Origin of the sequence: Caballeronia catudaia (assembly GCF_001544755.2) — a bacterium.
In the GTDB taxonomy this organism is placed as follows: Bacteria; Pseudomonadota; Gammaproteobacteria; order Burkholderiales; family Burkholderiaceae; genus Caballeronia; species Caballeronia catudaia.
The window spans coordinates 1-41950 of sequence record NZ_FCOF02000051.1; the positions used below are offsets into that span (position 1 = coordinate 1).

Annotated in this window: 37 protein-coding genes and 1 pseudogene; 9 read left to right on the forward strand and 29 right to left on the reverse strand. The window is 63.1% G+C overall.

Features of this window, described 5'->3' with window-relative positions; translation table 11 throughout:
- Nucleotides 1–14: 14 nt before the first annotated feature.
- Nucleotides 15–1121, reverse strand: a complete 1107-nt coding sequence (locus AWB75_RS31305; protein ID WP_061127886.1) for a PIN-like domain-containing protein — start codon at nt 1119–1121, stop codon at nt 15–17.
- A gap of 541 nt (nt 1122–1662) precedes the next feature.
- Between AWB75_RS31305 and AWB75_RS31310 the strand changes: the two genes are divergently transcribed.
- Genes AWB75_RS31310 through AWB75_RS31320 form a run of 3 tightly spaced genes read left to right on the forward strand, consistent with a single transcriptional unit; the run spans nt 1663 to nt 5109 of the window.
- Nucleotides 1663–2586: a hypothetical protein gene (locus AWB75_RS31310; protein ID WP_061127887.1), complete on the forward strand. Its 924-nt coding sequence runs from the start codon at nt 1663–1665 to the stop codon at nt 2584–2586.
- Nucleotides 2579–3052, forward strand: a complete 474-nt coding sequence (locus AWB75_RS31315) for a hypothetical protein (protein ID WP_061127888.1) — start codon at nt 2579–2581, stop codon at nt 3050–3052. The genes AWB75_RS31310 and AWB75_RS31315 overlap by 8 nt, the downstream gene beginning before the upstream one ends.
- Nucleotides 3049–5109: an ATP-binding protein gene (locus tag AWB75_RS31320; protein ID WP_159462824.1), complete on the forward strand. Its 2061-nt coding sequence runs from the start codon at nt 3049–3051 to the stop codon at nt 5107–5109. Before AWB75_RS31315 ends, AWB75_RS31320 begins: the two co-directional genes overlap by 4 nt.
- Before the next feature lie 276 nt (nt 5110–5385).
- Here AWB75_RS31320 and AWB75_RS31325 read toward each other — a convergent pair whose 3' ends face one another.
- From AWB75_RS31325 to AWB75_RS31365, 8 genes and pseudogenes are all read right to left on the reverse strand, one after another.
- Entirely contained in the window at nt 5386–7074 is a 1689-nt protein-coding gene (locus AWB75_RS31325) for an AIPR family protein (protein ID WP_061127890.1), read from the reverse strand.
- 480 nt (nt 7075–7554) lie between these two features.
- Nucleotides 7555–7890 (reverse strand): hypothetical protein, encoded by a 336-nt coding sequence (locus AWB75_RS31330; RefSeq protein WP_087087068.1) that lies wholly within the window; start codon nt 7888–7890, stop codon nt 7555–7557.
- Nucleotides 7891–9030: 1140 nt separating this feature from the next.
- Nucleotides 9031–9168 (reverse strand): annotated as a pseudogene (locus AWB75_RS39550) (IS110 family transposase); the annotation flags it as partial.
- 99 nt (nt 9169–9267) lie between these two features.
- Nucleotides 9268–10605, reverse strand: coding sequence for an AtzE family amidohydrolase (locus tag AWB75_RS31350; RefSeq protein ID WP_061127892.1), 1338 nt, complete (start codon nt 10603–10605; stop codon nt 9268–9270).
- Nucleotides 10589–10759: a hypothetical protein gene (locus tag AWB75_RS37820; protein WP_159462825.1), complete on the reverse strand. Its 171-nt coding sequence runs from the start codon at nt 10757–10759 to the stop codon at nt 10589–10591. Before AWB75_RS37820 ends, AWB75_RS31350 begins: the two co-directional genes overlap by 17 nt.
- Nucleotides 10756–12102 (reverse strand): aspartate aminotransferase family protein, encoded by a 1347-nt coding sequence (locus AWB75_RS31355; RefSeq protein ID WP_061127893.1) that lies wholly within the window; start codon nt 12100–12102, stop codon nt 10756–10758. The genes AWB75_RS37820 and AWB75_RS31355 overlap by 4 nt, the downstream gene beginning before the upstream one ends.
- A 103-nt stretch (nt 12103–12205) precedes the next feature.
- Nucleotides 12206–13522 carry an MFS transporter gene (locus AWB75_RS31360; protein WP_061127894.1) on the reverse strand — a complete coding sequence of 439 codons (1317 nt, stop codon included), beginning with the start codon at nt 13520–13522 and terminating at the stop codon, nt 12206–12208.
- Nucleotides 13523–13546: 24 nt separating this feature from the next.
- Nucleotides 13547–14983 (reverse strand): N-acyl-D-amino-acid deacylase family protein, encoded by a 1437-nt coding sequence (locus tag AWB75_RS31365; protein ID WP_061127911.1) that lies wholly within the window; start codon nt 14981–14983, stop codon nt 13547–13549.
- A gap of 103 nt (nt 14984–15086) precedes the next feature.
- Between AWB75_RS31365 and AWB75_RS31370 the strand changes: the two genes are divergently transcribed.
- The 3 genes from AWB75_RS31370 (at nt 15087) to AWB75_RS31380 (ending at nt 17517) form a co-directional block, all read left to right on the forward strand.
- Nucleotides 15087–15974: a LysR family transcriptional regulator gene (locus AWB75_RS31370; RefSeq protein WP_061127895.1), complete on the forward strand. Its 888-nt coding sequence runs from the start codon at nt 15087–15089 to the stop codon at nt 15972–15974.
- A 251-nt stretch (nt 15975–16225) separates the two neighbouring features.
- The gene (locus tag AWB75_RS31375; protein ID WP_235012321.1) at nt 16226–16906 is read left to right on the forward strand and encodes a hypothetical protein; all 681 of its coding nucleotides are present in this window, start codon (nt 16226–16228) and stop codon (nt 16904–16906) included.
- A gap of 11 nt (nt 16907–16917) precedes the next feature.
- Complete coding sequence (locus tag AWB75_RS31380) at nt 16918–17517, forward strand: RES family NAD+ phosphorylase (RefSeq protein ID WP_061127896.1); 600 nt, start codon at nt 16918–16920, stop codon at nt 17515–17517.
- A gap of 166 nt (nt 17518–17683) precedes the next feature.
- Here AWB75_RS31380 and AWB75_RS31385 read toward each other — a convergent pair whose 3' ends face one another.
- The 10 genes from AWB75_RS31385 to AWB75_RS31430 form a co-directional block, all read right to left on the reverse strand.
- Nucleotides 17684–18346, reverse strand: a complete 663-nt coding sequence (locus tag AWB75_RS31385; RefSeq protein WP_061127913.1) for an HAD family hydrolase — start codon at nt 18344–18346, stop codon at nt 17684–17686.
- Nucleotides 18347–18788: 442 nt separating this feature from the next.
- On the reverse strand, nt 18789–19049 hold the full coding sequence (locus AWB75_RS31390; protein WP_327220192.1) for a hypothetical protein: 261 nt from the start codon (nt 19047–19049) through the stop codon (nt 18789–18791).
- Between the two features lie 408 nt (nt 19050–19457).
- The gene (locus AWB75_RS31395; protein WP_087087074.1) at nt 19458–20549 is read right to left on the reverse strand and encodes a M14 family zinc carboxypeptidase; all 1092 of its coding nucleotides are present in this window, start codon (nt 20547–20549) and stop codon (nt 19458–19460) included.
- Nucleotides 20550–20617: 68 nt separating this feature from the next.
- A complete protein-coding gene (locus AWB75_RS31400; protein WP_061127898.1) occupies nt 20618–21547 on the reverse strand; it encodes an electron transfer flavoprotein subunit alpha/FixB family protein in 930 nt (309 codons plus the stop codon).
- Nucleotides 21548–22297, reverse strand: a complete 750-nt coding sequence (locus AWB75_RS31405) for an electron transfer flavoprotein subunit beta/FixA family protein (RefSeq protein WP_061127899.1) — start codon at nt 22295–22297, stop codon at nt 21548–21550.
- A 51-nt stretch (nt 22298–22348) separates the two neighbouring features.
- Nucleotides 22349–23536, reverse strand: a complete 1188-nt coding sequence (locus AWB75_RS31410; protein WP_061127914.1) for an NAD(P)/FAD-dependent oxidoreductase — start codon at nt 23534–23536, stop codon at nt 22349–22351.
- A gap of 99 nt (nt 23537–23635) precedes the next feature.
- On the reverse strand, nt 23636–24421 hold the full coding sequence (locus AWB75_RS31415) for an ABC transporter ATP-binding protein (protein WP_061127900.1): 786 nt from the start codon (nt 24419–24421) through the stop codon (nt 23636–23638).
- Nucleotides 24409–25179 carry an ABC transporter permease gene (locus tag AWB75_RS31420; protein ID WP_061127901.1) on the reverse strand — a complete coding sequence of 257 codons (771 nt, stop codon included), beginning with the start codon at nt 25177–25179 and terminating at the stop codon, nt 24409–24411. Before AWB75_RS31420 ends, AWB75_RS31415 begins: the two co-directional genes overlap by 13 nt.
- Before the next feature lie 10 nt (nt 25180–25189).
- Nucleotides 25190–26212, reverse strand: a complete 1023-nt coding sequence (locus AWB75_RS31425; protein ID WP_061127902.1) for an ABC transporter substrate-binding protein — start codon at nt 26210–26212, stop codon at nt 25190–25192.
- A gap of 129 nt (nt 26213–26341) precedes the next feature.
- Nucleotides 26342–27343 (reverse strand): LysR family transcriptional regulator, encoded by a 1002-nt coding sequence (locus AWB75_RS31430; RefSeq protein WP_061127915.1) that lies wholly within the window; start codon nt 27341–27343, stop codon nt 26342–26344.
- 73 nt (nt 27344–27416) lie between these two features.
- On the opposite strand from AWB75_RS31430, the gene AWB75_RS31435 reads away from it, so the two are divergent.
- Complete coding sequence (locus AWB75_RS31435) at nt 27417–28472, forward strand: GlxA family transcriptional regulator (RefSeq protein WP_087087076.1); 1056 nt, start codon at nt 27417–27419, stop codon at nt 28470–28472.
- Between the two features lie 5 nt (nt 28473–28477).
- Here the strand turns inward: AWB75_RS31435 and AWB75_RS31440 are convergent, their stop codons facing one another.
- The 10 genes from AWB75_RS31440 to AWB75_RS31485 all read right to left on the reverse strand — a co-directional run bounded on the left by AWB75_RS31440 (nt 28478) and on the right by AWB75_RS31485 (nt 39563).
- Nucleotides 28478–29671: an NAD(P)/FAD-dependent oxidoreductase gene (locus AWB75_RS31440; protein ID WP_061127903.1), complete on the reverse strand. Its 1194-nt coding sequence runs from the start codon at nt 29669–29671 to the stop codon at nt 28478–28480.
- 58 nt (nt 29672–29729) lie between these two features.
- Nucleotides 29730–31358 (reverse strand): FAD/NAD(P)-dependent oxidoreductase, encoded by a 1629-nt coding sequence (locus AWB75_RS31445; protein WP_061127904.1) that lies wholly within the window; start codon nt 31356–31358, stop codon nt 29730–29732.
- Nucleotides 31359–31366: 8 nt separating this feature from the next.
- Nucleotides 31367–32728 (reverse strand): MmgE/PrpD family protein, encoded by a 1362-nt coding sequence (locus AWB75_RS31450; protein ID WP_235012322.1) that lies wholly within the window; start codon nt 32726–32728, stop codon nt 31367–31369.
- Entirely contained in the window at nt 32725–33792 is a 1068-nt protein-coding gene (locus AWB75_RS31455; protein WP_061127905.1) for a hybrid-cluster NAD(P)-dependent oxidoreductase, read from the reverse strand. The genes AWB75_RS31450 and AWB75_RS31455 overlap by 4 nt, the downstream gene beginning before the upstream one ends.
- Complete coding sequence (locus tag AWB75_RS31460) at nt 33785–35044, reverse strand: aromatic ring-hydroxylating oxygenase subunit alpha (protein WP_200823062.1); 1260 nt, start codon at nt 35042–35044, stop codon at nt 33785–33787. The genes AWB75_RS31455 and AWB75_RS31460 overlap by 8 nt, the downstream gene beginning before the upstream one ends.
- Before the next feature lie 79 nt (nt 35045–35123).
- The gene (locus tag AWB75_RS31465) at nt 35124–35987 is read right to left on the reverse strand and encodes a nitrilase-related carbon-nitrogen hydrolase (protein ID WP_061127918.1); all 864 of its coding nucleotides are present in this window, start codon (nt 35985–35987) and stop codon (nt 35124–35126) included.
- 12 nt (nt 35988–35999) lie between these two features.
- Nucleotides 36000–36923 (reverse strand): glycine betaine ABC transporter substrate-binding protein, encoded by a 924-nt coding sequence (locus AWB75_RS31470; RefSeq protein WP_061127906.1) that lies wholly within the window; start codon nt 36921–36923, stop codon nt 36000–36002.
- Between the two features lie 23 nt (nt 36924–36946).
- On the reverse strand, nt 36947–37663 hold the full coding sequence (locus tag AWB75_RS31475) for an ABC transporter permease (RefSeq protein ID WP_087087078.1): 717 nt from the start codon (nt 37661–37663) through the stop codon (nt 36947–36949).
- The gene (locus tag AWB75_RS31480) at nt 37660–38844 is read right to left on the reverse strand and encodes an ABC transporter ATP-binding protein (RefSeq protein ID WP_061127907.1); all 1185 of its coding nucleotides are present in this window, start codon (nt 38842–38844) and stop codon (nt 37660–37662) included. The genes AWB75_RS31475 and AWB75_RS31480 overlap by 4 nt, the downstream gene beginning before the upstream one ends.
- Nucleotides 38841–39563, reverse strand: coding sequence for an ABC transporter permease (locus AWB75_RS31485; RefSeq protein WP_087087080.1), 723 nt, complete (start codon nt 39561–39563; stop codon nt 38841–38843). The genes AWB75_RS31480 and AWB75_RS31485 overlap by 4 nt, the downstream gene beginning before the upstream one ends.
- A gap of 257 nt (nt 39564–39820) precedes the next feature.
- On the opposite strand from AWB75_RS31485, the gene AWB75_RS31490 reads away from it, so the two are divergent.
- Both AWB75_RS31490 and hutG read left to right on the forward strand, forming a co-directional pair.
- Complete coding sequence (locus AWB75_RS31490) at nt 39821–40801, forward strand: LysR family transcriptional regulator (RefSeq protein ID WP_061127908.1); 981 nt, start codon at nt 39821–39823, stop codon at nt 40799–40801.
- A gap of 28 nt (nt 40802–40829) precedes the next feature.
- Nucleotides 40830–41627: an N-formylglutamate deformylase gene (gene hutG, locus AWB75_RS31495; RefSeq protein ID WP_061127909.1), complete on the forward strand. Its 798-nt coding sequence runs from the start codon at nt 40830–40832 to the stop codon at nt 41625–41627.
- Nucleotides 41628–41950: the final 323 nt, after the last annotated feature.

Genomic DNA, 41950 nt, shown 5'->3' on the forward strand with positions numbered 1-41950 from the left:
CGAAGGGCCTTCCTTCATCTTTGGTAAAGCTCCGCAAACATCGGTCGATTGATGCTCGCGTTCTTGGCACACCCCACTCTGATTTCAAAAGAGGCCTCTCTTATTTCCGACGTTGCCCCCCGGTCAGCAGGCGGAGACCTCAGCCATCCGTCCGCGATATGCTCGATGTTGACAAAAGCGATGTTGCGGTGTCCAAGTTTTGTCTCGAATTCACTCGCCAATCGCGGATCGATCAATGAGATTTTCGGCTCATTGTTCTTTAACCGCTCAGTTGCGGGTTTGCGTGCAGCTTCTTCGTGGGAGCGAAACTTTGGAGCGTATATAAAATCCCCTTTTCGCTCTTCGCAAAGCACCAAGACGCTTTCATATTTGGCATCGATGGCTCGCTTACGGTTGATCTCCGCAGCGGCATTGAGAATTTCGAGCCAGAGTGCCAGGTCGCCGTCAACGTTGCCTGCATCGCGCCCGCGCCTATCGGCATCTCCTTTACGGTCATCTGTCAAGCCAGGCGGAATTCGGTTAGCTCTTCGTCGGTCTGCATGAGCCGCAACATCCACGCAATGCTTGTTGAAGTCAAGCGGCAGATAACATCCGCGCAACTCGCGATCCAACTCAGCATGGACCAAGTCGGGATCCAAGTCGCTTCCTAATTTGCCAAACGACTCATTTAGCTTTGAGAAGACCTTACTGATATGCGCAAGAACTCGTTCCGGCTCGACCTCGTACTGCCTTGCAAGCCTAGACAGTTCTTCCTGCGATGCCGACCTTGAAAGGACCGTCATCATATGATCCTTGTTCGGAAACGAACCGAGCGTCTTTTTAACGTTTCCTGCGAAGCCATGATCCGATTCTTTTGAGCGAAAGGCTCGATGGAAGAACTCGTTACTCGCCCATCCAGGCACGCGAAGCCGGCCCCCTGTGGTTGGGATCTTCAGAAGACTGTAGAAGCCACGGCGGGCAGCGCTATGGAAGTTGAACGGAAGCGCGAGGACGTTCGTGTCAACGAAAACCAAAGTGCGAGGATTTGCGAAGGATTCGTATGCGAGCGACGTATACTCGCTGTACGAAAGCGGAAGGTCTCTAAGCCCTATAGGCGAGTTTATTTCGGCGAACGTGGTCATTAAGCTACTGGCGTATATGGATGCGTGCGGGGCTTTACGTAGTGTACTGTATTCCGCCCTAGCCGAGTTTTACAAGCGACCAGCTACGCAGGATTACCACTAGCAACGAGGAAAATGTGACTGACACTCCATTGGTTTGGCTGTTCAAACGACGTTATCGAGTGCGGAAAGGACCTTTAAGTGCCCTCAGGAAAAGCCGGGGCCAATGGGCGCAGTTGACCGAGCGCTGCCGGACGACCGACATGCGCTGTTTACCGCCGTCTGTTGCATCGCCGAAAGCGCCGTCTTGCCAGTGCTAGCAGCCTAATTCCCAGATTTTGCTTTACAAGCAACCATTTGTATCAAACAATACGCAAATTCCACACCGCGTCGCAGGTTTGTGCAGTTCCGTAGCGGTAACAATCTGAGAGGACCGCTTGCACACAAGGCTAGTCACTTCAAACGGCATTCGCCGGAACGCATCTTCACTACTTCTCATCAAAGCGGTGATTACCGGTATTTCCGAGCCGGTTCTCGGCTAGGCGATCGCGGTAACTGAAGCGTGTTTCAGACTTCCTACGGCCCATTCGACGGGAACAGCTGGGAACGGCTGTGTCAGCTCGTTTTCAAGCGAAAGTTCACGGACGACGGCTACACCCACATCCCTGCTACTCCCGGAGACTACGGCCTGGAGGGTTTCACTAAGACCACAGGTTATGGGTATCAATGCTACTGTCCAGATAAGGTTTACCCGCCGAGAGACCTCTATGAGAAGCAGCGGGACAAAATCACGACCGACCTGAAGAAGCTTCGAACCAACGAAAGCGACCTGACGCAGGTCTTGGGCACGACCAAGCTACGGCGCTGGCACCTGGTGACGCCAACCATTGCCCACAACGACCTCATCAAGCACGCGCAGGCGAAAGAGGTCGAGGTTCGCGGCTGGAACCTGTCAATCTTGGACCCGGATTTCCAGGTGCTGGTACATGACGCCGACCACTACGCGACTGAGATTCAGGAAATGAAGCTTGCCGTCGGTCAGGCATTGGATTTCGGCGGCTTGCCCGCGGTCTTGCCCGACCTGAACGGCAATTCCGAGACCTACGAGAAGAACATTATGCGCAAGACGCGGACGCGACTTGCGCAGACCTCAGCCGACAAACTGGAAGGTCGGGTTGGTCGTCTTTACGCGAAGACCCTCCGAGAGTTCCTTGACCACGGCCCCTACCTGAAACGGATAAACGACACGGCACCAACCGTCCATTCAAGGCTTGCGCGGCTCATCAACGGCTACGAGGCTGAAGTTGACGAAAGGTGTTTTACCTGGGAAGGAACACCACAAGAATTGACCGACAAGATTCGCGATGGCCTTACGGCGCGCATCGTCAGGGAGCTCTCTCCCTCTATTGGCGAAACCGACGCCGCAGACATCGCCCGCATGATCGTCGCGAGGTGGATTGCTGTTTGCGAGGTTGACTATGACTGAAGCCGTCGCCGTCGAACCTCGGCGTCTGCGCTTCGTCCGGCGGCCGTCTCCAGTGCTCGTGGAGCACCGGCCGCTCTACAAGATCACGCAACTGCTTCTGGTTCTCCAGACGTCGTCTCGTGGCGGGAAGTCAACACTGCCACGCCTGCACCTGTTCAACTGGGCGTTGAAGAGTAACGACCGGATGCGGAAGCTGGTCGACGCCGCGAAGGCCAAGGAACTGAAGATGACGGCGTGGGGTTTCGACCCCGCGCTAGCTATCGCCATTCGGTTTGCCGTGGCCGAGAACTTGATTGAGGCCACCTCAACCGGATATCAATTGACAGAAATGGGCCGAGCCTTCATTACGGAAGTGCTCAAGGATACCGGCGCCTTCACACCCGAGCGCAAACTTTTGACGCAGATCGGCAAGGAGATCACAGAAGGCATGGTCGAAAAAGTTGCGAAGGGATGGGAGTCGGCATGAAGATCAGGGCCGTTAAACTAAGAATGACCACAGCCCAAGGCGAATTCGGGTTTAAGTTTGAATTTAGCCGCGGCCTTACCGTCATCCGGGGTAGCAACTCGAGCGGCAAGAGCACGTTCTACAACACCCTCATTTACGGCTTGGGCATGGAAGAGCTTATCGGCGGCAAGGGCGAGAAGGTGCTGCCCTATGCGGTCAGAGAGTATTTCGTGCAAGGCGATATCCGCGTCACAGTGGAAAGCTCCGAGGTTCTTGTCGAACTGGAGAATGCCTCTGGGCGCTGCGTTACCTTGCGTCGGGCAATTCGCGACTCCATGCGTCAGTCGAAGTTGGTGGAGGTTTTCGAAAGCGCCCATCTCACGGAGGGCACCGAACTCGGTATGCCGCAGCCGACCTACCTCTTTGATCCTGGCAGCGCCCAGAAGCAGGAAGGGTATTTTCATTTCCTCGAAGGGTTCATGGGCTACCAGCTGCCACAAGTCCCAGCGACGAATGGCGGCGTGGCCAAGCTGTATCTGCAGACGATCTTCGCCGCGCTCGCCGTGGAGCAGAAGCGCGGGTGGACTGACTACATCGCGAATATTCCCTTCTCGGAATTCGCGACGCGCGCATTAGGGTCACCGAGTTCATGCTGGGTCTGGGGGTGTTCGAGCGACAGGCCAAACGAGCGGCCCTTGACGCCGATTCCATGGCGATTGACCCTGACTGGCGCAAGGCCTACCTACGACACTCTGCGGCAGGCCGCAGCTGCAAACGGCGTCGTAATTGAAGGCCTGTCTGCCACACCGGTTTCGATGTTCGACCCCGCGGCCATCCTGTTCGTGAAGTCAGATGGCAATACCAAGACCACACTGCTCGACCAAGTCAGCAAACTTCGCGCCGAACACAATGCGCTGGGAGCGAAGGCCGAGGCATATGGAAAGGCCTCCGGCGCAGAGGCTCTACAAGAACTTGAGGTTGCCTCATCTGAACTGCAACGGCTGAGTGTGCTGCACGAACGTGCGACCACGAATCTGACGCTGCAGAAAGCTGCGTTGGATGAACTACGTCTCCTTCTGTCCGAAAGCAGTGAAGACCTGGAGCGGAACAAGACGGCTTTGAAGTTGCGGAAGCTCGGCGCTCAGATGGAGATCGAGGTTGCGACGGACCATTGCCCAACCTGCCATCAAGCAGTTGACGACACGTTGCTGGTCGGTATCGTGACAGGTCCGCAGATGGATCTAAACACCAACATCGACTATCTCGATAGCCAGCGGAAGATGCTGCAAAACCAGATCAACGGGGCAGTCGAGGAAATTCGTCAGTCTGAAATCACCGTCGCCGACGTAGCCGCCCGTTTGGCGGCAATTCATGATTACCGCAACTCGCTACGCGGCGACGTAAGCACCGGTATGGCGGAGTCTCGCGCGATCGTCCGCCGACAGATTCAGATCGACCTCGAGCTATCGAACTTGCAAGCTTTCAAGACGCAGGCGGAGGCACTTATGTTCACCTTCGGAGAGATTGCCGACCGTCTGGCAGCGAACCAAGGTGACAGACGGGCGCTTCCTAAAGAAACCTACAGCGATGTCGACGTATCGAGAATCTCGCTCTTTGAGAAACACTTCAGAGGCAACGCCAGTTCCTTTGGATATGAGAGTGCAGAGATTGCCGACATACGCATTAGCTTAGACACGCTGACACCCATCCTCTCGGAGCTAGAGCTGCGCGAGATTCTTCGTCCGAAGGCGCAAACAAGCCTAACTGCGGACTCCAGCGCGAGCGACTTCGTGCGCCTCATCTGGAGCTACTTGCTGGCCCTATACCAAACGTCTGCGACCCGAGGTTTCGAAGGGCAGCACCCTGGACTGCTTCTGATGGATGAGCCTGGCCAGCATTCGATGCGTTCGGCCAGTCAGCGCGCGCTACTTCAACTGCTAATCGCGCAGCCCGGCCTTCAGGCCATCGTTGCCGCATCGTTCGACGAGGACGAGTCGGTATTTATGACAGCAACTGCTGGACTGGCGTTCCATTTGATCCAGTGGGAAGGCAAGGTCATCCAACCCATATCCGCGTGAACAGCCCGGTTCACCAAAGCGACTTAGCCGCGTCCGACAAAGATCTGTTCGTGGCGAGCCTTTCCTCGTTGCGAACGGAAGGGCCTCGGCTTTGCGGGCGCTCAACGAAGCGCACTTGAACGGTAGGAAAAAGTCGGTTTCCCGAAGGTGAAGTAGCATCGGAAGACAATAGTGCTTCCGCCATGAGCCACTCACAATTTCGGCCATGAGCCACGCCTGTCGCTCGCCGAGGGAGCATGACGGCATGAGCGTCATGCTCTCTATCGCGCTCGAAAGCTACCCGCGAATCGGATAAGCTGTCTCCAAGATCTGTCGCAGCCCGGTCAGCATTTCATGGCCCTTGGCCACTTGATCATTCGCTCCGAGTCGCTTGTAGAGCTCGTTGACGATTTCGATGCTCGCATTGATCTGCGCGTCCGTGACTTTGTCGGCCTTGATTTCTGCCAGCCGCTTCGCGCTCGGTCTTGCACGTTCACAAAGCACAGCCGCGGCGTGCGCGGCAACATAGAAAAGAAGGTTGTTTCGGTCTTTTGGAGTCAAATCGTCGCGCGCACGAAGGCATGCCTGCGCAGCTTTAACGAGTGTAGCCGCAACCAGGTACGCTTCTATCGGCAACTCGGTGCTGAATATCTTACTGTAATCGTCATCCTTCTTGATCAAAGAGGACGGGCGCGCGCGTGCATCGTCTGGACGTTGCAGGACGATCGACATCATGGCCTGTGCCATCAGGCTGATGCTGATGATCTTATCGGCGGGACGGCCCAGCTGCTTTTGCGAGTTCTTCCGGCGATCGTAGTAGAGACCGAATGGTGTCAGATAGTCTTCGATATCGCGATGAATTTTTTCAGTCGCACGTAAGGATGCCGCCGGAATCGACGTCTGACTATTCGTTGCCTTGATGATACGGTCGCGACTCGCAGAGTTGTTCGCCACAATCACGCGAACCATGACGCACCGCTCATCGTTTTCCGTGTTCGCTGCGTTGAAATAGTTAAATATTTCGGTCGATGTCTGCTGGCCGTTCACGATCTGAGGATCCTCAATCGTAAGGGTCTTTCCGCCTTGCACGGCGCGACTTGCAACTACGGTCACCCCGTTATTAAGCCACCAGAAATCTTCTGGGCCTCCGCTTCGCAGGGAACTCTGCATATCTTCGTTGACTTGATTGCTTCCCTGATAGTCGCGGACGTTGGCTTCGAACAAGGACTTGCGAAGCAGTCCGTTTTCGGTGCGTACGAATCCAATGAAGTCTCGCAAGCGCACAAGTGCAATATAGCCATCGCGGCCAGTTAAGCTTTCAGAAAACTTAAGTTCGAAGCTGGTCGCCGGCTGCCGTCGAGCCAATCCCAGAAGATCCGTCGCGCCAAGAAACTTGAAATCAAATGCGGCGTGCGGAAAAAGTTCTCCGACGACGCGGTGGAGGTCGTTGCTCTTCCTTACAACGTTAGGGTGGACGCTCTGACTGTCGCCTCGGGTTACGTAGAAGTAGTAGAAGCGGAGGCTAGGAAATTTCCCTGCGATCGACTCGTACATGCTTCGGAAGGTGGCAGCGGCGGACAAAACCCCCTCGTTATAGACACCGTTAAATTCTGTCAACGGATGCGCGAGCGAGAAGATGTGTCCGGTGACAGCAATAAGTTTGTTGAGTGTATCTTCGTCGAACCCATTGCTGGTCTTTCCTTGGAGAATCACGACGTCGACTTCAATGTTCTTCTTGAGGACGGCAGGGTCAAAATCTTCCTGGACTAACTCGCCGTTTGCAAATACGTACAAGCCGTCAATACCGCCGTCATGCCCACCGCCCGTCAAGCCGTATTCGATCTCTTCATCCGACAAGTCATAATCTTTGAGCACCTGTTCCGCGACATATTGCTCGAAAAAATCCGCCTTCGTCGCCATCGGCATGCGGGCGTTCCGCTGTTCTTCGAGGATGCGATCCAGAAGTAGCTGATCGTTATGGGCCATGTTTCTATTAAGGATGATGGTATATCAGTAGCTTGAATTTACGACAAATCGCTAGACCTTGCCAAGAAACTGACACCGCCCAGTCGGGATTTGCCGTTACGCTTGCGTCTTTCGGCCGTGCATACAGCACCGCACGAATGCGCTCCTGTCTGACCAGCACCGGTTACGCCTAGCGCAGTTCCTGCCAGACGTCGAAGGGGACTTTTGCATGAATCGCTTGATTGTTGTCGGCACGAGGTAGCTGCGCCGGGGTTTCATGCCGATGCCGTTCATAACATCTCTATGAACGCGTCCCGTTTTGCAACAGTTTTCTTGCGTTCCGACAGACAGCCTTGTGTCGCATGAGCGTGATCTGCTGCGCGGCTGGATCTACACCGGCATTTTCGAGAAGGTCTAGTAGATTTTCAAACATGGAAATCGACTGTAACCGCACACTGAGGGAAAGACTCTGTCATTTGGCTCCTGCGAAACATCTGCATCCTATGCTTGCTTCTTGCAGGCGATCAACATCGTCCGCTTATGCAGCGTCGAAGCGAAGAAACTGGAGGAACTGCTGCCGGCAAACCCTGAGCGATTGCCTGAAATCGACGCGCCCGCGTTACCTGCGGCAATGTAACCGTCTTCCGCGCTCGCCTGCAAGACTTCGTAGCCGCGCGTATTGCAAAGGTCTCCCGCCTTCTCGAGACACATACCCCAACTGCGGGCGGAGCCCGAGCAATCAAGCGAGAACGCTTCACGGCCGTCTGGCGCGAAGGTATGGGAGGCGGTTGCGCATGCGCCCAAGAGCAGGGCAAATAGGAACGCGATTTTCTTCATGGGATGTCCGTTTGGCGTATCAGCCTTGATATCGGCCAGGATCGACGAACCCTTTAGGCTCACGCAGACGACGTGACCCGCCCTCGGAGCCCGGTCTCGACAAAGTCGATTACGACCAGAGCATGATGCGAGGGCGGCGCTCCGTCAGCGTGGAACGCCGCTTCGCAGATTACTGTTGGGTTCACGGGAACGTGGCAGCAAATGTCGTGGGATCTGCGGACGACGCAGCGATGTTTCCCATGGGCCGCCAACCGATGCGCACGGCCCAGCGTCGAATCTGTCGATCGATAGCTGCGCGATGCCGCCGGTTGACTGCCGTTCAGTCCCCGGTCATGACCATTTTGTTCGCAGGGCCAACAGCGAACATTGTTGAATCATCGGATCGGCCTTGCGCCAGTAGGCAGGTGGGCTGCGCAAGCGTCGTCGACCCGACGAGAAAGATGGCGGACCTCGGTCGGGAAACGGTCAGGAGCCGAACGATCATGAGCGTCGCGAAAGGTCGTAGGTGTGAATTCGCTGACCCATTCAATTGCGGTCCCTGCCGCGAAACGCTGGACTCGTCCGCAATCCGCCCAGCAGCGGACTCTGATCGCGACGAGCGTCAAAGTCCGCAAAGGCCGAAAGGCGCAGTGACGCTCGTCATGCCTTCGCACGCAGTCCATAGTTCTGCCTTGCGCCGACGATGCGAACGATTTCGAAAATGGCCTTTCGCTTCAGAAGTCGATACACCAAGATGTATTGGGGCGCGAGTACCATTTCGCACGTGCCGCGCACGCGGCGGATGAGATAGAGCTCCGGATGCTCGGGCAGGGCGTCGGTCTTCCTGTCATCCCGTCGTCCAACTCGGGGTATGTGTACTTTCCATGCGTGTATGGGCCCGATGCCTTTTTGCGAGCTTCTTGTTCGTGATGTCGAAACGGTCTGCATGCATGTATCCGGCTTGCCAGGTGGGCAGTTGCCGAAGCACGCCTGCGGCCTCGATGAGATCCGCGCACCCCGTCCTCAGAAAGAAACGGCTCGCCATGAGTGGCTGCCGACACGGAAAACAGGCTCCAGGATGCTGGTTCAACCTATTTCGTCATCGCTTTGAGAAGCTTCGCAAACCTGCGTGGGCATCGCCCCTTGCCGGCAGCTTTGGGACTATGCGGTCGCGCTTCGCGTCATATAGGTCGCATCGATGCTGAGCAGCGCCTGAATGATCCGCGCATTCGGATTGGCCAATGCGACCGCCGCGCAGTTATGCTCGCGTCGCCCCATCAACTCTTGAGAGAAAGCTGAGTTCCGCAAAATAGAGCAACATCCGTTACGAGAGGCCTTGTTCATTCGATGGGCGCCGCGATCCGGTCTATCGGCCTCGGAGGCGCGGAAGTCGGTTGCTCATGTTTCGGTCGACGTTCGTTGGGTGTTGCGGAAAGCTTGCCCGATGCGGCGCGCAGCCGCGAGACACGCGGCTTCGTCGAACGGCGCGCCGATCAACTGCACGCCGAGCGGCATGCGGCCGTCGCCAATCACGGGCGCGGTGACAACGGGCAGGCCCGCGAATGAAATGGGCTGCGTCAGCAAGCCGAGATGCTTCGCCGGTTCGAGCGCGTGTGAGCCGATCACGATAGTTGTGTCTGAAAAGCGCGGCGCGGAGAACGGCGTGCATGGTGCGAGCAGGATGTCGAAGTCACCGAAAAGACGCGACATGCGCGCGCGAAAGCGCGTCTGATAGCGCAGCGCGCGGGCGTACCACGCGGCCGGAGTCAACGCGCCCGCGAGTAGGCGGGTGCGCAGGCGCGGCGATACGTCTTCGGCGGGCGCGTCGAGCAATTTTGCGTGGGCGGCCGCGACTTCGACGTTCGAGATGATCGTCGCGGCCCCGCGTGCGAGTTGCATCTCGTCTTCGGGCATGACGATGGTTTCGTGCGGCCCGAGGACAGATGCCGTTTGCATCACGGCGTCCCGCGCTTCGCGCGATGCCCAGGTTTCGAAGAAGCCACCGAGCACAGCGACTCTCAGTGCGCGGAGGCGTTGCTCCGCTGCGTCGCCGGCGAGTACCGCGTACAGCGCCGTGAGATCATCGACGCCGGGCGCGAAGCCGCCGATGCAATCGAGCGAATCGGCGTAGGCGAGCACCCCGCGCTTGCACAGGCGCCCGAACGTTGGCTTGATGCTCCACACGCCGCACAGCGCGGCGGGCGCGCGAATGGAACCGTTGGTGTCGCTGCCGAGCGCGAGCGACACGCATCCCGCCGCGACGGCGGCAGCCGATCCGCCCGATGATCCACCCGTCATGCGTTCGGCGTCGTGCGGATTGCGCACGTCTCCAAAGTGAGGATTCTCCCCGGTCGCGCCGCACGCCAGCTCGTCCATGTGCGTCGTGCCGACGAGTACCGCACCCGCATTTTGCAGCGAGGCGACGGCATCGGCATCGCGCAGTGCCGCAGGTGCGTCGAGCCGTGCGCGCGAGCCGGCGACGGTGACGCGACCTTCGATATCGAACAGGCTTTTCGCGGCGAATGGCACGCCGGCCAGCGGGCCGGGATCGACGCCTTCCGCGATGAGTTCGTCGATGCGCTGCGCGCGTTGCATCGCCGAGTCGGAGAAAACGTGATGGAACGCGTTGATCGCGGGGTTCGCGCGCTCGATGTTTGCGAGCGCTTCGCGCGTCACGTCGACGGCCGAGCGCCGGCGTGCGCGCACGTCCGCGGCGATCTCAACCGCGCGGTTCATCGCCGGCTTCCGATTCGGTTTCGGCGAGCGCGACGGCGAGTTGCGACGCGCTCGCCTGCATCGTGTCGAGTAGCGCTGCGACGCCGGCCAGCAATGCGTCGGACACGTCGATGCCGAGTTTCGCCGCCCATGCTTTCAACGAAGCGTCGCTCATGCGGCCGCCTCCGCGCCGATAGTGGTGAGCGCGCCGTCGATCGCATCAGACAGGCGCTCGACGATAGTCTCGATCTGCTCGCCCGTCGTGATGAACGGCGGCGCGATGAGCACGTGATCACCGATGCGGCCGTCGACCGTGCCGCCCATCGGATAGACCATGAGGCCGCGCTTCATCGCCTCGCTCTTGATGAGCGCGTGCAGCTTGTGCTTCGGGTCGAACGGCGCCTTGCTCGCGCGATCCTGTACCAGTTCGACGCCGGTGAAAAGGCCGCGCCCGCGCACGTCGCCTATGAACGGATGATTCGCATGCCGTTCGCGCAAAAGCGCACGCAGTTGCTCGCCGCGTGCTTTCACATTGTCGAGCAGCCTGTCTTCGACGATCACCTTCTGCACTTCGAGCGCCGCCGCGCACGCCGTCGCGTGACCGATGTACGTGTGACCGTGCTGGAAGAATCCCGAACCGCCGACAATCGTATCGAAGATCTCGTTGCTGACGAGCGTTGCGCCGATCGGCTGATAGCCCGCGCCGAGTCCCTTCGCAATCGCGAGAATATCGGGCGAGACGCCGTCTTCCTCGCACGCGAACAGATAGCCCGTGCGGCCCATGCCCGACATCACTTCGTCGAGGATCAGCAGCACGCCGTATTTGTCGCAGACCGCGCGGATCTTGCGGAAGTACTCGCGCACGGGCGGCACCGCGCCCGCCGTCGCGCCGACGACCGTCTCCGCGACGAATGCCGCGACCGACTCCGGACCGAGTTCGAGGAACTTCGCTTCGAGTTCGTCGGCGAGACGTTGCGCGAAGGCTTCGTCGGTTTCGCCCGCTTGCTGCTCGCGATACGCGAAGCAGGGCGAGACATGGTGCGCCTCGATCAGGATCGGCAGGAACGGCTCGCGGCGCCACGCGTTGCCGCCGATCGCAAGCGCGCCCAGCGTGTTGCCGTGATAGCTCTGCCGCCGCGCGATGAAATGGCGCCGCTGCGGCTGTCCCTTCTCGACGAAATACTGGCGCGCGAGCTTGAGCGCGGCTTCCATCGCCTCGGAACCGCCGGAGACGAAGTACACGTGACCGAGATTCTTCGGCGCGGCCTCGATGAGCCGGTTGGCGAGCGCCTCGGCGGGTTCCGTCGTGAAGAACGACGTGTGCGCGTACGGCAACTGCTCAACCTGACGCTGGATGGCTTCGATCACGCGCGGGTGGCTGTGGCCGAGACACGAGACGGCCGCGCCGCCGCATGCGTCGATGTAGCGCTTGCCGGTGGAATTGAGGATCTCGATGCCGTCGCCGCGTACAGCGACGGGAAGCGTGGCGCGCGGCGCGCGATGAAATACCGTGGTCATTGTGCCAGCCCTCGAAGTGCGCGCACAACACGCGATGTATGATTCTGACTTCACAGAAACATTTGTTGTCAACGCTGCGCACATCGACAACGGCTTCGGCAACTCATTGCGCCGCCTTGATGTAGCGCGCCGGAATCGCGAGGATAAGCAACGCGGCGAGAAAGAGCGTGACTGCGAGCAGGGCGACGCCGACCGTCGTGCTGCCGGTGAGATCCTTGAGAAAGCCCATGATCGAGGGCCCGACGAAGCCCGCGACCGCCGCGCCGACGTTCACGAGGCCCGCTCCACCCGCCGCCGCCGTGCCCGCGAGGATGCGCGACGGCAGGCTCCAGAACATCGCGAGTGTGCACATGATGCCCGCGACGGCGACCGTCAGACACACGACCGCGGCCACCGGTGCGCCCGCCGCCGCCACGCTGCCGATCAGCGCGATGCCGCCGACGAACACCGGCACGGCGGTATGCCAGCGGCGCTCGCGCGTCTTCACGGAATGCTGCGCGTTGAGAACCATCGCGGCCGCCGCGACGACATAGGGAATCGCGCTGACGACGCCGATCTCGAAGTTGGAGAGATGGCCGAGCGCCTTGACCATCGTCGGCATCCAGAAAACGAGGCCGTAATTGCCCACGTTGTAGAGAAAGGAAATCGCGCACAGGAGCCAGAGCGTCGGCTCTTTCAGCGCGGGCAGGAGCGCCTGTTTCTTGTCGGACGATTCGCGCGCCAGTTCGCTTTTCACTACCGCGAGCTCGTCGCGCGAGAGCCACTTCGCGTCCTCGATGCGATTCACGACCGCGCTGAACAGCACGAAGCCGAGCACGACGGCGGGCAGGCCTTCGACCAGGAACATCCACTGCCAGCCGTGCAGGCCGAGGCCGCCGTGCGTCGCGTCCATGATCCAGCCCGACAGCGGCCCGCCGATGATCACGCCGAGCGGCATCGCGAGAAACAGCAATGACATGACCTTGCTCAGGCGAAACGACGGAAACCACAGGCTGAAGTACGCGATCACGGCCGGAAAGAAGCTCGCCTCCGTCAGGCCGAGCAGGAAGCGCAGTGCGTAGAACGTCGTCTGACTGCGGGTTGCGAGCGTCGCGATGGAGACGATGCCCCACGCGATCAGCGATCCGCCCAGACACGCGCGCACGCCGAGGCGCTTCACGAGAACGCCGGCGGGCACCTGCAGAAGCAGGTAGCCGACGAAGAACAGCCCCGCGCCGACGCCGTAAGCGGCTTCCGTGAGATTCAGCTCGCTCATCATCTGCAGCTTGGCGAAGCCGACATTCACGCGATCCAGATAGCCGAAGAAGTAGCACAGCAGAATGAGTGGGATGACGCGCTGCGTCACCTTGCGATACACCGCGTCGGCAGTGTGCTGCTGATGCGCGGCAGTTTGCGACGTCGCTTGATGGGGCGTGGCCATGTCGGTCTCTGATCAACTGATTGTTTAGCGGGGAATCCTGCGCAGCGCGCGTCCCGGCCTCGCACCCGTGGGTGCGCCGTGCGCGATGACCGGCACGCCGTTCACGATCACGTGCTCGATGCCCTTCGGTGCGAGCTTCGGTGCGTCGAACGTGGCGCGGTCGATCACTTCATCCGGATCGAACACGACCAAATCCGCGAAATTGCCTTGCGCGACGTGCCCGCGTCCTTCGAGGCCAAATTGTTCGGCGGTGAGGCCGGTCATCTTGCGCACCGCCGTCTCCAGCGGAAACAGCTTCAACTCGCGCGAGTAGTGGCCGAGCACGCGCGGGAACGTGCCCCACAGGCGCGGATGGGGCGCGGTGTCGTTGGGCAAGCCGTCGGAGCCGACCATGGTTTTCTCGTGGCGGAAGATGCGGCGTACGTCCTGCTCGTCCATCACGAAATAGATCGCGCCCGCGGGCGTCAGGCCTTCGATGGCGGCTTCGATCGAGCCGCCATAGAGCGGCAGGATGTCTGTGAAATCCTTGCCTGCGAGTTCCGGACGCTTCGTGGACCATGCGAGCATCACGTGCGACGACTGGCGGATGCGGTCGGCGCGCAGCATCGTCGACGTGGCCGGATACGGATGACAGTCGAGGCACAGCGGCTGGCGAGCGCTCCGTGCGTCAATGAGCGCGAGCGTTTCCGTCGAGCGGCCGTGATTCTCTTTGCCCGCGACCTTGTGATGCGACAGCACGAGGTTCGCCCCGACCGCCTGGCCGATCGCGAAGGCCTCTTCCATCGAAGGGACGATATTGGCGGTTTCGTCGCGCAGGTGCGTGGCGAAGACGCCGGGGTAGCGCGTGAGCGGTTCGCAGACATCGATCAGTTCCTGCGTGCTCGCCGCCGCGGCAGGCGGATAGAACGTGCCCGACGACACGCCGAACGCGCCGGCCTTCATGGCCTCTTCGACGTCGGCGGCCATGCGCCCACGCTCTTCGCCCGTCGCTTCGCGGGATAGGTCGTTCATGTGGCGTACGCGCAGCGTCGAATGTCCGACGAGCGCCGCCACGTTCACCGCGGCGGGCGCTTCGTCGAGCGCGTCGAGATAGGCGGCGAAGCTGTCGTAGGCGAAACGCGCCGGCACGCCGAGCAGGTCGAGCGGCTGGGGAATCGCATCGGCGCGCAGGGGCGCGAGACTGATGCCGCAGTTGCCCGCGATCACGGTGGTCACGCCCTGGACGACTTTGGGCGTCACATCGGGATGGGTGAGCACGAACGCGTCGTCGTGCGTGTGGCTGTCGATAAAGCCGGGCGCGACGATCTTTCCAGCCGCGTCGATGACGCCGTCCGCGCTCGCCAACGACAGGTCGCCGAGCGCCTCGATGCGCCCGTCGCTCACGCCGACATCGGCGGTGAAGCGCGCGTTGCCGGTTCCGTCGATGACTTCGCCGTTCCGGATGATCAATTGAAAGTGCATGAGCATTGTCCTGCGGTAATGATTTTTTGTTTCAGTGACAATGCTCATCGTCCAAAATAGGCGCGTCCAATGCCGGTTTTTCAGGGATTCATGCGAAACAGCTATGAAAGTCGAGAATTCAGAGCTCGAGGCGTTCGTCGCCGTGGCGGAGCTCGGCAGCTTCCAGAAGGCGGCCGATCGCCTTCATCTGACGCAGCCGGGACTGTCGCGGCGCATCCAGAAGTTGGAGCAGGCGCTTGGCGTAGAACTGTTTCACCGGACGACGCGCAGCGTCGCGCTGACGGGAGTCGGCCGCCAGTTTCTACCGATGGCGCGGCAGCAGATTTCTCAGCTCGGCACGATGCTGTCGTCGATTCGGGAGATCGCGGAGAAGCGCTTCGGGAAGGTGCGGCTCGCGAGCATTCCGACCGTAGTGAATCGCGTGCTGCCCGATGTGCTGCGGCTGTATGCGGAGAAATATCCGCAGGTCGGCGTGCAGATCTTTGACGGCAATCACGACTTCGTGCTGGGACAGGTGAGGGCGGGACTCGCCGAGTTCGGCATCAGCCTCGATCCCGGTGACGACGAGGATCTCACTTTCGAGCCGCTGCTCACGGACCGTTACGTGCTCGCCGTGCATCGCGGGCATCCGTGGGCGGAGCAGGAGAGGATCACGCTGAGCGATCTCGCGGGGACGAAGCTCATCATCGGCGGGCGCGACAGCGGCAACCGGCTATTGCTTGAACTGCTCCTCGGGCATGAGTCGATCAGTCTGCGATGGTTCTACGAAGTCGAACACATCTCGTGCGTCGTCGCGCTCGTCGATGCGGGGCTCGGCTGCGCGATCGTGCCATCGCTCGCGGTGTCCGCGCACTTCGCGCCGAATATCCGCGCGGTACCGATTGCGAGTCCGGAGGTGCAGCGCTCGATCGGCATCGTGAAGCATCGGCATGTTTCGATGTCCTCGATCGCCGCCGATCTGTGCGAGCTGCTGCGGGCGTCGTTCGGCTAGTTCGGGATAGCTGTTAGCGCCGATATAAGCTAACCATCCGGTGCAAGAAACGCGCGCTTTTCGGAAAAGCGCCAGAATTCGTAGTTTTCTAGTCTCGAGGTGGGGTTTCCCGCGCTATTGTTCGACGATTACCGTGGCTGCGCCTCGTCCGCGGATTGGTCGGCCTGGTGGCCGGCGACTCCAAAATGGTTGACTTGGTTGACCCGGTTCGTCGCTTGGTGTACACTGAGCTTTCACGAATGGAGTCGATTATGGCCCACGCTACCCTTGAAACGCCTGAAGTATCGGTCGTGCTTGAGCCTGGCCAGGCCGCGCTGCGCAGTGCGGTTGGGGCGGTCAGTATGCTGGGAGACGACGAAGCCAACGCGTTGATGCGCCTGTCCGATGAGGAGTTGGGTCACCTCATCAAGTCTGGCCTCAGCCAGATCATGCCCGTGGCCCGACGAATCACACTCGACTTGCCCAAGGTGTCCGAGAAGTCGAAGGAAGTCGTCTGCCTGGATAACGCCGAGTTGCTGGAGAGGCCGAAGGCTGACGCAGCGGATGTGTGGGATAAAGTCGTCGACAAAGACAAGATTCTGAAGGGACGACAGGCTTTGGTCCGCTCAAAACAGTTGATTCCGGCTGCCGTGCTCTGGGAGGGCTTGGGTGTCACCAAGCAGGCGCTCAGTAAGGCGGTCAAGTCGGGCAGGGTTTTCACCGTCGACGTCGGCGCTGCAACTTACTATCCGGCGTTCTATCTGGACACGGACTTCGACCGCAAAGAACTGGCGAAAGTGACGCAGATGCTCGGCTCGTTGCCTGGCTGGAGCAAGTACGAGTTTTTCACCACGCCGTCAGATTTTCTTGACCAGACTACGCCGCTGAAGGCGCTGTCGCGCGGCATGGTCGATGAGGTGAAGAAGCTCGCATTGGCTTTCATTGAACGCTAGGAGCCAATGTTTTGCCGCTGCCGCTACCCCACAAGAATTTCGCAACAGCCGCAGAGCTGGATGTCAGAATCATTGAACCGTCGACGCTCGTTCGCATCTCCCGTTACGATACGGGCGAGCCTCACTTTGGCAAGTCAGGTGCCAACCGCTTTGACGATCCCCGCAAGGGCGGGGCGCGATTTGGCACCTGCTATTTCGGCATCGACAGCCTCCGGTGCGCCTTTGCAGAGACCGTGCTGCATGATCGTCGGGTTGACCTTAAACACGGCTACTCCGTCCGATCAACGGAGCTTGACCGGTACGTGTATCGCTTCACTGGCAAGCCGCTCAGGGTCGCGGTCATGCATGGTGAACCATTGCTAATGGTCGGCGGGGATGGACGGCTTTCGACCGAAAAGCCCTACCGCACGACGCAGCAATGGGCGCTGGCGGTTTTCAAGCATGATGAAAAAGTGGATGGCTTTCTGTACAAGTCCCGCCACACGGATACCGAGGCCCTTGTCCTGTTCGATCGCGCCGTACGCAAGCTGAAGCCGCATCCGCCAGTCGTGTTTCGCTACGCCGAGGGTGCCACGGACGTGCTGATTCGCTTCAAAGTCCAAGTGACCTGAGCGTTGCTTCAGTGGCTTCAACCGGCTTGCGGGCGGCTGAAGCCGCGCTGTCGCTGTGGTGTTCGCCGACGCACTTGTGTTATCTATATACTTAAATTCGACAAAGTTACGCGGGGTGCGCACCAAATCGCCGTGAGATACCGGGCCAACGTGGGTCTTCAGGTCTTCAACCCCGGAACGGCGACGCGTCGTACTTCGCCAGAAGCGCGGCGGGTCCCGGGTAAATGGCTATACAGCCGGCATCTCTCAGCGACTGCTCGGAAAACCCTCCCGACAGCAGACCGATCGTATGCAAGCCCGCTCGCTTCGCCGCCTGCGCATCGTACGGCGAGTCGCCGACGACGATTGCCTCCGAAGGCTCGACGCATAGTTTGTGCAGCACCGTTTCAAACACGTCAGGGTCCGGTTTGGAGCGCTCGACATCTTCCGACGACACCGTAATGTCGAGCAGATCGGCAATGCCGGCGATATCGAGGTACATCTCCAGTTCGTCTTTTTTCGCCGACGATCCGACCGCGAGCCTCGTGCCCTGATCTCGCAGTTTCCGCAGCAGATCGGGGACCGCCGAGAACGGCCGCACCATCGTCAGATAATTGGCCTTGAAGTGCTGGCCGCGCCACTTCTGCAGTTGCTCGCCTTGTTCTCGCAGCTCCGCTTCCGAGAGGAAGACTGGCAGCAATTTATCGCCGCCCTTTCCAATCTGACTACGCGCCTCGTCGAAACTGACGTCGTGTCCGAAGTGCGCGAACGCTTCGCACCACGCCAGCGCGTGCAGGTCGACGGAATCGACCAGCGTTCCATCAACATCGAAGATTGCGGCGCGTGACATGAGACCTCCAATAAAAAGACGCTTCTGCAAGGGCGAGAACGCGTCCGCATTGTTCGTGCCACGGTCCGCGCGGAGCAACGCGCCGGTCGGGGCGAGCTCGCGCGTGACCGGTTTGCGCTTCGAGGCACGCGTGCACATGTCAGCCGCGCGCATGTACGACGCTGGCATACGCGGTGCTGAGCGTCACCGACAGGATTGGCCGATCCTGCGCTAATTGGAGATTTTTCTCGGATAGTCATCGCGGGTTTTCCAGCGGAATTGGAAAAGGCGGAGTGTGCGATACCCATCGAACTCGCCGAAAGCAAAAGGCGCGTGATTTGTGAAGCGACCGTCGGCCACCAACGAACGCTCGGTCATCGCCGCGCATCATGTGCTCGATGCCCCGCTCCCGGAGTGCGGCTCGAAGCGCCGTGCAAAGCGGCGTGTTGCACGCCGAGTTGCGTCAGCGGGACGCGCGTCGCGCCAGCGCGGCGATCGCGAAGCCGGCAGCCAGCGCGACATAGGTTATGGCCAGCGAGCGCTTCGACAGATGGGTCTCAAATCCCGGCGTGAAGCGTTTCGGAACGACGTGATAGTCGACCACATAGGCGATGAGCGCGGTCGCCGCGGCAGCGCTTACGATTCTCGCGGGACGGCTCCGTCGTCCGCACAGCGCTTCGAACAGCACGCCCCAGAACACCGCGCTGCCCATGTGGATCGCCACCAACGCGTCCGACGTCGCTACCGTCCTCGAATCGCATACAGCCGCGTCGGCAGTGCTATGGGACTCTGCGGATCGAACCCAACAAAAACGCCGCTCGGACTTAATGATGTGTTTGAAGGAGTAGATCTCTTCCGGGACTAGCAGCGCCCGCGATCGCCCAGCTCGGCTTTTGACAACAACTGGATCGACGCGACAGCGCGCGCCCTGCTCGCTTCGCTATCCGATCAGGAAATTGCCGACATCACGGAGCACGCGGCCGGAATGGGGCAGACAGTCTGCAACCTTCCTCTCACGGCCCATTGGGCTGGAGCACGTCGACCGACGGCGGCCGCACCCGGGCGGCGAACAAACATCTCCGACGCGGGTCGCCGTTGCACCGCGGGTTGCCCTACGCACGTGCCATCACGGTTAGGAACGCGGCGCCTTCTTCTTGGCAGAGGCCGCGGGCTTCTTGGCCACAGAAGCCTTCTTCGTTGCTACGGGCTTCTTCACTGCAGCAGCGGGCTTCTTCGCAGCAACTGCGTTCTTGGGCTGTCCGGGCTTTTGCCGCATCAGCGACTCGATCACCTGCTGCATGCGGCGCCCGATCACCTGCTCGATGCGTTGGCCGATGGCATCCAGGTCATCCTTGAGGGCATGAATCTTCACCTTAGCCCTCAGCTTCTTCAGCACCGCGCTCGCACGTTTGGCGTCCGCCTCGGCGAACACCGCGTCTTCGTCGCTCGCGGAACGAGCCATCAGTTGGACCAGTTCACCCGCTGCCGCAAGAAGTTGGGCATCGCGTAGGGCTGAAGACAGCAACGCGAACTGCGCTCGCTCGAACAGGGCGATCCACTCGCGGCCGGCTGGTGTACTGGCCAGCAACTCGTCGCGCACCCTCCGCAGCGCGGCGACTTCGGTGCCGCCTTTGAACAGGCGGGTGCCGATCAGCTCGATCGCACAAACCGACTGCTGCATCAAGGTCAGCATCGCCGCCTTGGCGTCGCGCTTGATCAGCGTCGGGTCGGTCGGGTGGAAGGACTCGGGAACGTTTAAGGGAATCGACGGCCCGGTCTCGAACGTGAAGCCGTAGGTCTTATTCAGGCTCGGGTTGGCGATGTGCCGGGCGTAAGCGCAGTCGCTTTGCGAGCCGGTGGTTGCATATAGGGCGTACGAGGTCTGCGGCGTGTAATGGCGGCCGCGCACGGCAGCGATGTCCGCAACGATGCGGCCGGCTACCGTCCGGAATCGTTGCACGTCGAGCGGTGGCATGTATTCAGAGTAGCTAGCGGGAATGCTGGCGGTGCAGGTACCAGTCGGCAAGCCGGTGGAGCGCTGGGTTGGGTCGGTGGACTGCGTAGGGGCGTGGCCCCACGGGTACAGCACCAGTTCCGAAAACGAATGCACATCGGCGAACGAGACGACCCGCTCGGTGTCCAGCAAATGCTTGACGTTGCGCGTCTCAGGCTCACTGAATGCCGACGGACCGCAGTAAGTTTCGGCACAAGGCGAGCACGAGATCTGGCCCTGCGCGACACCCCAGACGACGGCTGGATCAGGAGGCGGTCAATCGCACGGGACTCAGCCCATCACAACCCCTTCTCGAACTGCGGCACCGCCTCGAACAGATCGCCCACGAGCCCGTAATCCGCGACGCTAAAGATCGGCGCTTCCGCGTCCTTGTTCACGGCGACGATGACCTTCGCGTCCTTCATGCCGGCCAGATGCTGAATCGCGCCCGATATGCCGACCGCGACATACAACTGCGGCGCGACGATCTTGCCCGTCTGTCCGACCTGCCAGTCGTTGGGCGCGAAACCCGCATCGACCGCCGCGCGCGAAGCGCCAACCGCCGCGCCGAGTTTTTGCGCGAGCGGATCGAGCAGCGCGAAGTTCTCCGCGCTTCCCATGCCGCGCCCGCCCGAGACGACGATGCGCGCCGACGTAAGCTCCGGCCGCTCGCTCATCGCCAGCTCGCGACGCACAAAACGCGCGCGCTGCGTCCCCGCGACGGCCTCTTTCGTGTCAACGGGAGCGCAAGCGTCGGACAACGGCGCGGCATCGAATGCGGCGGTGCGGATCGTCAGGACCTTGATCGCGTCATCGCATTGCACGGTGGCGATGGCGTTGCCCGCGTAGATCGGCCGGTCGAAGGTATCGGCGTCGTGAATGGCGATGACATCGGAAATCTGGGAGGCATCGAGTTTTGCGGCGACGCGCGGCGCGACGTTCTTCCCCGACGCCGTCGCCGGAAAGAACACATGCGTATGGGACGGCGCGAGCATCAGCACCTGTGCGGCGACGTTCTCCGCGAGACCATCGGCGAGATGCGATGCATCGACGAGCACGACGCGATCCACGCCTTCGATACGGCTCGCGGCATCGGCCGCGCCGCGCGCATCGTGACCCGCGACCAGCACGTGCACGGGCGCGTTCAACTGACGCGCGGCCCCGATCGTACTGAGCGTGGCCGCCTTGATGCGCGCGCCGTCGTGATCGGCAATGACGAGTGTGCTCATTCAGATAACCTTCGCTTCGTTCTTGAGTTTGTCGACGAGCGCGGCGACGTCGCTCACGCGCACGCCTGCTTTGCGCGCCGCCGGTTCGACGACCTTCAGCGTCTTCAGGCGCGGTGAAGGATCGACGCCGAGGTCGGCGGGACTCAGCGTATCGATCGGCTTCTTCTTTGCCTTCATGATGTTGGGCAGCGTCACGTAACGCGGCTCGTTCAGGCGCAAATCCGTCGTCACGATGGCCGGCAACACAACCTGGATGGCTTCGAGACCGCCATCCACTTCGCGCGTGACCGTGGCGGTATCCGCGCCCATCTCGATGTGACTCGCGAAGGTCGCCTGCGGCCAGTCGAGCAACGCGGCAAGCAACTGGCCCGTCTGACCGGCGTCGTCGTCGATGGCCTGCTTGCCGAGGATCACGAGTCGCGGCTGTTCGCGCTCGACCGCGGCCTTCAGCAACTTCGCGACGGCCAGCGGCTGCAATTCCGCGTCCGTCTGAATGAGCACGCCGCGATCCGCGCCGATGGCAAGCGCCGTGCGCAGCGTCTCCGTGGTTTGCGCCGGACCGCACGTCACCGCGATCACTTCGCTCGCGTGCCCGCCTTCCTTCAGGCGCGTGGCCGCTTCGACGGCGATCTCGTCGAACGGATTCATCGACATCTTCACGTTGCTCGTTTCCACGCCACTTTGATCCGCCTTCACGCGGACCTTCACGTTGTAATCGACGACACGTTTCACTGCTGCCATGACCTTCATGGTTGCATTCCCTGGTTAGAATCCGATGAGAAAAGCGCGACGCCGCGCGCCTCAGGACACCGCGCCGACGCCGTATTTGCCGGTCAACAATGCGCCGGTCGCAAAGCGTTCGACGGAATACGGCGCGAGCGACACATCGGTCGGCAAGCCGAGCGCGGCCTGCGCGAGCACCTTGCCGACGGTGGGCGACAGCTTGAAGCCGTGCCCCGAAAAGCCATAACCGACGACGAGACCTTCGATGCCCGGCAACGCGCCGAGCACGGGATTCCAGTCGGGCGTGACGTCGTACACGCCCGTCCACGACGCCGCGATGCCCGCCGCCTCGTATGCCGGAAAGCGTTCGGCGACCTGCGCGCCGACTTCGACTACATAGTCCATCGAGATATCGCCTTGTTCGATGTCCGCTGTGTCGAGTTTCTCGCCGGCGGTGCCTTCGCTAACGAGCATCTGATTGCCGCCGTAGCTGCGGTAATACAACATGCCCGGCGATGCGAGGTCCTTGAACACCGGCATTGCGTACGTATAGGCCGCGCCTTCGCATTCGAGCGCGAGCACCGCGTGACGCTCGGGCGACACCGGCAGCGTCGTGCCGGTCCACCCCGCGAGTTCGGGCGTCCAGATGTTCTGCGTGCTGACGACCATCGATGCCGCGAAATCGCCCGCGCTCGTCGATACGCCGCGCACCCGGCCGTTCTCGATCAGCAAGCGATTCACCGTGACGTTCTCGCGGATCGTCACGCCGCCGCGACGCGCGGCGCGCGCGAAGCTCGTCGCCGTGAGATAGGCGTCGGCGAAACCGGCTTCGGGCTCGAAGCCGATCAGTGCGGCATCGTCGAAACGCGCGATCGGCATGAGTTCGTGCGCCTGTTGCGCGCTCAGCAATTCGAGGGAAATGCCCTGGCTCTTCTGCTGTTCGAGCGATGCGCGCAACGGCTCGACCTTGTCCCCATCGGCCGCGACGATCATATAGCCGCTCTTGACGATGCCGCACGATGCTTCGTCATCGTCGAGATAGGCCGCGAAGTCGTTGAACACGGCCCACGACTTGCGCGCGAGCTCGACGTTCTCCTTCACCGAATAATGCGTGCGCAGAATGCCCGACGATTGCGACGTCGTGCCCGCGCCGATAGTCGCGCGATCCAGCACGAGCACGCTTTTCGCGCCCAGCTTCTGAAGATGAAACCCGACGGAACTGCCGATCACGCCGGCCCCGATCACCACCACGTCATAGGTATTCACTGTTGCGCGTCCTTTCTCATGCGGATGATGATGCAGTGTGCCGCTTCGCTGCCGCAATGCCGCATCCATAAGCGAAAACGATGCTAAGCAGAAGCGCTTTCACGCAGCGCCTTCGAGTCCCTTCATGACTTCGGCCTGCACCGTTTCCCAGATCGATTTCTTCATCTCCAGATACGCGGGCGAAAGTTGCACTTCGGCGCTGCGCGGCAACGACAGATCGTTGCGGATGTCCTGCACGATGCGCCCCGGCTTCGCGCCCATCACGATCATGCGCGTGGAGAGCATCAGCGCTTCGTCGATGGAATGCGTGATGAAGACGATGGTCTTGCCGCTCTTTTCATAGAGCGACAGCAGTTGTTCCTGCAGCACCTGCCGCGTCATCGCGTCAAGCGCGGCGAAGGGTTCGTCGAGCAGCATGACGTCCGGATCGTTGGCGAGCACGCGCGCGATCGATACGCGCTGCTTCATGCCGCCCGACAACTTGCCGGGATAGCTGTCCTCGAAGCCCTTCAGTCCGACGGCTTCGATATGACGCCGCGCGGCCTCGCGCCTTTCCGCCTTGCCGACGCCGCGCATCTTCAACCCGAACGCGACGTTCTCGCTCACCGTCTTCCACGGAAAGAGCGCGTATTGCTGAAATACCATGCCGCATGCGGGCTCGACATCCTTCACTGTCTTGCCGTTGACGAGCACTCGGCCCTGCGTCGGCTGCTCGAAGCCGGAGATCATGTTGAGCATCGTCGATTTGCCGCAGCCCGACGCGCCGAGCAGCACGACGAACTCGCCCTTCGCGATATCGAGATCGACTTCCTTCAGCACCTGCAACGCGCCATAACTCTTCGCGACGCCCTCGAGCCGGATCATTGGATGATTCATCGTTGCCATGACAGCACTCCGCGTTCGATGAGCCGGAACACGGCATCCGTCACGAGCACCGTGATGCTGATGAGCACCATGCCAAGCACGACCGTATCGGTCTGGAAGAACTCGCGTCCGTTCATGATCATGAAGCCGAGACCTTGTTGCGCCGCGACGAGTTCGGCCGAGATCACGCAAGTCCACGAGAGTCCGAGAATCACCTTCATGCCCGACAGAATCTGCGGAATGCAGCCGGGCAGAATGACTTCCAACATGACCTGCCAGCGGTTCGCGCCGAGATTACGCGCCGCGCGGATGAAGATCGGATCGATGCTGCGCGTCGCGTCGATCACATACAGCAGTGCGGGCGCGAACGAGCCCATGAACACGATGCTGTACTTCTGCGTTTCGGTGATGCCGAACCACAGCAGCGAAAGCGGAATCCAGCTCATCGACGGCAGCGGTCGCAGGAACGACAGCAGCGGATCGAACACCGCGCGCGCCACGCGCGACGTGCCGAGCATGACGCCGAGCGGTATCGATACTGCCGCCGCCGCGAGAAAGCCGACCATCACGCGGCGCGTGGACGCGAGTACGTTGTCGAAGAGCGAATGCTGATTCCACATGCGGATGCCGCGCGCCAGCACTTGCGATGGCGCGGGCAGAAAGACCGCATCGACGAGACCCGCGCGGCACACGAGTTCCCACAGCAGCAGAAAGCCGATCAGCGAGCACGCGCTGACGACGAGCAGGCCGCCGCCCGCCCATTTGCGATTCGATGCCATCCGTCGAGGCTCACAGATAAGTTGCGTTGATCCAGTCCGCTACCTTCGGCGACTGATCGATCTGCTTCAGATCGACGAGCATGTCGGAGAGCTTCTGCACGCCATCGACGAACGGTCCCGGCTTGCCGCCGCTGCTCACGAAAAGCGCTTTCTGCTGCGCGTGCGAATACCACTGCGTCTGCTTGAGGATCGCCAGTTGCTCGTCTTCCGACAGATTCGTGAGCGTCATCAGAATGGGCGCCGCTTTTTCGGGGCTTTGCGTCATCATGTCGCTGGCCTGCGCGATGCCTTGCAGAAAGGCCCTCGGCACCTCGGGATGCGCGCTCGCGAACGCCGTGCGCACCAGCAGCACGTCCGGTCCCGGCGTCAATTGATACTGCTTGTAGAGCGAGAACGACGAATCGTCGAGCAGGAGCTTGGTGTCGGGCAGCGCCTTGATGCGGTCGAAGGTCGGCGTCCATGCGGCGGCGGCATCGATCTGATTGCCGCGATAAGCGGTGAGCAGTTCGTTCGCGGGCAGATTGATGATGCTCACGTCCTTGGCCGGGTCCATGTTGGCCTGACGCAGCACGTCGAGCAGCAGCACATGCGAACTCGATGCATACGTGACGCCGATCTTCTTGCCCTTGAGATCAGCGAGCGACTTCACGTTGCTGCGCACGAGCAGCCCTTCGGACTTGCCGAAGTTATTGGGCGTGGAGATGAGTTGAAACTGCTTCGCGCCGTTGGCCATCAGCGCGAGCGCCGAGACGACGCCCGTGCCCGCGATATCGATATTGCCCGCCATCACCGCGCCCATGCGCGCCGAGGACGTCGAGAACGATTGCCAGCGGCAGTCGATGCCGAGCTTCGTGAAGATATCGGTCTTCATCGCGACATACGCCGCGTAGTGGCCGAGCCACGCCGAGCCGCCGTAGTTCACGGGCGTCGCCGCGCGCGCGAGTGGCGCGAATCCCGCGCCGAAACCCGCCGTGGCCGCAGCGGCGCCGATCCAGGATGCCTGCTTCAGAAATGTACGGCGATTGCTTGTCATCGTTATGCCCTGTCTGAATGAGAGGTGGGTCCGGCGGTCTGTTCCCGATGGTAGTAGCGAACGTCGCCCGGTCATTAAGCCATCTGACCAAATCAGAAACTCTTATGTTTTGAAGCAGTTCCGCTAATTTCATGCTGCGCCTTGCGCACGGAAGTCATGCGCGTAGACGTCGAAGAGTTGGGCGGGCATGCCGGGCAGCGCGGCGTGCAATCCCGGCGCGATGACGTCGCGCGCGACCGCGATGGACTCGCGCGACACGGCATCGGCCATCGTGGACCATTCGGAGCGGCGCGTGAGAATGTAGAAGTGTCGATGCCCGATGCGCGTGGCGGGCAGCGGCACGACCGTCACGTCCGGCAGATGCGCGCGCGATTGCCACAGACACAGCGGCGATGTGATCGCGCAGCCGAAGCCGGACGCGACGAGACTGAGCAGCGGATCGGTGTCGTCGAACTCGTAGCGGTTGGGCGCATGGAAGTTCATGTGCTTGACGAGCCGCTCGACCTGTTGCCCGATCAGCGAGCGTCCCGTGTAACGCAACAGCGGCAGTTCGCGCACGACGTCGTGAAAGTCGCACGGCTTGCGGCCCGGGCCGAACGTTCTCGGCGCAACGGCGACGAACGTCTCCGAGAACAGGGGACGCAATTCGACGCGGCGCGGATCGAGCGTCGCTTCGGTGCAAATGGCGAGATCGAGTTCGCGATTGGCGAGTTGTTCGCTAAGCGTCGGCGTGAGGCCGGACCACATCGAAAGCGCCTTCATGCGATCGGACAGGCGCCGCACGAGATGCGGCCCGACGCTCGCCGCGAACGAATCCACGCAGCCGATGCGCAGGCTCGGCACGCCTTCGCTCGTCGCGTTGCGCACGTTATGCGAAACCGCCTGCGCATGTTCGAGCAGCCCGCCCGCCTGTTCGAGCAGAATGCGGCCCGCCGCGTTGGGCCGCACCGGCCTGAACTCGCGATCGAACAGCGCCACGCCCTGTTCGCGTTCGAGTGCCGCGATGAGCTGGCTCACCGCGCTTTGCGTGACGCCCAGCACGCGCGCGGCCTCGGTCATCGAACGCGTTTCGCAGACCGCGACGAACGCCTGCAGTGCACGCAGGTCCACCCCGACGAAAGTGTTTCGCATGGTTTCCTCCCGCGCCCATTCTGCCGTATAAGCCTCGCCGCGCCCTGTTCGCACGGGTATTTTCGCGGCGATAATGACGGACACACGCATCGAACAAGGCGCCTTCGCTTACGCGGAGGTTTTCATCGTCCATCTCACGCGCCGCGCTTTGATCTCTCACTCTCGTTCGTCCGATGCCGGGCCGCGCCGGTTCGTGTTTCTGCTCGCGGACGGCTTGTCGATGATGAGCCTCTCGTCCGCCATCGAGCCGCTGCGCTCGGCCAATCGCCTCGCGGGCGACACGCTTTACGACTGGACGCTCGCGAGTCTCGACGGCGAGCCGGTGCATTCGTCGAGCGGCATTGCGCTCGCGGCGCGCCCGTTCGACGACGTGTACAAGGACGCCGATTACGTGTTCGTCTGCGGTGGCCTGCGTCTCGCGCCCCCGCTCGAACCGGCCTTCGTCGCGGCGTTGAAGCGCGCGGCGCGCACGCAGGCGGTCATCGGTTCGCTTTCGACGGCGACCTATCTGCTCGCGCTCGCCGGCTTGCTCGACGGCTACCATTGCACGATCCACTGGGAAAATCTCCCCGCGTTCACGGAGGCGTTTCCCGATCTGCTATGCAGCAGCAAGGTGTTCGAGATCGATCGCGACCGCATGACGTGCTCGGGCGGCATCGCCGCGATGGACATGATGCTGCATCTCATCAAGACGCAGCAGGGCAGCGATCTCGCGGTGCGCGTCGCCAATCAGTTTCACCACGAACGCATGCGCGATACCGCCGACGATCAGCGCGGCTGGCGCGATCAGAATCACGCGAGTTTGCCGCGCGGCATCCGCCGGGCCATTGAAATGATGCGCGCGCATGTCGAGACGCCGTTGCAGATCAACGATATCGGCTCGGCCATCGGCATGACGTCGCGGCAGATGGAGCGTCTGTTTCTGCGGCATCTGAACGCAACGCCCGCGCGCTATTACGTGCAGTTGCGGCTGGAGCGCGCGCACGACATGCTGACCTATTCGAGCGTGCCCGTCGCCGATGTCGCCGTGGCGACGGGATTCGCGTCGCCGTCGCATCTGGCGCGCTGGGTGCGTCGCGCGTACGGCATCAGTCCGACGGAGTTGCGCGCGGCGCAGCCGAGATCGTGACGCGCTTATGCGGTTTCGAGCACCGGCGCCGTGGCTCGCAGCGGCAGCGGCAGCCAGCCTTGAAGTTCGCGCCAGTCCGGTTCCAGATGCGCGAAGCGCGCAAGCGACAGCGACGAGAGATCGGCGAATCCGCATCGCCCGTCGACGACCAGATCGCGGATCGCGTGGCCGCTCGCCGGCGACAGGCCGAAGCCCACGCTCGATAACGTCGCGACCGTCACGTTCTCTTGCGCAGCCGGACGATCGATCACGGGCCGTCCATCCGGCGTGTTCTCGATATAGCCCGCCCAACTGCGGATGACCTTCGCGTGCGCGGCCTTCGGCAGCAGCGCCGCGAGCCGTGCGGCGATGCTGCATTGAAGCGGCGTCGAATGCGCGCGCACGTTGCGCACGTCATCGAGTCCGATCCATTCGTGCGGACCGCCGCCGAACGCGAGATTGCCGCGCAGCGTCTGCCGTCCGTAGAGGCCGTTGCCGTCGACGCCGCCGAGCGGCATCAGCGGAAGCGGCTCGGTGACGATCATCTCCGCGCGCGCCGCCGCGAGCGGCACGTCGATGCCGAGTTGCGCCGCGAGCACGCCCGTATGCGGCCCGGCCGCGATCACGAGATGATCGCAGGCGAAGTCTCCGTTCGGTGTCTGCACGGCGCTCACGCGGCCGCCTTGCGTGACGAAGCCTGTCACCGGCGTATGTTGCAGGATGCGCGCGCCGTGATCTTCCATCGCCCACACATAGGCCTGCAACGTGCGATGCGGATTCGCATGTCCGCCGAAGTGATAGAAATAACCGGCATAAACGTTGTCGCCCGCGAGCGGCACGAGTTCGCGCACCTGCCTTGCATCGAGCACTTCGGAGCGCAGGCCGTGATGCTCGCCGTTTTCGAGCGCCCGGCGATACAGCCGGAACTGATGTTCGTCGAGCGCAATGCGGATGCGCTCGCGGCAAAACTCCGTCGGATAGCCGAGCAGGTCGTCCATCATCGGCCAGAGTCGTTGTTCTTCCATGAAGAGCGGGCTGTGATGATGCGAGCAGCCGCCGCCGTTACGTCCCGACGCACCCCAGCCGATCATGCCCGCTTCGAGCACGAGCACGTCGATGCCCTCGCGCGCGAGCCACCATCCCGCTGAGAGCCCCGTCACGCCGCCGCCGACGATGACCACCGATGCGCCTTTGAGTTTGTCTGCTGCCGATGTGTTCATGCTTGCGCGCCTTCGATTGCGTGATTGGCCTGGTAATGTCGACGTAAAAACGATGCCGCTATTCGCTCGCCACCGGTTCTCCGGTCTGCCGCGTGCCCGCGCGATACAGCGGATCGACGCGCCAGAATGGCACCCATTGCGACGCCATGCCGAACCAGCTATCCCAATGCGAGCCCGTCGACGAGGCTTCGGCCACGTCCGCGAGTTGCCGCAGCGCCAGCGGACGCACCGGCGCGCGGAAGGTCGCGAGCGGAATGCGCGGCAGCGCGCAGCCGGAGCCGATCGCAAGCAGCGCCGCCACTTGTTCGCGGCATCGGCGGCCCTGACACGGACCCATGCAGGCGCGCGTGAGCCGCTTGACCGCATCGGGATTCGGCGGGCCGCTGCGTGCGAGTTCGGCGACGCCGCGAGTGTCGTGCGCGGCGTCGGCGGGATGCCAGTCGAGATAACGCGGCGGACGCACGTCGAGGATTTCGCGCGCGGTGACTTCCTCGCACTGGCACACGAACGGCTCGCCCGCCGCGCCGAGCACGCTCGCGCGCACCCATGCCACGCGCGCCGCGGCAATGTCGTGCGCGGGCGCGTCGGGCTGCGTGACGTGCGCGATGCCGCAAACGCCCGGAGCATCGAGCGCCGAACGCGCCGCGCGCCGGCCTTCTTCCCGCGCGATGCCGTAATCGCGGCTCTTCGATGCCCACACGCCCGCGCAGTCGCCCGCCGCATACGCGAACGGCAGCGACGTGCGCTGCATCGCATCGACATTGGCGACGTGACCGCCGCGCGCGGCATCGAATGTCGTGGCGCAACCGGCCGCTTCGAGCAGTTCGATCGCGGGTAGCGCGGCGATGCCGAGCAGCACGGTATCGCATTCGAACGTGACCGATGTGTCCGCATGGGGCGATGCCGCTTCGACCGAAGTGACGCCGTACGCATCGCCGCGCGCGTGCCGCACGACGTGCCGCGTGAGCAAGCGCGCGCCGCCCGCTTCGAGTTGCGACGCGAGCGCGGCATCGCCGACGATCGCATCGGACTGTTCGATCACCGCGACGATCCGCACGCCGCGCGACATCAGATCGACGGCGATGTTCAGCGCGTGCGTGTCGCTGCCGACCAGCACGGCGCGGCGCGCATCGAGTGCGCCGTAGAGCACGGCGAGCCGCCACGCGGCGCTCGCGCCCATCACGCCGGGACGCTGCCAGCCGTCGAAGGCGAGGCCCATGTCGCGCCGTCCGGAAGCGACGATCACCTGTTTGAAGCCGATGAGCCACGTACGCGATGCATCGGCGAGACCGGCAACGTGCGTGTCCATCCACGCGCTCGCCGGGCCGTGCGGAAAGAGGCCCCAGACCGCCGTGCCGAGCTTCACGTCGACGCCCGCTTCCAGCGCATCGCCGAGTTCGGGGCGCGCGTCGAGCATGGCTTCGAGCATCGCGTTGGCGTTGCCCGCCACAGCGCCCATGCGGCCGCCGAAATGCAGCGGCACGTCCTCGCCCATCGTGTCGAGCGGCACGGGGTTTTCATCGACGAGCGTCACGCTGACGCCGCGGCCCGCCGCTTCGAGCGCAGCCGCGATGCCCGCCGGACCCGCGCCGACGATCAGCAGATCGGTCGATTCATCGACGGGCGGCGCCTTGCCCGCGACGGATGCGGGATCGTAGAACGGCGTTTGCATGGCTTCGTTGTCCATCGAGACTCTCATTGCGTAAGGTTGGGCGCGTTCAGCACGAGTTCGCATATCGTCGATGCGCTCGCGTGAGGTTCGGCGAGCGCATCGACGGCGGCTTCGAGTTCGCTTGCGAAGCGTGCGCCGAAGCACGCTCCGGTCAACGCGCGGAACTTGCCGCGTTCGGCTTCGGGCGTCATCGGGCGCGCGGGATCGCCGCTCGCCTGCATCGCGCCGGAGTCGAGGCGCCGGCCATCGCGCAGTTCGACCGTCACGCGCGCCCAGCGCTCGGCGGGAAACGCCGCGTTGAAGTCCGCGCGCTCGTGCGTGACGAGGCGCGGCAGCAGCGCGCGCACGGCGGGATCGATCAGTCCTTCATCGCCGATGGTGTCCGCATCCACGCGGCCATGCAGCAACGCGGCGGCGACGGGAAACAGCACGCCGTATTGCGCTTCCTCGGTGGTGCGCGGCGCGTCGGACCACAGGCGCTTCGCTTCGTGAAAAGTTTCGATTTCCACACGTTCGATGTTGATCGCGTCGAAGGCGGCCTGCGCGCGCACCGCGAGCGCCGCCGCAATCGACGGATGCGCCCAGCGGCATACCGGATACGGCTTCACATACTGTTCGAGGATCAGCCAGCGCTCGCCGAGATCAGCAAAGATCGCGGGCGCGTCGCGTTCGACGGTCGTCGCCGGCGCGCCGGTGAAGCCGCGCGAGGCGAGCAGCGCCGCGCTGATGCCCGCGAGCGCGCCCCAGCACGAGCCGTCCTTCAGCATCGTCGGATGATCGATGCAGCGCATCATGTCCGAGCGTGGCCCGTGATACTCCGCGATGCCGAGCGCATGACGCGTCATGGGCACGTCGAAGCCGAGCGCGCGGCTCGCGATGGCCGCCGCCGCGAGCGCATTCCACGCGCCCGACGTGTGATATTCGCGGCTCGTCGCATGCAGCGCGATGCCCGCGCGGGTGCCGAGTTCGTAGCCGAGCACCGTCTGCACGATGAATTCGCGCCCGCTCATGCCGGGCACGCGTTCGGTCATTGCGAGCAGCGCGGGCAGCACGGTGACGCCGGCGTGCCCCTTGGTGAGCGCGTGGCCGTCGTGGCCGTCGAAACTGTCGATGGTCGCCGCGCCCGCGAAGGCCGCTCCCGCCGCGCTCGCGATGCGCCCGTCGAACAATATGCGCGCGGGCGTGCGGCCCGCCGCGAAGCAATCGAGCGCGTGTTCGCGCGCAATCGACGACATGCGCGTCGATGCGCCCGCCGCCGCGACGGCGAAGAGGTCGAGCAGGCGGCGCTGCGCATCGCGCACGACGGCATCGGGCAGCATGTCGAAGCGCAACGCGTGCGTGAAGCGGCTGGCGTCGTCTTGCAGTGGCGGAGTTGGCTTCATCATCGGAAGGCGATTTCGACGTCGGTGGATGGACGGCTGGAGCACGCGAGAATGAAGCCCTGCGCTTCCTCGGCGGCCGCTAAACCGCCTGCGTGCTGCATCGATACGACGCCCGACACGCGGCGTACCTTGCACGTGCCGCACAAGCCGCTCGCGCAGCCGCACGGAATCACGACTTGCTGGCGCGTCGCGGCGACGAGCAGCGTTTCGCCCGCGCGCACGTCGAAGCGTTTATCGCCCAGCGTGGCGTGATGAACGGCATCCGGCGATGCCGAGACATCGTGTTGCGGCGCCTCGACGGGCACGGGCCCGAAATGCTCGATATGAAACGCCGCGCGCCGTGCGCCTTCGGCCGCGTGAATCTGCCGGATGCTCTGCATGAAGTCCGCCGGTCCGCAGCAATACACGGTGCGGCGTCCGAAGTCGGGCGCGATCGCCCAGAGCGTGCCGCGCGCGATGCGTCCACGCAAGCCGAACCAGCCCGGCGCGGGCGCACTCAACCACACGCTGACCTTCAGATTCGGCATGCGCGACTGAAGCGCCGCGAGTTCATCGGCGAAAAGAATGTCGGCGGCGTTGCGCGCGCTATGCAGCCACGCGACTTCCGCATCCGGCTGACTATGCGCGAGCGTCCGCAACATCGACATCAGCGGCGATGCGCCCGATCCCGCCGATACAAAGGCAAGCGGCGCCGCGTTCGCTGCGTCGAGCGTGAAGCGGCCGAGCGGATAGCGCGCTTCGATGCGTGTTCCCGGCGTCAGACGCTCGTGCAGCCAGCGCGTGACGATGCCGTCCGCCTGCGCCTTGATCGTGAGTTCGAGCACGTCGCGCTCGACGGGTGACGACGCGATCGAAAACGTGCGGTCGTGACGCACGCCGTCGATATCGAGCGTGAGCAGCATCGCCTGACCGGGCGCGAAGCGGCGCGCGCCATCCGCGTGCGGATCGCGCAGGCGAAACGTCTTGACGCCCGGCGCTTCGTCGCGCACGGCGATGCATTCGAGCGTGCGCGCCTGCGCTTCGTCGGACACGATCAGCGTTTGCGCTTCGGTCAGCACGTCAGCCATTCGACACCTTCAGTTCGATCGAACGATGCGCATGCGTGCCGTCGAGATACGACGCGAGCTTGTTCGCATACCAGTTGGTGAAGTTGCGCAGCATGAATTCGGACGGCGCATACGGACCCGGCGTATAAGCGATGGACCCGACGCCGAGCTGATTGTTTGCCGCGAGCCGCGCGTCCTGCGCGTTGGTCGCGTTCCACACCGAGGTCAGATTGTCGATGTCGTAATCGACGCCTTCGACCGCGTCCTCATGCACGAGCCAGGTCGTGCGCAGCATCGTGCGCGACGCCGACAGCGGCAGAATCCGAAAGTGAATGATGTGATCCGCGAGAAAGTGATTCCAGTTGTTCGGCACGCGGAACATGCGCACCGAACCGAGATCGGGTTCGGTGAGATCGCCGAGCAGCTTCGCGCACGCGGGCGATCCGTCCGGCGTGAACGACACCGCGCCGCGATGAAATGGCAGCCGGATGCAGCGGAACTCGTCGCCGCCATCGGCGGGCAGATGCGGCAGGCCGTGACGTTCCCACTTCGCGGCTTGCGCGTCCATCAGCAAACGGAAGTCGCGCGAGCCGGCGGTATCGTCGGGCAGGGCGAATTCGATCAGCGTCGCGAGCAGTTCCGGATGATTGCCCGCGCAGTGATAGCACTCGCGATTGTTCTCGATGACGAGCTTCCAGTTCGCGTCCTCGATCATCGTCGAGACGGCGGCGACTTTCGTGCGCCACGGCTGATGCGGCGCGATGTACGGCGTCACGGCGTCGCGAAAGCGCGCGATGTCGGGCGGCGTATCGGCGAGGCAGATATAGACCATGCCGCACACGATTTCGACATGCACGGGCCGCAAGCCATACGCTTCGCGCTCGAAGCCCGCGGGCATCTGCCGCGCATGCAGCAGCGAGCCATCGAGTTCGTAGACCCACTGGTGATACGCGCACGTCAGGCGATGCGCGTGGCCTTTTTCATCGAGACAGATGCGCGAGCCGCGATGCCGGCACGTATTGAAGAACGCGCGAATCTCGCCGTCGTTATCGCGCAGCACGATCGCGGAAGTCGGACCGATTTCGAGCGTCAGATAATCGCCCGGCTCGCGCAACTCGCAGCCATTGCACGCGAAGAGCCATTCGTCGTTGAAGACCGCGTCGATATCGAGCTGGTGAAAGGCGTCGTCGGTATAGAACGGCTGCGGCAGCGAGAAATTGTCGCGGCGTTGCGCGAGGGCGGCGCGCACGCGCGTCGGGTCGATCATCGTCATGCTCTCCGTGCGAACGATCAGTTGAATCGATTGTCTGCCGCCGATTTCGCCGATGCCAACAGGCAGACGACCAACCCGATCACGAAACCGACACGATGTCGCTTCCGGGCGCACGCTGCGCGAGAATCGTATCGATGGCGCGGGCGTCGCGCACCGTCGGCAGATCGAAACGCGCGTTGCGCACGGCGTCGTAATCGAGCGATGCAACAACGAGCTCCTCGCGCGGCGACTCGCTTTGCGCGAGGATCTCGCCGCGCGGACCGACGATGCGCGAGCCGCCCCAGAAATGCAGCGCGCCTTCCTGGCCGACGCGATTCGCGAACACGACCGGCAAGCCGTAGACGAGCGCATGTGCGCGCAACACGGTGTCCCAGCCGCGCGGATTGTCGAATTCGCTGCCGACGGCTTCGACGGCGGAACTCACCGGCGCGGCGCACAACGTGGCGCCGTCGCGCGCGAGGCGATGCATCAGCGCGGGACTCCACAGGTCGGCGCAGATCGGCGTCGCGACGCGCCAGCGCGGATCGCCGGGCAACGCGAACTGATCGAGACGTTCGCCGTGTCCGTAGAACTTGCCGTCGTCGAGCCGGCCATACGTCGCCAGCGCAATCTTTCGATGCACGTGCACGACGCGCCCGGCATGCAGCGTCGCGACGCTGTTGTAGAACAACGCGCCCGGCGCTTCCTCGATGAAGCCGACGACCGCGCACAGCGTCGTGCAGTCGCGCGCGAGTTCGAGCAGCGCGCGGTCGTCGCGCGTGATGGCGAGCTTCAGCGCGTGCTCGCCCGCCGCGTGCCCGGAGAGCGACAACTCGGGAAACACGAGCAGGCGCACACCGCGCGCGGCCGCCGTTTCGATCATCCGCCGATGCGACGCGAGGTTCGCCGCGAGATTGCCGGCGACCGTTTCGAGCTGCGCCGCCGCGACGAGCAAGGGTTCCATCGCGCGCATCGGTCAGAGCAGGCCGGCGGACTTGAGGAACGCGCCCGAGACATCGCCGAGCGACTTCTTCTGCACGTCGACTTCGGCGTTCAAGCGCGCCATCGTCGCGTCGTCGAGCTTGGCGGAGAGCGCGTTGAGTATGTCGGCGAGCTTCGGATTGGCGTCGAGCGTCGCCTTGCGCACGACGGGCGTGAGCGCGTAGGCGGGGAAGAAGTTCTTGTCGTCGCGCAGCACGATGAAGTTGAACGCGGGCACGCGGCCATCGGTCGTGAAGACGAGCGCGGTGTCGACCTGACGATCCTTCAGCGCCTGATACGTGAGGCCCGAATCCATCCGCTTGATCTGCGACGGCCCGAAGTGAAAGCCGTATTCCTTCTCCAGCGGACGCAGGCCGTCGGGCCGCGCGTAGAACTCGGAATTGCACGCGAAGGTCAGTTCCTTGCCGCTGTCGAGCACCTTCGCGAGATCGCTGAGCGTCGCGATGCCGAGCTTCTGCGCGACGTCGCGGTTCATCGCGAGGCCGTAGGTATCGTTCGCCTTCGAAGGATCGAGCCAGACGAGACCCTTCTGCGCATCGAGTTCCTTCACGCGCGCGTAGGTTTGCTGCGGATCGAGCTTGTCGGTGACTTTGTTGTAGGTGATGAGCGACGTGCCGGTGTATTCCCAGTACACGTCGACTTGTCCGTTCTCCTGCGCCTGACGTAGCACCGTGCTGCCCATGCCGTCCTTCTTCACGACATCGAAGCCCTTTGCCTTCAGCAGTTCCGTGGTCATTTCCGCGAGCAGGACCTGCTCCGTGAAGTTCTTCCCGCCGACGGTGATGGTCGATGCCGCCCGCGCGGACTGGCTCGCGCCGAACGCGCCGAGGGCGAGCGCGAAGAGCGTTGCGCCGACGAGGCGCGACCACGGCTTGCGTGACAAAAGCGGCTTGAACATGGGCTTCGGTTCCGGGAGAAGGATCAACGTTGAGGACTGACGCCGCGCGGCACGAGCCAGTGCTGAAGCTGCGCGACGAACAGGTCGGTGGCGACCGCGAGAAGGGCGGTCGGAATGGCGCCGGCAAGCAGCATCGAGAAATCGTTCAGGTCGATGCCGGTGAAGATGAGTTCGCCGAGCCCGCCGCCGCCTACGAGAAACGCGAGCGGCGCGGTGCCGACGGTGATCGCGAGCGCGGTGCGCACGCCCGCGAGAATCACGAACATCGCGTTGGGCAGTTCGACCTTGCGCAGAATCTGCCATTGCGTCATGCCGATGCCGTTGGCCGCCTCGATCATCGCGGGCGGCACGGCGCGGATGCCTTCGTAGGTGTTCATCGCGATGGGCAGCAGCGTGGCGAGCCACAGCGCGAGAATTGCGGGCTTCGCGCCGATGCCGAGCACGCTCATCGCGAGCGCGAGGATCGCGAGTTTCGGCACGGCCTGGCCCGCGTTGAGCGTGAACATCACGAAATGCGCGGCGCGGCCGTTGCCGGGACGGCTCAGCCAGATGCCTGCCGGAACCGCGACGAGAATCGCCGCGACGCCCGCGATCAGCACCATCAGCATTTGCTGGCCCGCCTGATACACGATGTCCGCGCGATACTGCCCGATCGATGCGAACCAGTTGTCCGCACGCGCCGATGCGCTGAGCAGCGCGATCGACGCGCCGGCCACGATTCGCGCGAAGCGGGGATTCATCGCGCCGCTCCGACCGCGAGTTCGGCTGCATCGGGCGCGGCCGCGATCGCGTGCGGCGATGCCTCGCCCGACGCGCACGCACCGCGCGCCATCGACGCGATGCGTTCGTGCGTCACGTAACCGATGAAGCGTCCGTCCGCGTCGACGCCCGGCAGCCAGCTTGCGCCGTGCGCGAGCAACATCGACATGACCGAGCGCAGATCGTCGCTCGCGCGCACGACGGCGGGCAGCGCGCGCACTTGCGCGGCGTCAAGCGTCGCGCCGCCGGCGGCGAGTTCCATCGGACCGACATGGCCGACGGGCTTGTCCTGCGCATCGAGCACGACGAGCGTATCGGCGAGATGGTTGCGCAGCAGCGCACGCGCATCCTCGCTCGGAAAACCGCAGCGGGCGACGCGCGCCGGTTCCAGCGCCGCATCGGCCGCGCGCATCAGGCGCAGACGCTTCAACGCGCGGTCGGCGCCGACGAAATCCGCGACGAACGCGCTCGCCGGACGCGCAAGCAGTTCGTCCGGACTCGCCATCTGCTCGATCTTGCCGTCGCGGAAAATCGCGACCTTGTCGCCCATTTTCATGGCCTCGTCGATGTCGTGGCTCACGAACATCACGGTCTTCTTGAGGCTCTTCTGGATGTGGCGGAACTCGTCCTGAATCGACGTGCGGTTAATCGGATCGATCGCGCCGAACGGCTCGTCCATCAGCATGACCGGCGGATCGGCGGCGAGCGCGCGCGCCACGCCGACGCGCTGCTGCTGCCCGCCCGACAGATCGCGCGGATACGCGGGCATGTAGGTCGCCGGATCGAGCGAGACCATCGCAAGCAGCGTTTCCGTGCGCGCGCGGATGCGCGGCTTGTCCCAGCCGAGCATCTGCGGCACGAGCCCGATATTCTCCGCGACCGTCATGTTCGGAAACAGGCCGACCTGCTGGATCGCGTAGCCGATGCGCCGCCGCAGCTCGACGATATCGAAGCCCGCCGTATCGGCGCCGCCGATCAGGATCTGGCCCGAGGTCGGCTGCACGAGGCGGTTGATCATCTTGAGCGTCGTGGTCTTGCCGCAGCCGGACGGGCCGAGCAGTACGCACAGTTCGCCTTCCTCGACGGTCATCGAGATATCGTCGACGACCGGCTTCGCGCCGCGCGACTCGAAGCGCTTCGTCAGGTTCCGAAGATCGATCATCGTGCCTCCGCCGATTGGACCGCCGTGCTGGTGAAGGGCGCACCGCGCCGCCAGAGAAAACGCGCGCGGCGCGGCCGCATGCCTTGCGGCGTGAGACGCCATTGCAGCGCGACGAGGCCGAGATCGGCGAGGATCGCGAGCAGCGCGACGATCACCGCGCCCGCCACGAGCTGACGCGGGTCCGACTGCGAAATGCCGCGGCTGATGAGCCGCCCGAGCCCGCCCGCGCCGATATACGTCGCGATCGCCGCGATGCCGATGTTCATCACCACGGCCATGCGCACGCCCGCCATGATGATCGGCACGGCGATCGGCATTTCGACGCGATAGAGCCGCTGCCACGGCGTCATGCCCATGCCGAGCGCGGCTTCGCGCAGCGCGGGATCGAGATTGCGGATCGCCGCGTAGGTGTTGCGCAGGATCGGCAACTGCGAATAGAGAAAAAGCGCGATGGCGGCGGGCAGAAAGCCGATGCCCTGGCCGGTCAGCGACAGCACCGGAATCAGCAGGCCGAAGAGCGCGATCGACGGAATCGTCATCAGCATCGCGGCGGTGTAGAGCACGACGCGCGCGAGGCGCTCGTTGAGCGTGATGACGATGCCGAGTGCGACGCCCGTGACGATCGCGCAGCCGACCCCGGCCAGCACGAGCAGCACGTGATCGACCAGCATGTGCCCGATCGATGCCGCGTTATTCCAGACGAAAAACAGCGTATCCACTGCAGCCTCCCGCGCATCCCGATGCCAGCGTTGGTCGAATGTACCGGGCCAAAATCGGTTGAACCAACACAAACTCGACATCTGTTGTCACTAATCCGACGCGGCCAAGATATGTCCGACATCGCGCAACCATTTTGCATAAGGCAAACTGATGCTCGTTCCCGCCGGTTCGCTGATGAAGCGATCGCGTGCATCCGATGAATGCATGATGGGCACCGCCCATGCCCGCCATGAATAGGCAGAATCACGGAGCTTCGATGAGACGCATCCCAACTCCGCTCGACCTGCGCGCGCTGCAGGCGTTCGTCGCGGTCTGCGAGACCGGCTCGATGACGGCGGCGGCGCGCCGCCTCGGTCTGAGCCAGAGCGCGGTCAGCCAGTCGATCGCGGCGCTGGAGCGCGAGCAGGGCGCGGGCCTTTTCGATCGCGACAGCCGTCCGCCGCGTCCGAATCGCGCGGGGCTCGCGCTGCTCGAACTCGCCAGTCCGCTGCTCGATCACGCGAAGCGGGTGAGCGCGCGCATCGGCGATGCGTCGCTCGCGCTCGCGTTGCCCTTGCGGCTCGGCTGCGTGGATTCGTTCGCGGCGACCGTCGGCCCCGAACTGATCCGCGCGATGTCCGGCCCCGCACGGCAGATCGCGTTGTGGTCGGGTCTGACGCCCGGTTTATCGGCACAGATGCACGCGCGCGAAGTTGATGTCGTCGTGTGTACGCAGACCGCGCTGAACGACACGCGCATCGTCGAGGTGCCGTTGTTCTCGGAGGCGTTCGTCGCCGTGGTGTCGCGCGGCTGGCTCGAGGAACGCGAGGCGCTTTCGCACGATGCATCGGCGTGGCGCGCGCTCGCCGATGAACTGCCGCTGATCCGCTATACGGCGCGCTCGGTCATCGGCCAGCAGGTCGATCGCTTCGCGCGGCATCTGGGCATCGACAGTCCGCGCCGATACGAGTTCGATGCCACCGATCCGCTGCTCAGTCTCGTCAGCGCGAAACTCGGCTTCGCCATTTCGACGCCCTTGTGCCTATGGCAGGCGCGGCATTATCTCGACGAGATCGCCGTCTTGCCGCTGCCCGAAGGGCGCCTCGCGCGGCGCGAATTTTTCGTGCTGCATCGGCAAGGCGAGTGGAACGATTTCGTCGATGAAACCGTCGCGCTCACGCGCCGCGTGCTCGATCACCTGATTCGCCCGGCACTCATGCGCGCCGTGCCGACGCTGCCGGACCATGCGCTGATATGACTTCCTTTCCTTGCTGACGACTTCTCTCATGGACGATCTCTACACGCTGCAACGCGGCGATGCGCCGCTCCTGCTTTCGATCCCGCATCTCGGCACGGCGATTCCCGGCGATTTGCGCGGGCAATACACGGATATCGCGCTGACGGTCGCCGATACCGACTGGCATTTGGACCGGCTCTACGCGTTCGCGCGGGAACTTGGCGCGACGATTCTTGGCGCGCGCGTGTCGCGTTATGTGATCGACCTGAACCGGCCATCGTCCGATGAAAGCTTGTATCCGGGACAGACGACGACCGGCCTGTGCCCCGATCTGACGTTTCGCGGCGAGCCGGTGTATCGCGAAGGCTGCGCGCCCGATGTCGCCGAAAAGCAGCGTCGCGTCGCGGCGTACTGGCAGCCGCATCACGATGCGATCGCCGCCGAACTTGCGCGCCTGCGCGAGCGGCACGCGAACGTGCTGCTGTGGGAAGGGCACTCGATCGCGAGCGTGCTGCCGCGTCTTTTCGACGGCAAGCTGCCAGACCTGAACATCGGCACGCAGGATGGGAGGACGGCGGCGGAATCGGTGACGAAGGCCGTGACGGATGCGGCCGCGCAAAGCGATTACACGTGGATCGCGAACGGGCGCTTCAAGGGCGGCTTCATCACGCGCCATTACGGCGCGCCGCAGGACGGGATTCACGCGGTGCAACTGGAAATGTGCCAGTCCGTGTATATGGACGAAGCGCCGCCGTTCGTGTATCTGCCGGAGAAAGCCGAAGCTATCCAGCCGACGCTGCGCGCGATGGTCGGCGGCGCGCTCGATGCGGTCGTGGCGTTGAATTGATCGGCTAACGATCGATCCGCAGCTCAGTGGCCACGGCACGCGCCGCCGCCCCGGCGCGCGCACGCCAAAGCCGAACGCGATCGCGCTGATCTGCACGATGCCATCACCGCGGCGTCGGTGCGCAGGAAGCTCAATTCACGCGGCTTCTCGCCTTCATCGATACACCGAAGCTAGCGTTCGAAGGAAGCGCGCACGCTCTTTAGTATTACGGGAAACGCAAGCCGGGCGCGCCTACTAGTTAGCCACTGTCACGGCTAAATTGAAATGTCCGATGGCTGGCTCGTTAGAAATGTCCGGTTTTTCGGTTCAATCCCTTCATGCTT

Excerpts from the sequence above, each read along its gene's own strand:
- AWB75_RS31415 (WP_061127900.1), bottom strand. The coding sequence starts at position 24,421 with ATGGCAACGATGAATCATCCAATGATCCGGCTCGAGGGCGTCGCGAAG.
- AWB75_RS31490 (WP_061127908.1), top strand. The coding sequence starts at position 39,821 with ATGAGACGCATCCCAACTCCGCTCGACCTGCGCGCGCTGCAGGCGTTC.
- AWB75_RS31350 (WP_061127892.1), bottom strand. The coding sequence starts at position 10,605 with ATGAACCGCGCGGTTGAGATCGCCGCGGACGTGCGCGCACGCCGGCGC.
- AWB75_RS37820 (WP_159462825.1), bottom strand. The coding sequence starts at position 10,759 with ATGAGCGACGCTTCGTTGAAAGCATGGGCGGCGAAACTCGGCATCGAC.
- AWB75_RS31470 (WP_061127906.1), bottom strand. The coding sequence starts at position 36,923 with ATGTTCAAGCCGCTTTTGTCACGCAAGCCGTGGTCGCGCCTCGTCGGC.
- AWB75_RS31445 (WP_061127904.1), bottom strand. The coding sequence starts at position 31,358 with ATGGACAACGAAGCCATGCAAACGCCGTTCTACGATCCCGCATCCGTC.
- AWB75_RS31405 (WP_061127899.1), bottom strand. The coding sequence starts at position 22,297 with ATGAAGGTCATGGCAGCAGTGAAACGTGTCGTCGATTACAACGTGAAG.
- AWB75_RS31355 (WP_061127893.1), bottom strand. The coding sequence starts at position 12,102 with ATGACCACGGTATTTCATCGCGCGCCGCGCGCCACGCTTCCCGTCGCT.
- hutG (WP_061127909.1), top strand. The coding sequence starts at position 40,830 with ATGGACGATCTCTACACGCTGCAACGCGGCGATGCGCCGCTCCTGCTT.
- AWB75_RS31455 (WP_061127905.1), bottom strand. The coding sequence starts at position 33,792 with ATGGCTGACGTGCTGACCGAAGCGCAAACGCTGATCGTGTCCGACGAA.
- AWB75_RS31360 (WP_061127894.1), bottom strand. The coding sequence starts at position 13,522 with ATGGCCACGCCCCATCAAGCGACGTCGCAAACTGCCGCGCATCAGCAG.
- AWB75_RS31460 (WP_200823062.1), bottom strand. The coding sequence starts at position 35,044 with ATGACGATGATCGACCCGACGCGCGTGCGCGCCGCCCTCGCGCAACGC.
- AWB75_RS31425 (WP_061127902.1), bottom strand. The coding sequence starts at position 26,212 with ATGACAAGCAATCGCCGTACATTTCTGAAGCAGGCATCCTGGATCGGC.
- AWB75_RS31325 (WP_061127890.1), bottom strand. The coding sequence starts at position 7,074 with ATGGCCCATAACGATCAGCTACTTCTGGATCGCATCCTCGAAGAACAG.
- AWB75_RS31370 (WP_061127895.1), top strand. The coding sequence starts at position 15,087 with ATGAAAGTCGAGAATTCAGAGCTCGAGGCGTTCGTCGCCGTGGCGGAG.
- AWB75_RS31385 (WP_061127913.1), bottom strand. The coding sequence starts at position 18,346 with ATGTCACGCGCCGCAATCTTCGATGTTGATGGAACGCTGGTCGATTCC.
- AWB75_RS31430 (WP_061127915.1), bottom strand. The coding sequence starts at position 27,343 with ATGCGAAACACTTTCGTCGGGGTGGACCTGCGTGCACTGCAGGCGTTC.
- AWB75_RS31375 (WP_235012321.1), top strand. The coding sequence starts at position 16,226 with ATGGCCCACGCTACCCTTGAAACGCCTGAAGTATCGGTCGTGCTTGAG.
- AWB75_RS31435 (WP_087087076.1), top strand. The coding sequence starts at position 27,417 with ATGACGGACACACGCATCGAACAAGGCGCCTTCGCTTACGCGGAGGTT.
- AWB75_RS31320 (WP_159462824.1), top strand. The coding sequence starts at position 3,049 with ATGAAGATCAGGGCCGTTAAACTAAGAATGACCACAGCCCAAGGCGAA.
- AWB75_RS31420 (WP_061127901.1), bottom strand. The coding sequence starts at position 25,179 with ATGGCATCGAATCGCAAATGGGCGGGCGGCGGCCTGCTCGTCGTCAGC.
- AWB75_RS31330 (WP_087087068.1), bottom strand. The coding sequence starts at position 7,890 with ATGAAGAAAATCGCGTTCCTATTTGCCCTGCTCTTGGGCGCATGCGCA.
- AWB75_RS31465 (WP_061127918.1), bottom strand. The coding sequence starts at position 35,987 with ATGGAACCCTTGCTCGTCGCGGCGGCGCAGCTCGAAACGGTCGCCGGC.
- AWB75_RS31440 (WP_061127903.1), bottom strand. The coding sequence starts at position 29,671 with ATGAACACATCGGCAGCAGACAAACTCAAAGGCGCATCGGTGGTCATC.
- AWB75_RS31400 (WP_061127898.1), bottom strand. The coding sequence starts at position 21,547 with ATGAGCACACTCGTCATTGCCGATCACGACGGCGCGCGCATCAAGGCG.
- AWB75_RS31305 (WP_061127886.1), bottom strand. The coding sequence starts at position 1,121 with ATGACCACGTTCGCCGAAATAAACTCGCCTATAGGGCTTAGAGACCTT.
- AWB75_RS31365 (WP_061127911.1), bottom strand. The coding sequence starts at position 14,983 with ATGCACTTTCAATTGATCATCCGGAACGGCGAAGTCATCGACGGAACC.
- AWB75_RS31315 (WP_061127888.1), top strand. The coding sequence starts at position 2,579 with ATGACTGAAGCCGTCGCCGTCGAACCTCGGCGTCTGCGCTTCGTCCGG.
- AWB75_RS31480 (WP_061127907.1), bottom strand. The coding sequence starts at position 38,844 with ATGATCGATCTTCGGAACCTGACGAAGCGCTTCGAGTCGCGCGGCGCG.
- AWB75_RS31450 (WP_235012322.1), bottom strand. The coding sequence starts at position 32,728 with ATGATGAAGCCAACTCCGCCACTGCAAGACGACGCCAGCCGCTTCACG.
- AWB75_RS31475 (WP_087087078.1), bottom strand. The coding sequence starts at position 37,663 with ATGAATCCCCGCTTCGCGCGAATCGTGGCCGGCGCGTCGATCGCGCTG.